The sequence below is a fragment of the Mucilaginibacter sp. P4_E8 genome (assembly GCF_056401495.1).
In genome coordinates this window covers 1-57,671 of sequence record NZ_JBFUJG010000017.1, presented here as the reverse complement: position 1 = coordinate 57,671, position 57,671 = coordinate 1, and the positions used below count along the sequence as shown (strand labels likewise).

Genomic DNA, 57,671 nt, shown 5'->3' with positions numbered 1-57,671 from the left:
GATTATACAGAACTTGCTGTAACTGTTGCTATTCAGGAGCTCTCAAGCAGAAATATAACCGAAGATGACGTTAAAAGTTATAAAGATAAACAGGTAGAAAAGGTAACCACTTTTGTAAAAAGAAACATTGTTGATGATCTTAACCTATTACAAAAAAATCTTTTCTTTTTTATCTGGTTCCCGCTTCTAACCTATGCGTTTAGGCGGAATTTTGCAGAGGATGGCTACTTATTAAAATTAAAACAAGCCAATTATTATTCATGGGCCGGCTTTATATCAGTTACACTCATTGGATCTTCACCTGTTGTTTTTGAAGCAGAACTTTCAACCCCAACAACTATAGCTATTTGGATAGCTTGCTTTATTCCAACCTACCTGCTTGATGAGTTTTTTAACCGGCGCAGGCAAATTGAAAAAATGCAAAGATTTTTTGAGCGTAATCGTGCCGGATCAAAAATCGAGGAGGCCAAAGAAGAGGCTGAAAATGATGATATGCCACGCTAAAAGTTTGTCATCCTGAGGAACGAAGGATCTGTTGTTAAGCTTTGAATGATGGCTAATAGATGCTTCACTGTGTTCAGCATGACAGGGAACATTTTTAAACGACGTTGAAAACAAGAAAGCCTCCCAAATGAGAGGCTTTTTTGTAAATAAAGTTTTTAGATCAAACGACCTTAAAAATCCTTTTATACTTCGGCTAAATGTTCGCCGGTAACGGTTTCTTTAATTTTGTTTTCCAGTTCTTCCATTAGTTCAGGGTTATCCAGTATCAGTTGTTTAACTGCATCGCGGCCCTGGCCCAGGCGGGTTTCGCCATAGCTGAACCATGATCCTGCTTTTTTAATAATGTTGTACTCAACACCCAGGTCAATGATCTCGCCTGCTTTTGAAATACCTTCGCCAAACATAATGTCGAACTCGGCTATGCGGAACGGAGGAGCAACTTTATTTTTAACGATCTTAACCTTAACACGGTTACCTGATACTTCGTCGGTATCTTTAATTTGCGATATACGGCGTACATCCAAACGTACCGAAGCGTAAAATTTAAGGGCGTTACCACCGGTAGTAGTTTCGGGGTTACCGAACATTACACCAATTTTATCGCGCAACTGGTTAATAAATATGCAGCAGCATCCTGTTTTGCTGATAGTACCGGTTAGTTTACGCAGCGCTTGTGACATTAAACGTGCGTGCAGACCCATTTTTGAGTCGCCCATTTCACCTTCAATTTCGGCTTTAGGAACCAACGCAGCAACAGAGTCAATAACGAGGATATCAATAGCGCCAGAGCGGATCAGGTTATCGGCAATTTCAAGTGCCTGTTCACCATTATCTGGTTGAGAGATCAGCAGGTTCTCTACATCCACGCCTAATTTTTTAGCATAAAAACGGTCAAAAGCATGTTCCGCATCAATAAATGCAGCAATGCCACCTTTCTTTTGCGATTCGGCAATGGCGTGTATAGCCAGTGTAGTTTTACCAGATGATTCGGGGCCGTATATTTCAATAACCCTTCCTTTAGGTAAGCCACCAACCCCTAAAGCTATATCAAGCCCTAATGAGCCTGTTGATATTACTTCGGTAGGTTCAATAACGGAGTCGCCCAATTTCATGATGGTACCTTTTCCGTATGATTTTTCCAGCTTATCCAACGTAAGCTGTAATGCCTTCAATTTATCTGAATTGTTTTTGTCTGCGCTCATCTTATAAATATCTTCAACAAATATAAATGTTTTATTTTAAAATACTAATTTTTTTAGTAATTTCTTTACTTGATCGTCATTGCGAGATATGAAGCAAGAAGCCCCCTCTAAATCTCCCCCTTTGGGGGAGATTTTTTAAAAGCATTTTAAAGCCCACTCCTTTGGAAAGGGTTGGGTGAGGCTTCTTGCTTCATATCTCGCAATGACGCTTTAGGCTTATTTAATTCTGAAATTAATCAACTTACCAATACCAATCAAATATCTTTATCCACACTTCTCTTCTTCAACTCTTTACTTATTACATTCAAGGCCTTTTTCTTTTTAGCTTCTTTTGCTTTTTTGATCTTAGCGGCCTCGGCTCTTAGCAGCGCGGCTTCGGTATTATTGCGCTCGTAGTATTTACAAAACCAGGTTAGCGGGCAAATTTCGCATTTGGGGCTGCGGGCCACACAAATATACCGGCCATGTAATATGAGCCAGTGGTGGGCCACTCCCAGTACATCCTGGGGTAAATATTCTGTTAGTTGTTTTTCAACCGCCAGTGGTGTACGGGCATTGGTAGTTAGTCCTATTCGATTTGATACTCTGAAAACATGCGTATCAACCGCTATGGCAGGCGCCTCAAACACCACCGAGGCAATAACATTAGCCGTTTTACGACCCACACCCGGCATTTTTTGCAGGTCATCAATACCAGATGGTACTTCGCCATTAAAAACCTCTACCARCATTTTACCCATGCCTACCAAATGTTTGGCTTTATTGTTTGGATAGCTTACACTGCGTATGTAGGTAAAAACCTCCTCGGGGGTGGAAGCTGCAAGATCCTGCGGGGTTGGGAAACGTTCAAACAAAGCTGGAGTTATCTGGTTTATGCGCTTATCTGTACATTGTGCCGATAGTATTACCGCTATCAGCAGTTGAAACGGATTATTATAATGAAGTTCAGTAACAGGGTTTGGCTGTTGCTTTGAAAAATAGTCAACAAAATGGCGATAACGTTCGGCCTTAAGCATGCTTTAATTTGTAGTGATGTTTACGGTTCAATTGATCATAGTGCAACGAGGCATACATATAGGGTATACATATATTATAATATGTATGACTGACACCTAATAGTTACGAATCAATATAAATAGAAAGGTTCATAAATCATTTATCGGATACGGGTTTTTGCCATTTGCAAAACATCAACCTTAATCAACAATTATGATCTATGAACCAGTAAGTTTAAAATACTTAACGCAAGCTTTTTGAGTAGTCAAGTATCTGATGTATAGTATGTACCTTCGGTTTTTTGTTCAAAAGGTCCAAATTAGCACGAAGTGAATTATAAAAAATCAAATCGTCAGCATCCAGATTTTCTTGTCCATTCTTGTCCATTAGAGCTTGGTTAGCAATTCCATTTAACGTCGTAGTAGAGGTTTCATCCATAAGCTTTTTTTGTAATAAATTTTATATGATTTATAACGGTGGCTTAAAGATAATATTTTGTTAAATGAAAATTAAATGAAATTTTTTTATTTAATAATAGATTCATTCGTTATTAACTCATTGAATGATTGGATGCTACCTAATTAAAATTTTTATTGCAGAGCAAATAAAAATTACTTAATGAGCAAATAATATTTTCAACAACCTAATTACGACTGAAAAATGGCTAATTTTTAAGGCTCATTTCCTTGCTTTGCATCATTTTACGCAGGTTATTAAGCGCATAACGCATACGGCCCAGGGCAGTATTTATGCTTACCTCGGTAATATCAGCAATTTCTTTAAAGCTCATATCGCCAAAGTGGCGCATGATCAATACTTCTTTTTGCTCTGATGGCAAAAGCTGTATCAATGTTTTAAGGTCTTTATGAGTTTGTTCGCGCACCATGCGGTCTTCGGTACTTTCATCGTAATTGCCCAGCACTTCAAAAATATCAAAGTCGTCGCCATTACTTACCATAGGAGCACGTTTTTCGCGGCGAAAGTGGTCAATAACCAAATTGTGCGCAATACGGGTTACCCAGGGCAAAAATTTACCTTCTTCGTTATACTTTCCGGCTTTAAGGGTATTTATCACCTTAATAAAGGTGTCCTGAAAAATGTCTTCGGCTAAGTATTCGTCTTTTACCAGCAGGTAAATGGAGGTATATATTTTTGTTTGATATCGTCTGATCAATTCCACCAGCCCCGCTTCGTCGCCGGCAATGTATAGATGGATTAGATCCTGATCACTCTTCAATTGAAAATCCATAGAAAGTACTTCTTAAACTTAATTTTTAGTTATAAAACGTATGAAGTAAAGTATATTCTATAGTATGCTCCTTAGGGGTTAAGAAATTGTTATTTCAAATAAAACAAATTCTCAGTTAAAAAACAAATTATATTTTTTTACTTTCTTCTGTTTATCAGGTTCATTAGAGAAAATTAGTGCCTTTATATTAAAAATTAATGGCCCTTCGGGGTTAGACGCCTATTTCACATAATGGTTTAATCAGGTATTAAATAAAATTCACAACCCATGCAGCTATTTGCAGCTTTAAGTAATTAAAAGTCAGCAAACTGTAAACTCAGTAATTAATTTGGCGCAAACCTAAAAACAAAGTAAAACCTATTTGGATTCTGCTAAATATTTTAGGATTTTTGCACTTTCAAAAAAGTTCATGGATGGTAAAATACAGTTCATGGTATAAATATTGTTTATCATGAACAATTTGACAATCAAATGATCTACCATCCATGGTCAATGAACTAAAATCAAAGAATGACTAAAGAAGCAGAAAAAGATCCGCAGAAACATATCATCATAAAAGGGGCCAGGGTACATAACCTTAAAAATATGGATGTGGCCATCCCCAAAAACAAGCTGGTTGTGGTTACGGGCATGTCAGGTTCGGGCAAGTCATCACTTGCTTTTGATACTTTGTATGCCGAAGGTCAGCGCCGTTATGTAGAAAGTCTTTCGTCCTACGCCCGTCAGTTTCTGGGCCGTATGAACAAACCCRATGTTGATTATATTAAGGGGATAGCCCCGGCTATAGCTATTGAGCAAAAGGTAATTACTTCAAACCCACGCTCAACGGTAGGTACATCAACCGAAATATATGATTATTTAAAACTGTTGTTCTCCCGCATTGGCAAAACCATTTCGCCGGTATCGGGCTTGCCGGTAAAAAAGGATTCTGTTACCGATGTAGTAAACTTTATACTATCGTTGCCCAATGAAACACAGGTAACCATTTTGGCCCCATTATATCCGCATAATAACCGCAGTTTAAAAGAAGAACTTGCCGTTTTAATGCAAAAGGGATTTGTGCGGGTAGAATATCTAAACAAGTTATCTAAAATTGAGGCTTTACTGGAAGATGAATCTATTGATAATACTTCGCTAATTGCTGAGGTGCATGGCGAAAAAAAGGCTAAAGGCAAAAAGCTGAAGACTGAAAGCGATGAAACAATAACACAGGATCCGGAAACACCAACCCACTACCCCGGTGTTCGGATTGTTATTGACCGTATATCAAAAAACGAGGAAGATGAAACTATTAGCCGACTTGGCGACTCGATACAAACCGCTTTTTTTGAAGGTAAAGGTGATTGCTATGTACGTTACCAGGAACCCGATGCTGATGGAGAGCAGGAACGTTTTTTTTGTGACCGCTTTGAGCTCGACGGGATAAAGTTTGAAGAACCAACGCCTAATTTTTTCAGCTTTAATAACCCTTACGGTGCCTGCAAAAAATGCGAAGGCTATGGTAAGGTGATCGGTATTGATGAGGATCTGGTTATCCCCGATAAAAGCAAAAGTATATACGAAGGGGCAATTGCTCCATGGCGCGGCGAAAAAATGCGCGAGTGGAATGATATGCTGGTAAAACACGCCCTTCAGTTTGATTTCCCGATACACCGCCAGTACAACCAACTGACTGAAAAGCAGCAAAGGTTATTATGGACAGGTAATAAATACTTCCGTGGCCTGGATGAATTTTTTCAGGAGATGGAGGCGCAAACTTATAAGATCCAATACCGGGTTATGCTGTCGCGCTACAGGGGTAAAACCACTTGTCCCGAATGTAAGGGCAGTCGCCTGCGCCGGGATGCATCCTACGTAAAGATCAACGAGCGGTCAATTACCGATGTGGTATTGATGCCATTGGATAAGGCCCTTGAATTTTTCCAGGGTTTGCAGCTTAACGAAACCGATGTAAAAATAGGTAAGCGTTTGCTCATGGAGATCACCAACCGGTTGGTATTTTTAAATGATGTAGGCTTAAGCTATTTAACGCTTAACCGTTTATCAAACACCCTATCGGGTGGCGAATCGCAGCGTATTAATCTGGCTACCTCATTGGGCAGTAGCCTGGTGGGCTCTGTTTATGTATTGGACGAACCCAGTATCGGTTTACACCCGCGCGATACGCAACGGCTGATCAGTGTACTTAAATCGCTGCGCGATGTAGGCAATACTGTATTAGTGGTGGAGCACGAAGAGGAGATCATGAAAGCTGCCGACCATATTATTGATATTGGCCCCGAGGCTGGCACCCATGGCGGCGAGCTGATATTCACCGGTACGTACGATGAAATTATTAAAGATGATAACAGCTTAACCGGTCGCTATTTGAGTGGCAAGGAAGAGATCGCCATCCCCGCAAGCCGCCGTAAATGGAATGATTTTATTGAGATAAAGGGTGCGCGCGAAAACAACCTGCAACATGTTAATGCCAAGTTTCCGTTAGGTGTACTTACCGTGGTTACAGGTGTATCAGGCTCGGGCAAAACCAGTTTGGTAAAACGTATACTGGCCCCTGCCCTTCAAAAAACGCTTGGCAATTACTCGGGCGAGCAAACCGGATCATATGACAGCATTGACGGCGATTACGCCAAAATTGAACAGGTAGAACTGGTTGATCAAAACCCTATTGGCCGTTCATCGCGGTCAAATCCGGTTACTTATGTAAAGGCCTGGGACGAGATCCGCAACCTGTATGCCTCACAGCCGGTATCAAAAGCGGCGGGTTTAAAGCCATCAGCATTCTCTTTTAACGTAGAGGGCGGTCGTTGTGATGTTTGCCAGGGCGAGGGCGAAGTGAAGATAGAAATGCAGTTTATGGCAGATATTTTTCTGACCTGCGAAACCTGTGGCGGCAACCGTTTTAAACAACATATACTTGATGTTACCTACAATGAAAAGAATGTAGCCGAAGTATTGCACATGACCATTGACGAAGCCCTGGTATTTTTTGCCAAAGAACCGAAGATCATCGCCAAAATAAAACCTTTGGTTGATGTAGGTTTAGGCTACGTACAATTAGGTCAGTCGTCAAATACCCTTTCGGGTGGCGAGGCGCAACGTATCAAACTGGCATCGTTCCTGGTAAAAGGTAACAACACCCATAAAACGCTCTTCATTTTTGATGAGCCTACTACTGGTTTGCACTTTGCCGACATTAAAAAGCTCCTCAAATCGTTTGATGCCTTGTTGGAACATGGTAACACCATTATTGTTATTGAACACAATATGGATGTTATAAAGTGTGCCGACTGGATCATTGACATCGGCCCCGAAGGTGGCGACCGTGGCGGTAAAGTAGTATTTGAAGGTATACCTGAGAATCTGATCAAAGAGAAAAAATCACACACCGGGCATTATTTAAAAGAACGGTTTTAAGACTAATAATTGTTGATATAAAAATTAAATAAAAGCAGACTAAATTAGTCTGCTTTTATTTTGTTATCCCCGTCCATAATATTATATTTACTTAACAAGTCCCTAACCTTTGCTATCTTCTTTTTAAACAGGCATTTATCTGTCAGATGTGATGCCGGTATTTACTATTAACGCTTTAAATTTTAATATCATGCCGGGTACAAAAGAATTTTATGATGATGTTCGCCCATTGTTTGGTGGCCATATGTCGCAAAGCCAGGTTGATGGCATCGAAGCCATATTAACAGCTATAGAAAACGCCGGTATAACCGACGAAAGAAAAACAGCCTACATACTGGCCACTATTTTTCACGAATGCGCCAAAACTATGCAGCCAATAGCCGAGTTTGGCAAAGGAGCAGGGCGTGATTATGGTAAAAAATTAAAAATGGGCGGTGGTCCGGGTAAGCGTATCCCCTACAATACTCCCGATGAGTTATACTATGGTCGCGGTTATGTACAGCTAACCTGGTATGAGAATTATGAAAACATGGGCAGACTGCTACATGTCGACCTGCTTAATATCCCTGAACTGGCCTTAGAACCCGCGATAGCCGCAGCCATCATGATCAAAGGAATGACCGGCGGTTTATTTACCGGCAGGAGTTTGGGAGAGTTTATGAGCGATGATCACACCGACTGGGTAAATGCCCGTAAAATAATTAACGGACTTGATCACGCCGAAACAATAGCAGGCTATGCAAAGGTTTTTTACAAGGGATTAACAGAAGTAGCGGCTGTAAATTAAAAGCAATGGCTATTTGTATGAACCGAGATTTTTAGGATTAAAGGATTCGCATGATTAGAGAATTATTCGCTATCGAAATTTCTCAATGGAAATTTCGCGACTGGTTATTTCTTCCCTTCTATTTGCTATAAGGTTATTTACTTGCGCCCATATATCGGGGTTTTGTTTCCAGAAGGCAGGAGGCACTTTTAGCACATTTGCCAGCAAGTCGCCCTCATACATATCGCCTTCCGCAAATAAATTATCGTTAAGCTTTTCAATAGCAAGAGGAATCAAATAAAGTAAACCAAACTCCTGTCCTATCATTAGTCTTAAGTCCTCAATGGTGTATTCATTAAGAGGAAGCTTTATTAACTCATAACAACGTTTAACAAGACGGCTTGGCGCTTCTTCATAAGGACTAACCAAATACGTTTTTTCTAAATTGAAAAGCGATTTATACTTCCAGTTATTTTCGAGCCTCATGTCTTTTAGAATTAGAATTCAAAATAAAATCATGTCAATCCTTTAATCCCATAAATCCAGGTTCAGACAAAATCTCAGATAACCACCAGCGAAATCAACGTAATCAAAAACCAATCAGCGGTTTACTGACCGCCTGTTTTAAGGTACATATAAACTATACCACCAATCACAATTATAGCCAATACAATAAGCCCGGTAACCCCTTTGCGCTTGTCCTGGCGCATGAGCCATATTAAAAACGCAACCAGCGGCAATACAAAAACTGCCCAGAATATAAGTGAAGGAATGTTCATAAGCCCCCTAACCCCCTAAAGGGGGAATTTTAAATTGTTTATCATTAATTATAAGCCCGCGCCACTCCCCCTTTAGGGGGCCGGGGGGCTACATCTGCATCCTCGCCAAAGGAGCTATCTGCTGCCCGGCAAATTCGCCTTTTAAATATTTATAGTAACCGGCAATAGCTATCATGGCCGCGTTATCGGTACAGTACTCCATTTTAGGGATAAAGCTTTCCCAACCGTTCTTAGCACAAAGTGCCTGCAAACCTTCGCGTAAGCCGGTATTGGCCGATACGCCACCTGCCAGTGCTATCTGTTTTATGCCATGCGCCTGGGCAGCCTTTTGCAACTTGTTAAGTAGTATAGTTACTATCCGTTTTTCAACCGATGCGCAAATATCAGGCAAGTTCTGACTGATAAAATCAGGGTTCTTAGCAACGTTATCCCTTATAAAATATAGAATGGATGTTTTTAATCCGCTAAAACTATAGTCATAACCCGGAATTTGCGGCTCAGGAAACTTGTAGGCATCCGGGTTGCCCTGACGCGCGTATTTATCAATGAGCGGACCGCCGGGATATGGCAAACCTAAAATTTTACTGGTTTTATCCATCGCCTCGCCAGCAGCGTCGTCAATGGTTTGACCTATCACCTGCATGTCAAAATAATCATTCACCAAAACTATTTGCGTATGCCCGCCCGATACGGTAAGGCATAAAAACGGAAACGATGGCTTGTGATCGCCAATAAAATGGGCCAAAATATGGGCCTGCATGTGGTTTATATCAATAAGTGGCAGGTTGCGGGCCAGCGCAAATGCCTTGGCAAATGACACCCCAACTAAAAGCGAACCTAAAAGTCCCGGTCCGCGTGTAAAAGCTACTGCATCAATATCATTTTTGTTTACTTTTGCGTTCAATAATGCTTGTTGAACAGCAGGAACAATATTTTGCTGATGAACCCTCGAGGCAAGCTCAGGGACAACGCCTCCGTAAGCTTCGTGAATGGTTTGATTAGCGATCACATTGCTCAATATCATACCATCAACACAAACAGATGCAGAGGTTTCATCACATGAAGATTCAATTCCTAAAATTACAGGCACGTTATTAATTATTGAATTGTTGATTTAGTGAATTATTGCTTTATTAAAAAATTAACAAACTATCATCCTTTTAAATTGTAACATGATTTTAGTTATTTAATAATTCAGTAACTCAACCATTAAAAAACACAAAGTTATTAAAAAAGTACTCAATATAGCGTTAGGGATAGTGTTGTTCATTTTATTGACACTGAGCATACTTTTACTGGTGTTACAATTTAAATCTGTACAAACCTGGGCGGCAAAACAAGCTACAGCATACCTGTCTGATGAGCTACACACCAAAGTAGGCATCAAAAGCCTGTACATCAGGCCTTTTACCTCTGTGGTACTGGAGGATCTGTATGTGCTTGATAAAAATAAAGATACGCTGCTCAACACCCCAAAACTGGCTGTTGATATTTATGGCTTTTCGCTTTTTACCAGTATTAAAAGAAAGGTTATTAATCTGGAATCCATTGAGCTGGATAACGGCTCTTTTTACCTTAAAAAACAAAAGGACAGCACTACCAACTTAAAATTCATTATTGATTACTTTAACTCGGGCGATACTACTAAAGGCGATACTATTAAAAAAATCGCCAGCAAACCCTGGACAATTAATTTCGATAAAATAACCATCACTAATTTTCATTTCCGCTACAAAAACCAGCTGATAGATACGGTTGAGAACAAGGTTAATTTTGATGATATTGATGTAAGCCATTTCAGCACTACGGTAACAGGCATGAATATTAAGGACCACCTGTTTAAAGGCGATGTCAAAAACCTAACCCTGCAGGAAAAAAGCGGTTTTTATGTTAAAAACTTTACCGCGCATACCACCATTGATACCAACCAGATATTACTGCAGCACCTGGCCATCCAAACCAAACACTCCAACCTGAAGGATTATTTCAGGATGCGTTTTAAATCGTTTGATGATTTTGACAATTTCGAAAACAAAGTGAATATGGATGCCAATTTTAAGGCATCGCGTATATCATCAACTGATATTGCCTACTTTACCAGCGGAATGGGCAAGGTAAGCTTTGACCTGGGTATTGAGGGCCGGGCTAAAGGTTTGGTAAATAATTTAAAAGCCAAAAACGTTACTATAACCGGCGGGCAAGCAACTTTTATTAAAGGCGATTTTAATTTACGGGGATTACCTGATTGGGATAACACCTTTCTGGATTTGAAATTTGAACAGGTAGCATCAAACAAAAAGGATGTTGATTATTTGATCAGTCATTTCTCGGGTTCGCCTAACATGAAGGCACCTGCTATTATTGGCAAGTTTGGCAATATTAATTTTACCGGCAGGTTTACCGGCTTGCAAAATGATTTTGTAGCCTACGGTATATTTAAAACCGGCCTGGGCAGGTTTGATTCAGACATCAACCTTAAAATTGATAAAAAAGGTAAACCCAGCTATAGCGGCAAATTAGATGCATTTAATTTTGACCTGGGCACCCTGATTGACGAAAATATGCTTGGTCGCACCACTTTTAACGCAAACGTACAAGGCAGCGGCGATGAATTAAAAAATCTGGGCATAAAGGCAGATGCCAATATCAGTTCAATTGATTTTAAAGGCTATACCTATAATAAGCTTACTGTAAACGGCTCGTTCATAAAAAAACTGGCTAATGGGCATATCACCATAAATGATAAAAATGTAAAGCTTGATTTAAAAGGCAGCGTTAATTTAAATCCCGTATTACCGGTATATGATTTAGCGGCAACCATTAAGGACGCTAACCTGAATAAGCTTAAACTAATAAAGGATACTATTACGGTAAGCACCAGGCTAAATACTGCTTTTTCGGGCAATAACGTTGATAATGTACAGGGCACTGTTTTATTTTCGCCGGCAAGGGTAGTTGATCCGCGTAATAATTATTTGGTTGATTCTCTGTATCTATCAGCTGCCGGCAAAGGAAATGATCGGGAAATAGCCTTACGGTCTGATTTTGCCGATGCCAGTATTAAAGGCAGTTTTAACCTGGCTACCCTCCCATCATATTTCAAAACAATTGTTAAAAAATATATCCCTTCAATAAAAACAACTATTGTTACCCCTAAGCCCGAACAGTTTACGCTTAACCTTAACCTTAAAAATATGGACCCGCTTACTGCCATATTTTTACCTGATTTAAAAATACCTGAACAGGGAACATTTGTAGGGCAGTTTGACTCTGAAAAGAAAACGGCTACCCTATCGGGCTATATTAAGACCTTTAAATACGGCAAAATTATTTTTCATGATTTTATTATAGATGAAAACACAACCGATAGCTTGCTGGGCCTCAACGTATCATTAAGCCGGGTTGACCTTACCGATAGTTTGTTTATTAAGGATATTAACATTACCAACTTCCTTAAAAACGACAGCTTAAACTTTAACGTTAAATTATCAGATAAAAACGCGGTAAACCAGCTTGACCTTTACGGTTTGGTTGAATTTGGAAGAGATACTACTGCCAAATTAAAGCTGCTGCCGTCAGATATCGTTCTTGAAAAAGAAAAATGGAAGCTACAGGAACAGGTAAGGATCCGTTTGCTCGATGGCAAAACCCAGGTATCGGGCTTTGAATTATCCAATGGCTTACAAAAAGTACGTATCAACGGGTTTATCTCTGACAATCCTGCCGATGAATTGAAGCTTTCGTTCGAAAAATTCAATATGCGCACACTTAACCAGCTTACCAAAACCTCGGGCATATTTTTAAAGGGCAGCCTTAATGGCGATGTTAAATTTACTTCCATTGCCAAATCGCCAGGCATTGATGCGCATTTGAACGTGGACTCCCTAACCATGAACAAAACGCTTATCGGCAATGTGAAACTGGAATCAACACTGGGTAACGACCGCAAGCAGGCTAATATAAAGCTGAACATCCTGAACCGCGGACTGGAAACCATGAACATAGCGGGTATTTATGCCTTTGGACATGATACGGACGACAATCTTGATTTTGACGTAAAGATGAACCAAACTGAGGCCATCATCTTTGAGCCTTTTATTAAGGACCTGGTATCAGATGTTAAAGGACATATTTCAACAGACCTGAAGCTCTCCGGAAAACCATCTAATCCACAGTTTAATGGCAGTCTTACTTTAGAAAATACGGGTGTTACGGTTAACTATTTAAAAACCGCTTACACTGTTAACAATAAACTAAGCGTTAATAACAGCGTTATCAATATCAATAACATGGTATTGAAAGATTTCAAGGGCGGTACCGGTACAGCAAACGGAACAGTTAATTTGAATGATCTGAATAATCCTGATATACAGGTAGTGGTAGATGCCCGCAACCTGATGGCCTTAAACACTACATTTAAAGACAACCACATTTATTATGGTACCGCATTCGGTACTGGTAAATTTAGCTTTAAGGGCCCGGTTGATAATATGAAGATTGATATTACAGCACGTACAGAAGCAGGTACAGTGTTCAATATACCGCTCAATACGTCGTCTACAGCAAGCGAATATGATTTTATAAAGTTTGTAAGCCATAAAGATACCGTGAAAACTGTTGAAAAAGAACGGGCCTTTAATGGTGTTACCCTTAATTTTGACCTTAGTGCAGATGAAAAAACGATCGTTAAAATTGCTACCGACTACGGTTTACTGGAAGGCAGTGGGGTTGCCAGCAATTTAAAGCTAAACATTAACAGCCTGGGCGATTTTGAAATGTATGGCGACTTTTTGATAAGTACGGGTAAATTTGAGTTTACAGCTAAAAATTTTATCAGTAAAAACTTCACGGTGAGCCAGGGTGGTACCATCCGGTGGACGGGCAACCCATCAAATGCCGAGATAAATCTGAAAGCCCTTTATGAGGTACGCACAAGCAAGCAACCGCTTTACCAGGCTGCCGGGTTAACTCCACCAACAAATAACCAACTAACGCTGGTACAAGCCCAGCTAATCCTCACCAAATCCTTATTACAGCCTAATATTGATTTTGACTTTAACTTCCCTACTGATCCATCAGTAAAGGATGACCTGGCTACTTACCTGTCCGACAATAATAATCGCAGTCAGCAGGCTATCAGCATTATTGTACGCCGTACTTTTTCATCAAACAACAATAATAATTTAACCAATCAGGTTGTTGGTACAGCAAGCGAGGCGGTGAGTGAATTTGCGTTCAATAAACTGAACAGCTTTATATCCCAATCAAACATCAAAAACTTTGATTTGAACATACGCTCCTTTAATGAAGCCAGCGCTTCATTAAGATTCTTTAACAGCCGCCTGTCATTTAGCGGTAGCTTGTTCACCAATACAGGTTCAAACGATCTGTTTAATAATAATACCAGCCTGTTCAATCAAAGATTCAATTCGCTCACTAAAGATTTTGAAGCCCTGTACCAGATCAGGAAAGATGGTAACCTTACAGCAAGGTACTCTTACCGGCTTTTAAATAATACCACACTCAATTCCCTCACCAGCTCTTCCATTGATTTTCAGTACGTAAACGGGCTTGGTTTAGTATATACGAGAGATTTTGACACCTTCGGCGAATTTATCAGGAACATATTCAGAAGAAGCCGCCGCGACAGGGCCCCGGTAACTCCAAATCCTACACCTACAACTGGTGGTACACCGGCCATCAAGCCCGATGATGATGAAAATTAATTAGTGATCGCGCATAATGGCATGATCCATCTTATCTCTTTTAGTACGTAAGTATGATTCATTATGCGGGTTTGATGCTATTTCAATCGGCACATTTTCAACCACTTCCAGGCCGTAACCAATCAGGCCGGCACGTTTTTTAGGATTATTGGTCATTAAGCGCATTTTAGAGATCCCCAGGCTGCGTAATATCTGCGCGCCTATACCATAATCGCGCTGATCCATTTTAAAGCCTAATTTAATATTGGCCTCTACCGTATCCAAACCGTTTTCCTGTAAATGGTAAGCTTTAAGTTTATTAATAAGGCCAATGCCCCTGCCTTCCTGGTTCATGTATACTACAACGCCTTTACCTTCGTTACTGATCATCTCCATAGCTTTATGTAGCTGTGGACCGCAATCGCATCGGCATGAGCCAAAAATATCGCCAGTTACACATGAACTATGCACGCGCACCAAAACAGGCTCACCGGGTTCCCAGGTACCCTTTATAAGGGCAAGGTGATTTTCGCCGGTATCCAGCTGCGTATAGCCTATCATTTCAAAATCGCCCCATTCGGTAGGCATTTGCACCGATACTTCTTTTTTCACTAAAGTTTCGGCATTTAAACGGTAGGCGATAAGATCTTTTATGGATACTATTTTAAGATTAAATTCCTTTGCCATTGCAAGCAGATCAGGCAGGCGGGCCATGTCACCATCCTCCTTCATAATTTCGCATATTACGCCTGCTGGTTCAAAGCCTGCTAAAACAGCCAGATCAATAGCAGCTTCGGTATGTCCCGATCTGCGCAGCACACCACCATCCTTGGCAATCAGTGGGAAAATATGTCCCGGCCTGCCCAGGTCTTCGGGTTTGGTTGCCGGATCAATTAACGCCAGGGAGGTTTTTGATCTGTCGGTAGCCGAAATGCCCGTAGTACAACCATGCCCAAGCAAATCAACAGAAACCGTAAAATTGGTTTCGTGCGAAGTGGTATTATGGCTCACCATAGGTTCAAGTTCAAGCTCACGGGCGCGCTGCTGTGTAATGGGTGCACATACCAGGCCCCTGCCATAGCGTACCATAAAGTTTATGGCTTCGGGTGTGGCATTGCGTGCCGCGGTTAAAAAATCGCCTTCGTTTTCACGATCTTCATCATCAACCACAATGATCATTTTACCAGCTTGTATATCTTCAATAGCTTCTTGTATCGTATTTAGCATTATATCAGTATTAGGTATGGCTCCAATAAATGAGCCATGAGATATTTAATAATTATAAACAAATTTATGATATATAAAAATGATTCTGGTCGGTGCTGTGTAAAATCACTTACAGCAGGGAGCATGCCAATATATACATGATTACGATAAACTTATACCAATTAGTTGCCTTTGCGTCTAATTAATTTATTAAAGGCGCGTTTGTATAGCTCCACATCAAATATTGCAGAATCTGTAGCGGCTTTGTAGGACAGGAATAATCCGATAGGCGTTAGCACTATAATAGCAATCCACATACCAAAAAAGGTAGAAACATTGCCGGCCCTTACTGATTTTTCGCCTATGGTTGAGATGATATAATAGATCAGGAAAAAAATCACTGAAATTACAACCGGCAAACCCAGGCCACCTTTACGGATGATAGCACCAAGCGGGGCGCCAATTAAAAACAACGCGATGCAGGCGGCCGAAAGCGTAAACTTTTTTTGCACTTCGGATGCATACCTGCGGATGGTCATCGAATCGCTTTTGTACCGTTCTGTGCGGTTTTTTACCACATCTTTTATACTGCGCACCTCTGATGCCGCGCTGGATATGGCCATTGACTGGTCTGCCAGTGTCATGCTCTTTAACACCCCGGTTTTATCGGCCGGGATGAATTTTTTCACTGTGGTTGATTTTGCCGGGATTGAAAAATATTTAATATATGGCGTAATGAGTTTGTAATTGGTTACAATACTCACATCAACCACGCGCTGTACCGAATCAATAAAGAACTTTAACTGCTTTAAATTCATCATTTGCGAGGCCTGTTTAAACTCATTTTCGTCGGTACGCGCCATTTTAAAGCTTGACAGATCAAATTTTTGTTCGGTTTCTTTAAAACGGAACCTTGTTAAGTGCTGCCGGTAATTGTAGGCAGCATTTTCGCCTGGCGATTCTTCATAACTAACACCGTCCTTTAACTTTAGCACCAGAAATTTATCGCCCATGGTACGGAACATGGTGCCTTCGCGGGCAATAGTTACCGTAGTATTATTACCATCGGCAGTTTTTTTATATATCATAATGCCGTACAGTCTTTGTCCGTCAGGGTCCTTGCTTTTTACACGGATAGTATAGCCCGGAAAGCTATTGCTGAAAACCATAGCCGGTAACAGATCGGCCGATTTTTGCTTGCGGGCATCATATAATAAGGAGAAATATTTAAGGTTGGCAACCGGCAGCATGTAATCAGAAAAAAAGAAGGCCGCAATGCTCAAGGTTGTTACAACAACGATCATAGGATACATAGCCCTGCGTAAAGAGATACCCGCGGCCTTAATAGCAACCAGCTCATAATTTTCGCCAAGCGCCCCATAAGTCATGATGGTTGAAAGCAGAACAGATAAAGGGAGCGCCATAGCCACATTGGTAGCCGAATTATACAACATCAGTTCAAGAATGGTGTACCAGGCAAAACCTTTACCAATCAAGTCGTCAATGTATTTAAATAAAAACAGCATCAACAACACAAACATTACGATGAAAAGCGTAACTACAAAAGGCCTTATAAACGATTTAAGTAGTAAAAGATGTATCTTTTTCATCAGCGCAATTTGTATTAACAGGGAATGAAGCTACCCTTGGGCGTGTAATTTTCATTAACGCACAAATGGTGTTTCACAATACAAAATTAGCTAAAATTAAATTCCCTTAAGCACCCAATACGCTTATGAGGTACTCAATCTGATTATCCCATATTAGTTTACGCTCAGAAATAGCGTCTTCGGTTGCAAAATCAGTTATACTCAGGGCAACATCATTGGTAAGTTCATCCTGCAGAATTTCCATTTCAAAATAGCACTGCGGTTCATCATCTACCCATTTAAACCTAACCAGCTTATTTTCTTTTACGGCCAGCAACTTTGCTTTTTGTGGTTCATCATCCCAGGTAAAAGTATAAACCTGGTCTTTTATGCTTACGTCATCGGCAAACCATTGCGTTAATCCGTTGGGCTCATTTAAAAAAGTAAAGAGTATTCTTGGAGATGATTTTATCTCATATTCAATGGTAAATTTCTTTTTTTCGGACATTGGGGTTTATACTTGTAAGCTCTAAAGCTGTAAATGTTAACATTTTTTCTAAAGAAAACGAATTTCTGCTATATTTGCAAACCTTTTTAAGGAAGCCCACTATTTATAAAGGGCAACTCTTTTTAATTAACCATTGTAAAAGAGTAATATACATTAAAACGGCGGGGTAGCTCAGATGGTTAGAGCGTAGGATTCATAACCCTAAGGTCGGCAGTTCGATCCTGCTCCCCGCTACTTAAGGAAACAACCTATTGGGGTTGTTTCCTTTTTTTATGCCAATAAAAGCCTGTGGTCCAAACTGTTACCGCCTGACCGATTCGTGTTCGACAATTACTAAAAAACTCCTTAGACTTTTATCCAAAATAGTCTAAAAAGCAGCTTTAAGGCTCTATTATGGTCGATTTTAATGAGTTCGACCTCTCCTTTGGGTTATGGGCATTTTCTACTTCCTCTTTTTTGCTATAATTCTTGGCTATCAGATAAAGAAAATCCAAGATGACACTAGCCTCACTATCATCCACCTCAATGCCATTTTTGGCCAAAACGGAAATTGCACGTTTAACCGAAATCTTTCTTTCTATAAAGTTCATTTCTTTGACTTGCTCTTTATGTTCAATACCAATATTTTTGACAATGCATCGGTAAGACCCAACGAAATCTCGCCCGTTTGAAAGTTCGCCTCATTCGGCGGAATAAGCTTGACTAGATGCTTTTTATCTGCGGTGTCCAGACTGGCATATCCCCTAAAGAGATCTACCAAGGCTCCATGCTCTAATTGACGCTGTATATCAATATTGTTCAGTTTATCGATATTATCGCCTAGCTCTTTTTTTAGACAAGCGGAAGTTGCCAGAAACTCTTTTTTGAATTCACTGTAATCATCAAACTTCAATATATCTTCCACAAATAGCTTTCGGGCCTTAGAAAGTGCCGATTGCTGCCAAGCAAGTTGCCTTAATAGCTGTCTCCTTTCACTCACGCATTCCATTCTATGCGTATTCAAGTTAGAATCGTCCAAAATATGATTGAAAAGTCCGGTGGCCTTACGGAAAGCATGAGTTGTTGGAGTTTTCGCTCATAATTATAGTTCAGGAGGACTGCGTTGATTCTTGTCTTACACCTTCCACGGCAGTGATAATACGGATACCTATTTTTAGAGCCTCGGGAAAAACTCCCGCAAACCCTTCTACCACAAAGTGGGCATGTCAAAAAACCTGTCAGGAAAAATGTGGCCTTAGCTCGTCCGTTCTACTTGAAACCTTTCTCTTTGTATTTATGATATTTTGCACCTCATAAAAAGTCGACACTGAGATCAACGGCTCATGGTTCCCCTTAATCATCTGCCGTTCTTCAGAGCTCAGCGTTACCGAAATCAGGCCACAGTAGACCGGATTACGGATAAGCTTGGAAAAATTTGACGGTGAGCATAAGAACCCCTTGTCAAGGGCCATTCTTCTGACCTCTGAGATCTTGTATATATTTTTTGCGAGTTGATGAAATATCCACCTGATAATGCCCGCTTCGGGCTGCTTGAGTGCTATAATTTTTTTCCCGTCCACAGTCGTCAGATTTACAAAACCTATTGGGGCCTTGTTAGGATACCTGCCCATCTGTCTTGCTCTCCGCATTCCGTTTGCGGTATTCAATGCGCGCCTGGTGTTTTCCGCTTTCGGAACCGAAAGGTAGACGGCAAGCATCACCGAGCTCTCCGGAATATCGAGATCGACCGGCTGGTCGATGGCCATTGCCTTGGTATTGTGTTTCCGCAATATGCCGATCATCTCATAGGCATACTGAATGTTGCGACTAAACCTGTCCCATTTGACAAACAGGATATTCTTTTCTTCTTTGGGCCGCTCCTTCTTAATCGACGATACAAGTTTCTTCCACTCGGGTCGGTTAAAGTTCTTTGCCGAAAAGTCTTCCCGATAGATCCCTTTAACTTCTATATCGTTATAGTCGCAATATTTTAATAGCCGATCCTCCTGCTCTGGCAAGGAATAACCTTTTCTTTTTTGTTCGTCTGTACTAACACGGACATATAAGTAAGCTGATTTCATATGGACAGTGGATAAATCTTATTATAAGTTCGGCATTTTTTCTAAAAAAAGAAGCAAAATACTAACATGCTGTCTCAACATTATGGTTAATCCCGCGACCAGCATGTATTGATCAAACCCTTTATTGGCGCCTATGAAGTAGGATACTATTGAACTGGAAATTGAGAGGATGGTAAGTGATCCGACACTTTCGCATTTAGTGCTTAAAAAGGGCAAACTATTCCGTTATTTGATGAATATCAATTACTTTAATGTTTGTTTTAATGGTTTTGCAGCAATCGCTGTTACCAGCCTTGCTGTCCATTTTGGGTGAGGAAGCAGCAGAAAGGGTTACATCGGCTAATTTACCACAGCAATAAAACTTGTTTATGGTAACTCCATAAACAGATGCTGAGTAGATCAGGGTGAGTAATATGACTGCTATCTTTTTCACGGTGCTAAATTAAGAAAGCTCTATAGGCTATTTTTATATAATTGTGGTAAAATTTTATATCCTATTGCAGGTGCAAATCTTAAGGTCTGATTTTATCTATTCCTTTTCTACCATTTTTTTCTGAAGCTTTGAACTGGCTGGGTGTTATACCGGTAAGTCCGGGTACCTGAAGAAAAGTGAGTACATAAGGATACCCGAAACGAGGCTATATGACACAAATTGGAGTCGACATTTGTCACGCTTTTTTTAATATTGGGGGAGCTGCGGAATTCGGCCTTGATTGTTTCTACGCGCTCCGCCAAAACACGGATTTTACCGTTGATAATGAATAATAAGGACACCCGTTTTTAATTGTTGGGTAGCTATCAGTTTTAAAGGCTGGCGGCCTTCTAACCTCAGCTTATCAAACAGACGGGTATTACCGGCACCGGCAATCAGGGGCTGGATGCAGAAATAATAATCTTCTACCAGATGGAGCCGGGTGAGGTTGGCCACCAGACCGGGACTCCCAATGGTAAGCAGGCCTTTTTGATTGCCCTGTTTGTACTGACCGATCTGGCTTTCGTCTATGGTGCTGACAATACTGGAGTTGTTCCAGGTGGTTGTTTCGAGCGTTGAGGAATACACATGTTTAGGTTTATCGGTCAGGGTTTTGGCCATGCGCACTTGTGATTCGGGTGCGCCCTCCTTTTGCAGGACAGCGGGCCAAACCTGCTGGAACAGTTCAAAACTGTTACGGCCGAAGGCGACGGTCTGTGTATCGGCTAACAGGGTGTGTACGAATTCATGAAACTCGGCATCGGCGTTAACATACTGGCTGTCGACAAAGCCGTCTGGTGTGGTATTGATGAGGCTGATAATCTTTCCCATGGGTTGCTGTTTAAATGTTGTTATAGTTAAAACAAACCTATGCGTTAGTTTTAACCTTTAAGGGGTGTATATTTAACAACTTAAGGGGTTGTTTGTGCAACTGATCAAACGTAAATTGCGCTATGAAACAAGTAACATTTTTAATGGCGGATGGCGTGCTCAAGCCCAGTTGCTTGTTCGGAGCTATCGAGGTACTGCAAAAGGCGAACGAGTTTTATGTGAACCAGGGACAGCAGCCATACTATACAATACAATTAGCAGGCGTAAATTTACAACAGCCTTTACTTAACGTTTCTTTTTCCCTCCAGGGTGTACAGCATATTAGTGAAGTAGAAAAGACGGATGTCATCATTTTGCCCAGTTTCGACACGAGGGATAACTTCGCGATCAACAGTAGCCGGGAGGCATTGGATTGGGTTACCCAGCAGTATAAACAGGGAGCGGAAGTGGCGAGTTTATGCACAGGGGCGTTTTTATTAGCAGCGACGGGCTTGCTTAAAGGACAGCCCTGTTCCACGCATTGGAAGGCAGAAGCGGCTTTTCGCTGTTTGTTTCCTGAATTGAATTTAGCGATGCATAAGATCATTACTGATCATAAAGGGTTATATACGGCTGGTGGCGCGCAGTCGAGCCTGAACCTGATGCTATACTTGGTGGAGAAGTACAACGGCCGGGAAGCGGCGCTTTATTGTGCCAAGGTTTTACAGATAGATATTGAACGAAACTCGCAATCGCCGTTTATCGTGTTTGAGGGGTTGAAAGAACACTCCGACGACGAGATCAGATCGGTGCAGGATTATATTGAGCGTCATATCGAAGAAAAAGTAACAGTGGATTTCCTGGCGGATCGTTGCGCGATGAACCGGATCAATTTCTCACGGCGTTTTAAACGGGCGACCAAAGTCTCACCTGTGGATTATATCCAACGCGTCAAGATGGAAGCGGCGAAACGCGACCTGGAAGCTGGCCGCAAAAATGTTAACGAGGTTATGTATACAGTGGGCTACACAGATGTGAAGGCATTTCGCCTGATCTTTAAAAAGGTGGCTGGTCTCACGCCTTTAGCGTATCGAAATAAGTTCAGCCGGGCGGATTAATGAAGATTAACGCTATGATTATATTTCGTCCAGCCTGTAAATGACATATATTTTATCAAATGTCGTCAAGTAGTACCCATAATCGAAAAGGCAGCGATGTTTACGCCATTTTTAAGGATATTATTCTAAGTATTTCAAACAAATAAGCTACTTGTAAACGACGATAACAGCGCCGCTTACTACACCAGAATATGGCGGTGTATCTGGCTAAAAGCAAAATGATTATCTTTGCGCCCATTTTTAACAGCAACATAACGATGAATTTAGAGGAGCAATTACGCGGGCGGAGCAATAACCAATGTGAACTATGTATATCCGCTACAGATCTTTCTGTATATGAAATACCTCCTCAAGATAGCAGTAACGCAGCTAACAGTATCCTGCTCTGTGGTAAATGTCTCGCCCAGGTAGAAAAAAAGGAAGTGTTGGATAGTAATCACTGGAATTGCTTAACCGTCTGCATGTGGAGCGAGGTCCCTGCGGTACAGGTAATGAGCTGGAGGATGCTTAACCGCCTGCGGCAGGAAAGCTGGGCTACAGACAGCCTGGATATGATGTATCTGGACGATGCACAACTGGCCTGGGCCAAAGCTGCCGGTGATCATGAAAACGATAGCAATGTAGATCTGCACAAAGATTGTAACGGACAGGTATTACAGGCTGGCGATAGCGTGGTGCTTATTAAGTCGCTTGATGTGAAGGGTAGCTCGCTCAATGCCAAAATGGGCACGGTAGTAAAGAATATAAAACTTGTAGAAGATAATAGCGGGCAGATCGAAGGCAAGATCGAAGGACAAACTATCATTATCCTTACCAAATTTGTAAGGAAACAGCACTAAAACATTTCCTATCTTACAATATCGAAAAGGGGCGAAATGATGGTTGTCTGAAATCGCCCCTGTATTCAACCCTATACCGGGATGTGGCAACTTCGCATTATCATCAGTTTACTCAGAAATCCTGTTAAATCAAGCACATCACGAGGTTATAACCAGGTAAAAACTGATAAATATCACCTCCCTCATTGATTTCTTGCAGGTAAAAGCCGCTGTAGGGGTAGATATATTTGCAAGTGCTTACTCTATATCCATTTTCATCATTCCCACCAGAGCCGGAAGAGCGGCAGCATGGTACTATTGTACCTTTCAGAAAAAAAAATCCTAATGACTGTTTCTTCCGTAATGATGCGGAATTTGACTGGCTTTATCCTGAACATTTTCAATTGATGTCCCTAAAGCAGTGGACACCTGTTGCCATTGCCAAAAAAGCTGCTGAATATTTAGCTGTAAAAGATGCAAAAATCCTGGATGTGGGTAGTGGTATCGGAAAATTCTGCCTGACTGCGGCACACTTTTATCCTGATTCTTTTTATTTCGGGGTAGAGCAGCGGCACGAACTGGTCCATTATGCCAGGACCGTCAAAAAATACCTGGGCATTACCAATGTCGATTTCCTGCATGCCAATATTACCCAGGTTAATTTTCGTGAGTTTGATCATTTCTATTTCTATAATTCTTTTTTTGAGAATATAGACCAGGTGAACGCGATCGACGATAGTATAGATACCTCCTACAGTCTCTACACGTATTATTCGGTGTATCTAAAGGGCGTGTTAAGCGAGAAACCGGAAGGAACCAGGGTAGTAACCTACCAAAGCCTCGGCGAGGTTATTCCACCTGGTTACAGGATGACGGGCCAGTCTCATAATTCCTTGCTTAAATTTTGGATCAAAGAATAATTACCCATTTAAACTCAAAACTTAAATAAAACCTAACACTCCTTTTTTAAATGTATAGCGATACCTTAAATATTTCCTATTTCCGCAAAGACGCCGCCTTCGATACCTTATACCCCCGGCACATACGTGAATTATCCCAAATGCACTGGACCGCCCTGGATGTTTCCCTGGAAGCCAGCAATTTCCTGGCAGCCCCGGGCGACAGGATACTGGATATCGGCAGCGGCGTAGGTAAATTTTGTATTGCTGCCGGTGTATATCATCCGGAAGCCACTTTTTACGGCGTTGAACAGCGGGAAGAACTGTTCCATCATGCCCAAATAGCTAAAGAGCAGGTTGGGGTACCGAATGTTGAGTTTATCCACGGTAACCTTACGGACCTGGATTACGACCTGTTTGATCATTTTTATTTTTATAACCCTTTTTATGAAAATATAGAACCGGGAAGCCGGATTGATTATACGGTCAGGACCTCGTTTGAATTGTATAACTATTATACCCTGTTCATTTACGAGATGCTGAACAAGAAACCGGCCGGTACCAAACTGGTAACCTTTCATGCACCGGATAAACAAATTCCGGCCAGTTATCGATTAATGGACAATTCCTATAGCAGGGTTTTGAAAATGTGGGTCAAAGAGTAAGCGGGTTGGTTCAACCCCTGCGATAGGAATATACGATTTACTGATTAATCTATGAGATCATCAGAAAAGCTACTTATACTGAAAAAGCTTCGTTTTACGTGTTTGTTTTCAAGAAGGAACGAAAAACAAACATCATTTATTTACTTAATAAAAACATATGGAAAAATTCAAATCGGTAAAAGACCTGGTGGCTTCTGTAGAAAGCGACGTGGTCAGTTTTTACGAAAAAGGCAACAAAGCGGCGGGAACAAGGCTTAGAAATGCCATGCAACAATTAAAAGTTATTGCAACGGATATTCGTAAAGAAGTAACAGAAAAGAAAAACAATCAATAATAGTTTAAAAATTGTTTTGGGAAAATAAGCCCGGTCAGTTTTGACCGGGCTTATTTTATGATGGTGATTCAAGTGCTTGACGGGTAACACAAACTGATAAATATCAGTATTGGAGCTGATATTTTATTCCTATAGCGGGTGGAGTTTGAAGTACTTTTGACTACGGGGAAACTGAAGTCATTGAAGGAGATGACAAGAACCGGATATCAAAAAACCTGATGAGTTTATTAAAAAAAGGCAGTAGGATCAATAATCATTTCTTTATAGGTTATGATCTGCATAAAGTCGGGTTTATTTTTGATCCTCCCTATATAGCCTGTAATTTTAATTTGGATCTGTTATGCGGAATCGCTGCCAACTTTGTAAAAGTATGCGCTTTAAAAGCAGGGACAAGTATAAGTAAAGATAAAACCATAGCTGAATTACTTAAACTTTTACCATCGGTCAGGAGAGACGATTTTATAGTGATCTTGTCACTCAATAAAAAAGGGGCTATAGCCGGAAAAGTAACCTATAGAGAAAGTCATCTGTTTAATGAATTATTTGACGAGCCCTTTTAACAAGCAATCGTGTCAGTCACTAAACCATATCGCCAACAGGCATTCCCGATAAATATTTGTGTCGGGGTTCTTGTGACTGCTATTCCTCGTTTATATACACAACGATTTAACCTAATTTCTATTTACCTATGATCGGATTTCCTTTACGTGTAAATTATAATCAGCAAGACTATAGCTATTATATTATCTCTGCCCCAAGTAAAAGGAGCCTTACCATTGAAATTCTTTTAGATGGTAAAAGCTACACCCTTATCCTGAATGAAAATAAATTGTGGATAGAGAAAGCCACTGAAGAGAATTGCTCTCTGGAACCCGGATTGATCCTGGCCATTAGCAGGGCTGTGACCCTGCGCTATCCTATTTAAGCTCAGGAATTATAGTGGCCGGTGCCTTTGAGGATAAATCATGTTGTGCTATTTATGCATTTGGTAAATGATCGCTTCTGATAAAACGTCGTTCGCCCGTTTTAAAGCTTTTTCAAACGTGTCACTGGTATTGCCTTTCCCTATTTGAAATAACAAACGCGCTCTTTTTAACTCCCCCATTACCTGTTCACTATTCACCTCAGAAAGGATGAGTTTTGTTCCTTTCTTTTTTATTTCCTGATGGACATCCCGCAATACCCGGATACCGGTCGCGTCAATAACAGGTACGTTCCCCATCCTGATGATCAATACCCTGGCCGGCTTCTCCAGCACTTTCATAGCGTCTTTAAATTTATAGGCCGCACCAAAAAACAAGGGGCCGTTGATCTCAAATACATCAACCCCCACTGGAATAACTTCCGGGTTAAGTTCCCGGTCAGGTAACTGATCTGCGGAAAAAACGGCCTGCTGTACCGAGCTTGTTTGCATCATTTTGCGCATAAACAGAAAGGCAGCCAGGATCATTCCAATTTCAATAGCTACGGTCAGGTCCACCAGTACGGTCAGTCCAAAAGTGGTCAGTAAAACGGCGGCATCACTTTTAGACCCTTTAAATACAGCAATAAAATTCTCCAGTTCACTCATGTTCCAGGCGACCATGATCAATATCCCTGCAAGTGTTGCCATCGGGATCAGTGCTGCCCATTTACCTACAAAAAGCATAATCAGGAGCAGGGTGACGGCATGGATGATACCCGCAATGGGTGTTCGCCCACCGTTTTTAACATTAGTGGCTGTTCTTGCAATCGCACCGGTGGCAGGTATGCCTCCAAAAATGGAAGAGCAGATATTCGCGAATCCCTGGGCGATCAGTTCCGTATTAGACCGGTGAGTCCCGCCGATCATACCATCTGCAACAACCGCTGATAATAATGACTCAATACTGCCCAGCAATGCGATGGTAAAAGCTGGCCTGATCAATTGCTGAACGGTTGCCAGGCTGACACCGGGAATAACCGGGCGTGGTAAAGACGATGGGATCGCCCCAAAGCGGCTGCCAATGGTTTCTACGGGAAGTTGGAAAAAATTAACAACAAAAGTGGTAATGATAATGGCTATTAACGATCCCGGAACTTTGTGCGTTATTTTGGGCCACAGCAAAACAACCAGTACGGTAAAAACCCCGATGAACAAGGCATATAGATTCACCGAGGCCAGGTGCTGACCGTATGTTATCCACTTGCTGATAAAATCAGCAGGAACGCTTCCCATTTTCAAACCTAAAAAGTCTTTGATCTCGGAGGAGAAAATGATAACAGCGATCCCGGTGGTAAAACCAATGATCAGGGGATATGGAATGTATTTGATGGTATTGCCCAATTTGACCACGCCCATGATGACCAGGAGTATTCCGGCCATAAAAGTGGAGATAACTAAGCCGCTGACACCAAACTGTTGGACGATGCCATAAACGATGACGATAAAAGCCCCCGTTGGTCCACCGATCTGTACCCGACTACCTCCCAAAGCGGATATAACGAGCCCAGCAATTATAGCGGTAAAAATTCCTTTTTCCGGTGATACACCAGAGGCTATAGCGAAAGCTATAGCTAAAGGTAAGGCCACAATACCTACAATTATACCGGCAACAACATCTTTATAAAATTGTACCCTTGTGTAATTTTTAAGGGTATCGATCAGTTTTGGCCGGAACAAATTTGTCATACTGCTCATTATTTAAACCATTTATATTTATTCCCGTCAACTGGCGTGTCTGTATCCAGTTCGGGGTGATAATGTACCTTGGGTGACAGCCAGTAAAGCAATATCACACGGGAGTACCGGAAATTCAGGGGTGAAAGGACCAACAGGCCGCCCAGGATGGCGGCAAGATATAGCCAGGGTGAGTCGTTATTATGGGTGATCAGGAACGTGGCTACCCATAAAAATCCCCCCTCAGCTACATTCATGGCATAGCTCACATACATCGCCGCATAGAAATAGCCCGGCTCGATCTCAAAGACCATCTGACAATGTGGACAATTCAGATTGATCTTATTGGAACCAAAGCTGTACGTGGCCCCCTCAAACATATTCCCCCTGCGGCAGCGCGGGCATTTGGCGTGCAGCATGGCCCATGATTTTGATGTTCTTCCCATTATTTATTTTATCAATGCGGTGCTTCTTTTATAAACCCTTGAATTACTATGCCGGTCCAGGAACTCATTCCTTGATCCACATTTTCAGAAACCTGCTATAGGAATTACTGACCAACTTGTAACCTGGCGGAACCTGGCTATCAGCGCCATGGAATGTCACCAGCCTTGTTTCCGGCGGCTTTTTGTCCAGCATTTCATAAACAAACTGGCTATAGCGATCATAAAGCTCAAAGGATGTTTTTACTGCATAATCGATCCTGCTATCGGGTTCGATATTTTCATAAAAAGGATTATAAAAATAAAAGTGATCATAATCATCAAAATCCAGCTCGGTCAGGTTACCATGAATGAAATTCACATTGGGTAAATCAATCTCTTCCCTGGCTATTTCTGCGAAAGTAAATAGTTCGTTCCGCTGTTCAATACCGTAAAATGTCGTTTCCGGATGGAAAAAACCGGCCACCAGGCAGAACTTTCCGACTCCGCTCCCGATGTCCAATACTTTGGCGTTTGGGATGGCCAGGAACTCTCCCGCTCTTTTGGAGATGTCAACCGAGGTCCAGTGCATGGCTGATAATGCCTGGATATGCTCAGGGTACAGCTCATCAAAAACATGGTCTTTACGAAAAAGGGACGGACTTAAAGTATCATGGAGCATTCTGCTGTCTTTTTTATCAGTTTCAAAACTCCTGAAGGGAGTGGTTAAAAATTTGAGCACATTCATTTGGACTATTCTTTGATCCACATTTTTAGTAAAGTGTCATTGGAAACATCTGCCAGTCTATAGTCCGGCGGGATCTCTTGTTCTAAACTCTGGAAGGTGACCAGGCGCGTTCCTGAAGGTTTTGCGCTTAGCGCCATATGAAGGTATTGGGTGTAGTAGTTATATAGGCCCTCTGATAATTCGATGGTATTATCAATTTGGTACATTTGATCAATATTCTCGTGGAATGCATTATAAAAATAGAAGTGATCAAACTCTTTAAAATTGATCTGGGTGACATTACCGTAAATGAAATTCACATTGGGCAAGTCTGTATATCTTTTGATGCTTTCTGCCAAATAATGCAATTCATGTCTTTGCTCAACTCCGTAAAAAAAAGTTTTTGGGAAATGATAACCCGCAGTCAGGCAGAATTTACCAGCGCCACTACCAATATCAAGCACCCTGGTGTTTGGTAAAGACAGGAATTCAGCAGCTTTTTGGGCAATAGGCAACGGTGTGAAATGTTTGAGCGATAGTAATTGAAAATGTTCAGGATAAAGCCAGTCAAATTCCGTGTCGTCGCTGAATAAGCGTTTATTGATGAGGTTGTTTTTCGGTGATCGGATTATCTCTGGGTTGATTTGATCCCGAGTACCGAGTGGCAGAGGCGAAAACGGATCATCTTTCATCGTATACAAATTTAGATCTATAGCAGCGGCAATGGCATGGTATGACATCAGTATACGGGCTGATATTTATCAGTTTTTGCCAATAAACAGGAGCTTTATATCTTCCCGGCGAGTTTCATTTTGGCTCATGCAGCAGCCATTAAAACAGGCTTCAATAAATTCGTATCTTTGTAACATGAGCCTATCTGGAATTTTTCCGATTGACAAATGGGAATTCACAACACAGTCTGTTCTTAATACCCTCTCAGAAGAAGATTATAACTTTTTGATCTCCCGGCAGGGAGCGCAGAAATATCAAAAAGGGGAAATTATTTTCAAGGAAGGTGTTGTGCCTTCTGGTATTTATTTTATCCATCAGGGGAAGATAAAAAAATATAAGGTTGACAGGAGTGGCAGGGAGCAGATCATCTATGTAGCCAACAAAGGCGAACTGATCGGGTACCATGCGGTATTAGCGGAAGAACGTTGCCCTGATTCTGCCGCCACATTAGAAGATAGCCTGGTTAGTTTTATTCCTAAAGAAGATTTTTTAACTATTCTGGATAAATCGCCGCTTTTTACCCGTCGTTTATTGAAAACATTGAGCCATGAGTTTAGTGTGCTGGCCAATGGTATTTCTGTGATTTCGCAAAGAACCGCGACGGAACGGCTTGCCATTGCGCTGATCGTGTTAAGGGAAAAGTTTAAGGATGAAGGATCCGGTGAACAAGAGATTATTTTAAATATCTCCAGGATGGATCTGGCCAGTTTGGCCGGGATCGCACAGGAAAACGTGATCCGCCTGTTAAAGGAGTTTAAAGAAGAAGGCATTTTGGAAACCGATGGCCGGAAAATATGGATCAAAGATATTGGGCGGCTGGTTAAAAAATCAAATTATCAATAAAAGTGATGATCAGAAGGAATCTAATGTAGAAGTGGTAGCAACTACGCGATGAGTAGCCACGCGCAGATAAATGCAACTGCCGATGCTTACGAACAAGGGAAACTGGGCTTTATCACTTTTGTGGGCGGGAAAAGAAAAGTGATACCACCGGTGAGCTGGTGATCCAAGCCTGATGATAACTTTATATTGGCTCCAGCTCAATTGTGAATACAGTGTATTCGCAATTGGGAATGTGCGGTAAAACTGGCGAAATAATTCTATTTGCCGTTTTGAGAATCCGCTGCCATACTCCGGCTCTAATTGATCAGCAATAAATTTAGTGAGGTAATTACCATAATCCGCCCGGTCTTTCCCTTGTTGCTCTTCTTCAAAAATACGTTGCCCTATTTGCCAATACATTAATGTCCGCTCATGATTAACCAACCTGATCGCCTTATATCTCGAAACTAATCCTGAACAACTTGGTCGCATCGTATATGATTAAACAAATGATCATAAAATGGTTTATTGTTTGGAAAGACTTGTTAGAAGAGAAATTATTTTTATACAGGCCTTTTGCATCCATTACCGCACGTATATCATCATAAAAGGTCGAATTTTTTCCGCTCGACTCTACTAACATGCGAAAGCGGCAAGATCCAGATTTGATTCTGGTATGCCGCTTTTCTTGTTGCCTTTAAGTTGCCTTAAACCAAAACCGCTTCTTACTAGTGATTGGATGATGTTGTCGGCCCGTTCATCATAACCAGTCAACTATCTTGCTTTAAAACAAAAAATGCCTTTCGCTCCTTCGAAAGGCATTTAAACTAAACTATTAACTAACATCATTTATCGTAATGAAAAACGTAAAGAACGAAGAGGTATATTGATTTGGTAAATGCGTTATTTGGTATTTTCAAGCAGCAGGATCAGTTTTATAAAATTCTTGCCGCTTAAATACTTAACCGCCATTTCTTTTACATCGGCCGGGGTAATGGCATTTAATTGTTTGGAATAATTATCAATCTGATCAAGGCTTTCCTGGTTTTGCAACTGGCCTGTTAAATAGCCCAGCCAAAACCGATTTGTTTTCAAGGCGGTTTCCATAGTTCTTTGATCTTCGGCTCTAAACTTGTCTACATTAACCTGCGGCGGCCCTGAGGCTTTGATCTTTTCGATCTCATCTAAAGCAGAAGCGATAAGCTTATCCACATTTTGCGGTGCGCAGCCAAATGAAATGTTAAAATTATATCTCTGCTCCGGATATTTAGTACTGGCTATCCCTGCACTTGGAGAATATACACCTCCCTCATCTTCACGAAGCCGCTCCAGCAACCTTATTTCAAGCGTTTCTTTTAAGGCATCCAGCTTCTGCTTGTTTTCCATGCTGTAATCAAACGGACCGGAAAATACCAACCTAACAGTTGCCTTTGGTTCGGTTCCTTTATAAACCTTCTTCTCAATTACTCCTGGCGGGATGGTGATGTGCAGGTCTTTTGCCTCTTCAACCTTATCTGTTGCGGGCAGGCTGGCTATATATTTTTCTAACAGGGGCTTAATTTTCTCAGTATCAAAACTGCCTACAAAAACAAAGGTAAAGCCGCGTTCATTCGCAAAACGTTCTTTATAAATTTCAAAGGCCTTATTTAAATTGATCTGGTTCAGCTTTTCAATTGAAGGGCCGGTTCTGCGGTAGCTATGGTTACCCAATACAGCACTTACGGTGTCCTGAAAAACGCTGTTTGGATCATTCATCCGGTTAGCCATACTTGCTTTTGAGCGGGCTATCATCCCCTGGAACATCAATGAATCTTTACGCGGCTGGGTTACATGAGCGTACATTAATTGTAAAGCAGTTTCAATATCGCTGTTCACAGCCCCGCCATTTATATTCTGTGTACGCTCACCTACAGACACTTGCACGCTTAACTGTTTGCCAGATAAGTATTTGGTAAGCTCGGTAGTATTATAATTACCTGCGCCATAAGATGGGATAATATTAGCAGCAGAAGCCGACTGGTAATCAGCATCGGTGTACAGCGAGGTTCCTCCCGGTGCAAAACCGCTAAACAAGATCTCGTTGTTTTTAAAATCAGTTGGTTTAAGTAAAACCTTAATACCGTTGCCTAAGGTAAGCGTTGTCACTCCTGATTTTGCATCTTTACTTTCGTTGGTGATCTTACCGGTTACAGGCTCGGCTTTTAGTAAGCTTTCTTTACTTGTTTCGTCTGTAAACGCGGTGATATTTTCGGTTTCAACTGCTTTCATCCAACCGGTAAATGTGGCTTCAGTGGGTAAATTTGCTTTATCCTTTTCGGGGGCCATTACCAAAACGTCGCGATCTGTTGATTTTGCAGCATTTTTAGCCAGTGTATTTAGCTCGGTAATAGTAATACCTGCAAGATCTGTTTTAACAAGATCATATTCATAAGCTATCCCCGGCGAAGCTGTTCCATGCAAAAAGTAAGCAAGATATTCATTCACAAAACTTTCGGATGGTGTTTTATCTTTTTCTTTCAGGGCAGATTCAAACTGGTTCAGGTAGCTTACCTTAGCACGTTCCAACTCGCTGCTGTTAAAACCGAAACGTTTGGCACGTTCGTTTTCGCGCCATGCTGCCTTGAATCCCTTTTCCAATTCGCCGGGTTTGGCTGTAACTGATACACCATAATTGTCCAAACCGCCCATAAAGCCATTTAATCCGGCGCCACCTCCTAAAAACGGAGGATCGGCCTGGCGCTGCAATTCGCTAAAACGCTCATCGATCATCATATTGAATAACTGACGAACTATGCTTGCGCGATATTGGGCAATGGTATGTAAGGGTAACTCGGGCTGTTTGATCAAAACCTCGGCCGAGGTTGAGGTCATTTCCAGATCTGTAACAGCTATAAACTGATTTTTACCGGTAAGCGGAACGGTGTATTTGGTTCTTGGCCTTTCGTTCGCCGGGTTTTTCAAGTCGGCAAATTTAGCTTTGATCAGCTGCTCCATCTTATTCACATCCACGTCACCAACTACTATCAGCGCCTGCAGATCAGGCCTGTACCAGTCATGATAAAAACGTTTAATGGCTTCTGGTTTGAAATTATTGAGCACCTCATCGGTACCGATGGGTAAACGGCTGGCATACCTGGAGTTGTTCAGTATCACCGGAAAATATTTGGTGCGCATCCGATCAGAAGCCCCTTTTCCTAAACGTTTCTCTTCCAGTACCACACCGCGTTCTTTGTTGATCTCAACAAGGTCAAGCGTGGCACCATGCGCCCAATCATGCATGATCTCAATGCCATTCTTAACAATTTCCGGGTTATCGGCCGGCAGCGGCAATTGATAAACTGTTTCATCAAAAGAGGTATATGCGTTAATATCGGCACCAAACCTTACACCCGCTTTTTGCAGATAATTTATAAGTTCGTTTTTGGGAAAGTGAGTGGTTCCATTAAAACTCATGTGCTCCATAAAGTGGGCCAGGCCACGCTGATCGTCGGTTTCCAGTACTGAACCTACTTTATTGGCCAGGTAAAAAACAACACGGTTCTTAGGCTCTTCATTATGACGGATGTAATAGGTAAAGCCATTTGCCAGCTTGCCTGTGCGAACCGCGGCATCAAAGGGTATGGTTTGAGCCTGAACCGTATAGCATAAGCTTACGGCAAAAGCTACCAAAAAAGTTTTTTTCATTTAGTTGTTTATTTTGTATTTGTAAAAAATTTCGACCTATTTAATTGATTGTTATTCAAGCATTTCCAGTATACCTTCGTTTTCGATGATCATCATGCCGTGGCGGTCACTGGAGATACCCGGTTGTAGCTTGTAGGTGTAAGCCGGAATGTTGCCGTTCATGATGGTGGGCAGGTATAACATTTGTATGTTGGCTTGTTGCGTCTGCAAAACCTCTCCCGCTTCAATAATATGTGTTGAAATAATGAAAAAGCAATTGCGAAATTCACTGAAGGCAGCTGTTACTGCAAGCGTTGCGTCATAAGCATCCTTTACATTGGTGCCTTTAAACAGTTCATCGAAAATGATAACCAAGTCCTTTTCTTTGCTTACTTCCTCTGCTACCATCTTTACCCTTAATACTTCTGCGTAAAAATGGCTTAAACCCATATCCAGGTTATCGGGTACATTGATGGAGCTATAGATACCCTCCCTTACCGAAAACTGCATTCCCTTTGCAGCTACAGGGAAGCCCATGTGCGCCAGGTAAACATTTATACCGAAAGATTTCATGAATGTGGACTTACCCGCCATATTAGCACCCGTTAAGAAGATCATGTTGCTGTCCTGCCGAAAGGCTACCGGGTTAGCTACTGCCTTATCAATATTGGGATGCCGCAATTCAGCTGCGCTCAGCATGTTGTTGTCTTTAGGCAGGGCTTTTGCGTAGCTAAAATCTTTCTCTTTTGCCAGTTTAGCCACTGCTATATAAACATCCAGCTGGTAAAAGGTTTCCATCACCGTTTCCAACTCCTGTTTCATCGTATGCCTTAACAAATGGTCGTTTTTTGCCGTCTGAAACAATGATCGTTGGATGTTTTTGATCTGATCTGCCGCGGGCAGTCGGAGGTCGTTCAGAATGTTTTTTGCGAGTTGCAGCTGAGCGAAAAATTGATGTCGCTCTTCCCCTTGTTCCAGCTGGCCGATGAATGTTTTGCAGTGGTTCAATAACGTTATGGTTTGTTGTAAGCCATTTTGGATCTTTGGATACTCTTCATCCCGCACTATTATTGCTAACAGCTTCTTTTTGCCCAGTATAAGCAGTGCTGCCGGGTAATTACCCGCACTACCGCCACTTAAATAGTTCTCCATTGCACCGAACTGCTCATTGCTGAAAGGAAAACCGGTTGGTATGCTTTGGAAGTATTTAAAGATGTCACTTTGATTATTGATGGCTTCCGGGTCGGTCATCGGGTTTTGGAACATCTTGCTGAGCAGCTGCTCCCCTCCTGTCGTTTTTACTTTGTTGAACAGGCTAAAGATGGAATGCTGTTTATATTTCCCCAGCAGGTTAAGGTCTTCGAGGGTTTGTTTATCGGCTATGAAGTTCATGCGGACTTTTCCTTTCCTTTTTTTAATAGATCAAGGATGCCTTCATTATTAATGATGATCATCCCGTGCCTGTCGTCGGTAATGCCGCTTTCCAGCGTATAGGTGTATTCAGGGATTGTTCCCTTCATCCTGGTGGGCAGGTATTTAAAGCTGATATTGGCGTGTTGTTTTAATACCTCTCCTGCCTCTATGATATGCGTGGAGATCACAAATACGCTGCTGCGCTTTTTGGCAAATGCCGTGGTGATGGCTATTGTGGCTTCATAGGCATCCTTTACATTTGTTCCCCTGAACAGCTCATCAAAAATCACAAAGATGTTTCTTCCGGTGCTCAACTCTTTTGCTATCTTTTTTATCCGCAATACTTCGGCGTAAAAGTGGCTGGCGCCTATTCCCAGATTATCCGGCAGGTTGATCGTTGTATAAATCCCGTCCAATACCGAAAACTCCATTTCTTTTGCGGCTACAGGGAAACCCATGTGTGCAAGGTACATCGCTATCCCCAGCGATTTCATGAACGTGGATTTGCCTGCCATATTAGCCCCTGTTAAAAATATTAAGTTTGAATTTGGCGTGATATGAATACTATTAGCTACCGCGTTCTTTAATTGAGGGTGGTAAAAACCTGTGATTTTAATAACATGTTCATCCCTGGACAGGGCTTTGGGGAAAACGAAATTTCTCTCGGTAGCTACCTTAGCAACGGTTATATAAACATCTAACTGGTAAATATATCTCAGCACCTGTTGAACCGTTTCCCGGTAACGAAACCTTAACATGGTATCATACAAGAACAGTTTCTCATGAACAAGCTTGTTCTTCGGGTTTTCCGCTAATAGTGAATTAATGGGTTCTGTACTTAAAAGCTTGTTTATATTTATAGTTTCCTCATCGTTTTTAAAGGGGTTGCCTGCTGATAGCAAGGTGTGCTTTAGCAGGTTGTTTAACTCTTGTATAATATCTATCAGCGCCGCTATTCCGCCTGTAATTTGTTTATAATCGGCGTTTGATGCAACCAGGCTGGTCAGCATCTTTTCCAGCGACGGTCTTTCTGCCGGTATCTTTGTCCTGTCGTCCGTATTCGCCAAATATTGTTCTGCCTGGTCAAACAACTCGGAGCTAAACGGAAACACAGTTTTTGTAATTTTTAAGTAGCTGATCTTTTCGCTGCGCGCATTTATCGCCACTGCATCCGAAAGCGGATAACGGAATAATTCCTCCAGCAACCGGGAGCCGTTGAGTGTTGATGTACGGTTGAACAGGGAAAGGATAGAATCCGTTCCCTGTTTCCCGTAGATATTCAGGTCTTCCTGCGTTTGCTTATCTGTTGTAAATAACATATCTATTTCCTTTTACGGCGAATTAAAAAGACAGCGGCGAAGATCAAGATCAAACCAGGTATTACATATATATATACGATCTTTAAAAAGCCAACGTGATCGGTACTTACCGTTACCCGGTTGTCCTTAGCATCGGGGCGCGAAGTATCTACAGGATATTGGCCATAATCTAACCAGTTAAATAAAGCAGTGCTAAAGTTAAAGTTGCTTACCTGGGGTGTGTATCTCCCTAACTCCGAGTTACTCAAAAGGTCGGCATCTCCGCTGATAATGATGCGCTGCTCTTTACCGTTGATCTGTCGCGTTAAGGCTAATGCGGTAGTGAAGGTTTCTTTTGAACCGTTAGCCACGATTGATGGCTTTATTGTTTTTTTTGCCCCTAATTTCCCACCGCTTGAAACGCTAACCGCGGTTGCGAAACCGCCGCCGCCAGCCGCTACCATTGTCACTCCGCCGCCCTGGTTTGTGTTAACCTCTTCTTTTTTATTTGCAATATCCAGATCGGGGTTGCGTCTCATCGTATTATGAACAGCTCCGGGTTTGGTGGTCAGTAAAGGCTGAACATGAAACCCACTGGTATCACGATATGATAATCCTGCCACACCATTCATGGAAACAGGTAAAGTATCTACCGAAGGCTTATCTAATAGTTTGGAAAGACCGATGCCATTTTTTGTTAAATACGGCAGCACCAATGTAGGTGCGTAATCTTCGCTTTCCTGTACCAGCATGCCATTCATCAGTTGCACGCCTAATGTTTTCAGCAATGGATTTAGCATTTGCTGCCTGCCCGGCTCTCCGGCAATCATCAGGTTACCCCCTTTAGCAATATATGCCTTAATTTTTTCGATGGCTGCTGCGCTCAATTCATTTTGCGGATCTGCAAGCACTAAGGCTTTAATATTATCAGGGATCTCCTCGGTACCTAATGAAAGCGTATCCACATCAAAACCCTGGTTAATGAGTGCATAGCGGAATGTTTTATCGCTGGTTACTGTTTTATATTCCCTGTCACCCTTTTTGGTAGTTTTGCGTTGACCTTCACCTGTCACAAAAGCAATTTTAGGCATCTTAGCCTGCAACAGTCTTTTAAAAGCTGCTGAAACCTCAGCTTCCATTGGCCATATAATTTGGTCATTGAAAACCCGCAGATAGGTAGATCTTCCTTTGTAGGTTAGTTTCATTACAAACCTGTTCAACTCGGGCTTCAGATCGATCTCTTTTTTGATCTGCTCGGGTGTTTCGAACATGGCCATATTCAAATCAGCTCCTTTGGCCCTTTGTTCTGCTATTTGCTTTATCGTTTTGCCTTTGTAACCTTCAAACAGGTTGTATCCTAAGGCTAAAGGCATATCATAATAATTTACGTAATGGAAATTAATATCCGGCTTAAAGCGCAAATAGGTTTCCCATCTCCCTAAATAATCGTTCCGTTGTTCCGGCAATCCAAACCAATAATAATTATCTAAAAAATTGCTGTAGGCCGTAACCTCCAATTTATCATGGCCCAGTTCTTTAACTATTTGCTGCGTATTTGGGGTAAGCGTATTGTCTTGATTCGCGGTTGTATCCCAGTATCCGATTAGGGCCGGGCGGGAGCTGATATAACCGATAAAAAGCGCTGAAACAACAATGGCAACATAACGCCCTGCCGAAACAAACCATGCTTTTGTTTCGCGTCCGGATTGTAGCTTGAAAATAGTTAAGCCCAAAAATATGTAAACAATAACTATAAAATAGATCACATCATTGGTAGTGATCAATCCGCCCAGCATATGACGGGTACGGCCCGAAAGAGATAAGAAATAAGTAAGGTCTCTAACAAAATCTATTCCCTGCCATAAAGTACCGATATAGCTCAGGATCCCGATCATTACAAAAGTACTTACAGCCGCAACTATTTGGTAGCTGGTTAAGCTTGACATAAAAAGGCCAATGGCCGAATAAGCGCACAATAACAAGTAAAAACCAAGAGCGGCTGCCAAAAGCATCCCGTAATCTGCATGTGTGATATCGAAAATACCTGCTGCCATAAAAATGCCGATCACAAATAACAGTATGAGACTATATACCATCATAGCCAGGTATTTGCCGAAGACAATTTCCCTTATTTTTACAGGTGAAGAATACAGCAGGCTAATGGTACCACCATTAATTTCCCGGCTTATAAGGCCCATGGTTAATAATGGTATATACAGATACAGGTTTTGCATAATGCCCCCGAACAATCCATATGGACTTGTGAATACATTATATGTTAACTGCCTCATATAATTCAAGCCCATACCGCCCATTTCCTGTGTACTGGCGTAATTATTTATTAATTTGGTATAGGAAATCGCGCATTCTACCATAAAAGCGATGGTTAAAAACCAGGCTATAGGCGAGTAAAACAGGTTGCGAAGTTCTGCTTTAGCTATTTTTAAAGTTAATTTCATTGTAAGAATAAATTAAGATTACGTTGTTTTGGTAGATAGTTGTTTGAAAATCTCATCAAGAGCCGTTTTGTCAAGGTTTATCTCTCTTAAGCGCCAGCCATGATGTACGCTTGTTGCCACCAACCGTTCCGTAATCTCACGGTCACCGGTAAAGTAAACACGGGCTTGCCGTTCTGTTACAAACTCCACTTTATCAACGCCTTCTATCTTCAATAGCTCAGCCGCAGAAGGCGGATTTTCCATTTGCATTAATACACTATGTGGCTCTACGTAATTGTTAAAGGCATCCATGGTATCAGAAAAAACAATTTTTCCGTCTGCGATCATTTTGATCTCTTTACACAACATTTGCACTTCCGATAAAACATGAGAAGAGAAAATAACCGCGTGTTCTACAGCGATGTCTTTAATAAGTGACCGTACCTCGGTGATCTGGTTAGGATCCAGACCATTGGTTGGTTCATCCATTACAACCAGTTTTGGCTTATGAATAATAGACTGTGCAATTCCAACACGTTGCCGGTATCCGCCTGACAGGTTTTTGATAAGCCGGTTGCTGAAGTGAGTTATACCACAACGATCTTTTGCTTCCTCCAGGGCGGGCTTAATAGCCATTTTATCCATTCTCCTTAGCTCGGCTGTGTAAATAAGATATTCATCTACTGTAAGATCTAAATATAAAGGTGGATTCTGGGCAAGAAAGCCGATCTGCCTTTTTGCTAATTCTGGCTGTTCGCGGGTATCTATTCCATTGATCAGTACTGTACCTTCTGTCTGGTTCAAAACGCCGCACATGATATTCATTGTTGTTGATTTACCGGCACCGTTTGAGCCAAGCAGCCCTAAAATTCCTGTCCGGTTAATTTCCAGGTCAATGTTGCGGATGGCCCAGCTACTACTGTAACGGTGCGATAAATTTTTAATACTCAAAATTGATTGTTCCATATTTGATTTTTTTGAAATAAAAACCCCTATCCGGGATATAAAATCATACCCCGGATAGTGAATTGAAGTGTTTACTGTTAGAAATTTATTGCTTAATGATAACCTGGATTTTGTATTAGATGGCTATTTAGTTGTAGTTGCGCTTGGGCCACCGGGTATAAGGCAAAATTAGGTTGCCAACCGGTTAGTACTTTGTCAACCTGGCCAGACGACGGGTATTTTTCATCAGTGCTGGTCCTGTTTAAATCAAACCACCTGCTCCCAGATTCAAAACATAGTTCTGTTCGTCGTTCCTTCCTCACGGCAGCTAATACAGCAGTTTGTGATGTAGCATCAGCGGTGCTGGCTCCTAAGCCGGCCCGGATACGTATGGTATTTACATCCGTTAAGGCCCGGCCAAGATCATTCAGTTGTGCGGCAGCTTCAGCACGGATCAGGTACATTTCAGCAAACCTTAACATCATAAAAGCGGTAGCGGGGGTTGTTGGTAGCCTGTCCTTGTATTTGGCGGGGTAATATATATGCTGGCCATTTATTACATTCACACCCAGCCAGTTTGTTAAGCGCAGGTCTCCGGGTTCAAACTGATTTAATAAAGAGTCCGTTACTACATAGCTTGGTGTTGAACCGGAAGAATAAGGCACAAATTTGTTTGCGTCCCCAGATCCCTGATATTGATTTTCAATCGGCACCTGCCAAACGGCCTCCTGACTGGCATCCAAAAACACATGATTAAGATCTGTTTCCAGGCTGAAGCCGCCTTTTGTAATCACCGAATCAGCTTCATTATAGGCAGCCCTCCAATTGCCCTGATACAAATGAACTTTTGCTTGTAACGCCACTGCAGTATAAAGGTTAGCACGCACGTGCCCGGCCGAAGGATAAGTTACCGGTAATTTTTTAACAGCATCGTTAAGATCCGTTAATATCTGGGTATATATAGCAGCAGCCGAGACTTTGGGCAGCTGCGCATTGGTAGTATAATCAGTTGTAGTAACCAAAGGTACCCCACCAAATAAATTAACCATGTTAAAATAACAAAAAGCCCGTACAACCTTCATTTCACCCGTAATTTGTTTCACTAATGAAGCTGATAAATTACTATTGTTGGTTATTCCATCCAGTACATCATTTACCTGGTAGATCTCCGAATAAGGAGCTGTCCATAATGAATTTACGTCGTCATTTATCGGAGTGACAGTGTAGTTGTAAAATTGTGCTTCATCTCCGCTGCTGCTTACTTCATGGCCCGAAAGCGACGTGGCTGCCGTAAACACGCCATCGCTGTAAGGAATCCCCCCGCCTGGAGTATAAGAATATACACCGGCAACAGCCGTAATGGTTGTCGCGCTATCTGCAAATACTTGTTGCCGGGTAATATTTGTTGGTGGATTAACAGGTATTTCAATTAATTTTTTGCACGAAACAAGCGTACTGAGGGCAATAAACAAACCACCTGCCAGTACTTTATTTTTATTAGAAAATATTTTTTTCATGATGATAATTGTCTAAAATTTGAGATTTAAACCAAACGCTACAATACRCTGCAACGGGAAAGAGGTAAAATTACCGGGCTGTTCAGGATCACCGAACTTATAATTGGTGAGGGTAAACAGGTTTTGCGCATTTATAAAAATGCTGGCATTTTTAATATTAGCTTTTTTAGCCCAGGCATCGGGCAAGGCATAAGATAATGCTGCTGTTTTAATACGCAGGTAAGTATCATTGGTATAGGCTCCGGTTGATTGCTGGAATTTATATGAACCGTTAGCATAAGGCGAATTGTAACTGCTTACCAATCGTTGAAGTGTAGCATCAGTATCGCCAGGGCCTGTCCAATATTTACCGAGTACATAAGTAGGCACATTGCTGGCGAAGCCTGGAGCGTTGCTATAAAGAGCGGAAATAGCATTTGGCTGGGTACTACTTGAAAACTGGCAGAAAACGTACAGGCTGAAATGTTTATAACTGAAATTATTGCCAAAACCACCCATGAACTTCGTTTCCCGATTACCAATTACTACCTGGTCGCCACCTTGCGAAACTGGTCTGTAATCGGGATTGGAAGTAACTGTTCCGTCTGCCTTATAAAACTCAAATACCCCGTTGGCAGGGTTTACACCCTTATACCTGTAACCAAATACGACAGACGTAGGCTGACCTATAACATATTGGTTGCTATAAGAAGATGATTCCAGGTTAGGGAAGGCAAGTAGTTTATTCCGGTTAAATGTTATATTAAAATTGGTTGTCCAGGTAAAATTCGGGCTTTTTATGTTAGTTGATGTTAGTGTAAACTCCCAACCTTTATTTTGAACACTGGCTGGTTGATTTTCAAACACGGTAGCAAAACCGGCTTGTGCGGCTAAGGGATATTCAACCAACTGATCGCTCTCACGGTCCCTATAATAGGTGACGTTTAACAACAAGTTATTATTGAAAAAGCCAAAGTCTAATGCTACATTTATTGATTTTTTTGTTGCCCATTTAAAATCAGGATTGTACAGATTAATTGGGATATTTTGCTTAATGCCCTGGAAAGGTGTGGTATTACCATACGGAAAAGCACTATACAATGCCTGGAATTTATAGCCCTCAGAGGCATCACTGCCTGTTGTTCCGTAACTTCCGGAAAGCTTACCATAACTAATGAAAGGAAGGGCGTCTTTGAATATTTTTTCTTCAGAGAATATCCAGCCGGCTCCTACAGAACCAAAACTACCGAACTGATTGCCCGGGCCAAAATTACTGGAGCCATCCCTTCTGCCACTAAACTCTAAAATATATTTTTGATCATAAATATATTTCAGGCGGCCAAAGAAGGCTACGTATTTAACGAGGCCTGCCACATCGTAAGGAGATTGCGAACTGGCCCCATTAATCGACCCCAGGAAAGCATCATTTGAATAACCATACGCCTGGGTTTGAAAGGCATCAGTCGTAGTCTTTTGATAAGTGCCACCCAGTAAAGCGGTTAATTCGCCTTTGCCAATAGTTCTATTGTAATTTATCTGTGGATCGATATTAATATTTTGATCAGCAGTATTAGCAAAAGCTGCGCTAATATTGATATAAGTTGGGTTTTGTGCCGTAGATGGGTTTATGGAATGCTCTGTGCCGGTATTACGACTATAACCCATACTGGCACCAATTTTTAAACCCCTTATTATTTCATAATTTACATTTAAGGAGCCATTGAAATTAAAACTTTCCAGGTTAGAGGTTTGAAGTAAACCAGCGTACAAGTTTTGATATATAGGCACGCCTTTATAGTTCCAAACTAATTTGCCGTCTCCATCTTTCTGATCGGGTGCATTAGGAGGTAACAACATGTTGTTTCCATACCCTCCAGCAGAACTATTTTGATTATATGAATAATCGCTGATTAGTGTGAGGTTTAATTTTTTATTTGCCGAGGTAGTGGTTAAAGCGCTGTGCAGGCTATATCTCTGATCGCCAAAGCCACCCGGGTAATTATAGTCAGACCGTGTATAACCTCCGGAAACAATGAAGGTGTTACCGGCGCTGCCGCCGGATATGCTGGCGTGGATATCTGTATTATGGGTTGAATTTCCTTGAATGATCTTTTGCCAATTTGTGTATTTATTTTGATCATAAATTGTAAGATCAGGTGCATAACCACCGGAATAATCATTCGGATCGTTGTTTGGTGTTATAGCGTCCTGAGCAAAAGCCTGTTTTCGTAATTGAAGATATTGTTGCGTGTTCAATAGTTTTATAGGCCTGGTAACCGCGTTAACTTGTGAGTTTACATTTAAGTCGACAGTTGTTTTACCGGCCTTTCCTTTTTTTGTAGTTATTAAAATAACGCCGTGAGCGCCTTTTGTACCGTAAATAGCGGTGGCGTCCGCATCCTTCAGGATAGTTATGCTTTCTATGTCACTGGGGTTGATATTATTAAAAGCCCCTATACCCATTGACTGATCAATCCCACCGCTAAAAGATTGTCCATTGGCGAGATTGGATAATTGACTAATGTTCGCATTTTGCGGGGCAAAAGGTACGCCATCTACAATAAAGTAAGGCTGGTCGTAAGGTTTAAAGGAAAGCCTATCAGTAGCCAATGAATTTTGTCCCCGTAGCTGCACCAATGTTGTTGAGCCGGGCACACCATTCATGGCGATAACACTCAGCCCGGGGGCTTGCCCTTGCAATGCCAATAAGGGATTGGTTACCGGTTGCTTTCCAATGGCATCGGCGTTAACCGTGTATACAGATCCAACACTAAAGCGCTTGGACTCTGAACCGTAACCAATAACCTGTATTTGATCAAGTGCCGAAGTTGAATTACGTAACACTAAATTGAGCAATATATCTTTACCACCAACTTTAACCGTCTTTTCCAGTTTGTTATAGCCAACATACGTAACGAGCAACGTGTAGCGTTCTTGCGGTAAATTATTAAAATAAAACGCACCGTTATTATCAGTCATCGCAACATAGGTATACCCTTTTATACTAAGCGATACGTTTGCCCCCATCACCGGACGACCCAAGGTGTCAATAACTCTTCCGTATACATCTCCGGGAAGGGCGAGTAAGCTTGCGGCTTTATCTTTGATATTTTCGAATAAAGAGGGCTCCTTCCTGGAAACCACTACTGATTTATTATCGATTTTATAGTCCAGCGGCTGGTTGTCAAAAACGATCTTTAACACTTCGTCCAGCTCCATGTTCTTCACATCGATGGTTACCGATTTGGCCGCCTGAACGGTTGCAGTGGTATAGGCGAAATCATAACCGGTTTGGTTGCGGATATGCTCAAAGATGGTAGTTAAGGACGCATTCCGCTCGGACAGGGTAACCTTTTGCGCAAAGGTGCTTGCGCTTACCTGCATAAAAGCTAAGAATAGCATCAGGGCAGTTAATTTCATGAAAAACAATAGTTTTTTTGCAAAGCCGGGGGGCAGCACAAAGTGTTCTGAGTAAATTTTGTACATTTGCTAAGTGAGGGGTTGTGCGTTTCGCCTTTGGTTTTCGAAGACAGAGAGGCTGGCGCGGTTCTTAAATAGTTAATTAATTGTTTAAGCAGTCCTTTTCAAAGTCATCCGGTTACCGCCAGGTGACTTTTTTTTGAGATCGGAGTCTGGTAGTAATTTATTCTATAACGGTTATCCTCCTTCCTTCAACCCGAAAGTGTACACCTTTGGTGTTTTCAAGTATATGTAAGATAACACTGATATTTTTGCTCCGGCTGATCTGTGCTGTGAAGCCGTTTGTCGTTATATTCCCTTGATAGTTTACCTCTACTTTGTACCAACGTGAAAGCTGCCTCATAACAGTTTGAATGTTGTCGTCCTCAAAGTAAAAGTCGCCGGTCCTCCAGGCAGAATATCTTTTTACATTAACGGCCTTCACATGGTTGCCATCACTTTGCTGACCCGGCTTAAGGAACTGGTTATTCACTTTGATAATCCCTTCAATGAGGGTTGTTTTCGTAACTGGTTCATCGGCGTACGCGTTCACGTTGAAAATAGTACCAATGTCTTCGATAGTTTGCTTATCGGTTTGGACTTTAAATGGATGTTCAGCATTATGCGCCACTTCAAACATGGCTTCGCCGGTAACTTTCACCACCCTTTCTTTGCCATTAAACGCTGTCGGAAAAGTTATCGACGATAGCGCATTTAACCACACTTTGGATCCGTCCGGTAAAATCAGCGGAAAGGGAGATTGCTCCCCAATAGAGGTGGACAAAGTGTTATAAGTAATTCCTTTTGTTGCTTTAGCCGTTAAGCCAGAAGTATAAATAATGCCGTTGTTAATTTGAATAGCAGTAGTCCCCTGCACCAGTTTCCTGTATAACCCTCTTATTAATACAATTTTTTGCCCATTTGCTAAAGTCAGGGTAGCCTGGCTGTGGCCTGGTCCAACGTCACTTTTATAATAAGCAATTTGCCCGGATTGCTGTTCACGCATAAAATAATAACCACCCAATGAAATGAACAGCAGAACTGAGGCGGCAGCCACGATTCTTATCCATAGCGGTCTGATTACCGGAGAAGAATATGGTGAATTAATCTGTGCATCGATGCGTCGTCCAATCAGGCTTTTAAGTTCTTCGGCATTTCCCATTTCTGCATCATTCCATTCGCTTACCGATTGAAATTTACCGAACCACATGTTATAAAGACGAATGTCCTGATCACTGGCACTGCCATCCTTTACGCGTTCAACAAGCTCTAAAAAAATTTCTTTGGTCATCTGTCCGGCGGATTTTTATCCCGCTTTCAGCACTAAGGCGAAAAAAAAGGGCTTACCCCCCAAACAATTTAAAAAAAAAATTTATTTGTTCGACCCAAACTCGTTTTACCAGCATTTTAAAGAAAAAAAAGCCATACAGAAAGGCTACCCATCGCAATTCGGAGTTTTTTTAGTGCAATTGTAATCTGATTTTCTACCGTTTTTTCCGAAATCCCCAATTTTTCGGCAATTTCACGGTTTGATAATTGATCTTTACGGCTTAACTCAAAGATCATCCTTGCACGCTCTGGAAGTTTCGCACTCATTTGCGATATTATTGCTTTAAGTTCTTTAAGTTCCAAAGGATCTTCTAACAGTTGAAGATTTGTGAGATCCAATTCATCCAGGTTAACAAAACAAGCTTCCCTTGCCCTATTACTGCGTAATATGTCGGTGATTTTGTATTTTACCGCTGCTCTTAAATAGGCCGGCAGGGAACTGATCTGTAAACCTGACCGATGATCCCATAGCCACACAAAAACCTCCTGAATAACCTCCATGCATGATTCCTGATCCCGAAGGACATTCCAGGCAGCCTGGTACATTGTTCGCCAGTAACGATTATAAAGCTCGCTGAATGCAGCCCGGTCATCCTGCCCTATAAGGGTAAGGATTTCTTGATCAGAAAGTGTGGGGCGTACTGACATGATGGCCCTAATTTACAAAAAATTCATATTAATTTAAAACAGGCCCTTAAACTATAGTCTACTTTGCTCCACCCCGTAAAAAAAAGTTTCAGAAAGGTGATAACCCGCAGTCAAGCAGAATTTACCAGCCCCACTTCCAATATCAAGCACCCTGGTGTTTGGTAAAGACAGGAATTCAGCGGCTTTTCGGGCAATAAACAATGGTGGGAAATGTTTGAGCGATAGTAATTGAAAATGTTTTGGGTATAGCCAATCAAATTCTGCATCATCGCTGAATATGCGTTTATTGATCGGGTTGTTTTCCGGGGATCGGATTGTTCCCGGTTTGATTTGATCCCGTGGACGGGGCGACAGAGGCGAAAACGGATCATCTTTCATCGTATACAAATTTAGATCTATAGCAGCGGCAATAGCATGGTATGGCATCAGCATAGGGGCTGATATTATCAGTTTTTGCCAATAAACAGGAGCTTTAGAGTTACCCTTTGGGCTCCTGACAAATGGGAATTCACAACACAGTCTGTTCTTAATACCCTCTCAAAAGAAGATTATAATTTTTTGATCTCCCGACAGGGAGCGCACAAATATCAAAAGGGGAAATTATTTTCAAGGAAGGCGTTGTGCCTTCGGGTATCTATTTTATCCACCAGGGGAAGATAAAAAAATATAAAGGAGACAGGAGTGGCAGGGAGCAGATCATCTATGTAGCTAACAAAGGTGAACTGATCGGGTATCATGCGGTATTAGCGGAGGAACGCTGTCCTGATTATGCCGCAACTTTGGAGGATAGCCTGATTAGTTTTATTCCTAAAGAAGATTTCTTAACTATTCTGGATAAATCGCCTCTTTTACCCGGCGCTTATTGAAAACCTTGAGCCATGAGTTTAGTGTGCTTCGCCTGGAGGATGACTTACTTCAGTAGTTTCAAGCCCCCAAACATTCGTGTCTTATTAATTGTCTTGGTAGAGCTGTACGCCTTCGGGTCTTTGCAGGTCCTGAATCCAGCTTTGAATGTAAGAGCACAGGTTCTTTCGTTCCGGACCCGATCGTAACTCACCCCTGGAGCCAAACACAATAAGGCCGAGTGCAATACAATGACCAATGTCTAACCGCATAAGCAAGCCCAGACTGTAGCCGGCTATAAAATTTTGCCGAGCATCTGAAGCAATCTCTATGTTGCGATCTACCTTCCTCCGCGAAAGAACAAATTGTTCGTCATCGGAATATAAAATGGCGTCGTTTGTTGAATAAATCAGGAGATTGGCGATGTTCATAGTTCTGAAGATCGAAAAATACTTCTTTTTCAGATCTGAAAACGATTGCTCAGCAATTTCTGTACCCGGCTGTACACCATTTAATATCATCCATAATTTGATAGCTTCATTTTCATCCAGCGCAACCGTCACTTTTCCGTGCAGCGAAAAGGCGCTGATTAAATCAAGAGCTTCATCTACTTCAAAAGAAAGCTTTTGCATGGCATCGCCCAGGTAAAAAATATATTCCTGATCGGTTTTACCAAGTGGCTTAATAACATCTGTGAGTAGCCCATCCCACGCAACAGAAGCTTCACTTAGCGTGRCCCAGTCGTCAAAAGCGATTGCACGGCAATCGCGAAACAATGATTGAAGTTCTTTGATTACTTCGCTGTCCTTAAAAAGTTGCCGTTTATGTTTTTCCATTTCCACTGTGGACGTAATAACATTGAGCCGGGAAAGTACTTGCACAACACCTTGACTTGAATTTAAAGTAAGGCTGCGTATTCCCAAAATGTTTAAAATTTCAGGGAGCGGTAATTCTTTGATGCCAAATTCACTTAACGATGCCCCCGATCCGGGCACTGCTGATTGTTCTTTGGATATCCTGCGACTTACATACACATGCTCTTCAATATTAAAGTTGTCAATTACAGTTAACAACTCCCTTAATATCGGACCCGTATTTTTGATTTCCATATTATAAGCTACCATAATTACATTTTTTTCAACAATATTAAATATTTGAGTGAAAGGGCTGCTCTACCATTCTTAAGGCATCGTCCATATATTCGCCACCCTCAGTTAAGCTTTCCTCATTAGGATCAAAATCTTTTACTGTTTCTTCACCGTTCTGGCCGTTATCTGTAGTTTTGGGATCTAAAACAGATCCAAATAAAAAGTTAATCATTTCGTTTTGCTTTTTTGATAATCAATAATTGAGATCTAAGAGCCGGCACCGCCTTTACGGCAAACTTTGAAAAGTATGGGTATTGTTTCAGGCAGCACCAGCTCGTTATGGAAAAGATATAATTTCAATTTTGGACATCATGATTCTTAGCTTTACCATCTATAATTTAACGATTAAAAATCGTTAATTGAGCGCCATAGATGATTCCTTAACAACCTGCCACCTTCCCGATAAATATTCCCAGATAACGGTAAAAAATTTTCTATTCAATTTGCCGTCCAATGTCAATTCACGCGTAATTACCACCATACCTATGCTTTCATCGCATACGGCATAATGAAACTCTGTTTTACTGGATAAAGGCTCGGCGTTTGAATCTTTATTGCCCTGTACAAAGGCCACAAGCTGTTCTTTATCCATCGTGTCTACTGTGCCATTTTCATCAACCTTAACTATCAGCAGATTATCTGCATAAATTTGTTTTACATACGGCACATTAAAATGCGTCGCCTCATAAATGAGTTTTTTTGTCAATTCAATTAATTGTTCGCTGTTCATTTTTTCTTAATTTTTCAGGAATTGATGATTTAATCTTACCGTTTATTCTCAGCAATGGCAATCCAGTCTGCATAATGATTCTTGCCCAAAAAAACTGCATTTTCAGACGCCAGGGTGTCAGTATCCAACGGTGCACCGGAATATAGTGCCTTGGCATCTGCAACTATTTCATGGTTCTTATGCGTCGCCTGTTCATATTGTTTGACCCATTCAACCATATTAAATTTATCCGGCCCGCCTATTTCCAGTATCCTGTTAACCGGCTTACTCAGTGCTACGTCTGCCATAAATGAGGCAACATCTTTGCTCGCAATCGGTTGTATGTTGGCATCTGGCAATATTACTTTTCCGTCCGTTATGCTCATTTGAACAATACCACCAGCAAATTCAAAGAATTGTGTTGCATGAACGATGGTATAAGGAATACCCGATGCTTTGATCATATCTTCCTGCACTTGTTTGGCCCTGAAATAGCCGCTGGCCTGTAATTTTTGCGTACCTACCACCGACAAGGCAACATGGTGTTGTACGCCTGCTGCTTTTTCTGCTACCAACAGGTTTTGATTAGAGGTTTTGAAAAAGTTCATCACAGCTGCATCTTCAAAGGAAGGTGAGTTGGACACATCCACTACCACATGTGCTCCTTTTAACACTTCATTCAAGCCTTCGCCCGTAAGGATGTTTACACCTGTATTGAGTGAAGCAGCAATTACTTCGTGCCCGGTATGCTGTAACTGATTTACTGTTTGGCTGCCAATAAGGCCGGTTCCGCCGATAACTACAATTTTCATCTTCTGTGTTTTTTAGTTAGTTGTACAACACAAAGATGGCTATAGCTATCTCCTGAAAACTTAAGCTGGTTTAAGAAATATATTCCTCCTGCAGTACTCTTAAAGCCTCGGGTGAAACACTCATATAAGAAGCAAAAATAGTATCCGGAATTCTCAGAATCAATTCAGGATAAGTGGTTTTGAAATAGTGATAAAAATCTTTCTTAGATACCGTTGCAAATGTCTTTTGTTTAAGTAAAGCCGCTCCCTAAGCCCGTACATGAATCTTATTGAAATACAAGGCCAATAAAGGGGAATTGTAACTGAAGGGTTTCGTAGTTTTTTGGGCTCATAAAGGTTATTTCCGAATCTTCCATCGCTGCAATTGCATAAACAGGAGGTTTGCCATCGCAGAAAGTTTTATAGTCGGTTATCCACCAGTTTTCTAACGCAAGTTGCAATGTTTGTTCCACTCCTTTGTGGTCGGTAAAAAATAAACGCAGGCAGCCTTTTACTACAAAAAAACAGGACGAGCAACGCTTACCTTCTTCCAATAAAATGCCTTTCTTCTTGAATGCTTTTGTTTCAAAAGAAATTTGCAAGCCGTAAGTCCTCATCCCGGTCATTCCAAGTTCTACGCATACTCCTACAATTATCCAGGGCAATGGACGCAAATGCCCGAAACCGATATGAGTATTCCAGGCGGGGCGGGTGCTGTTGTATCCACGCCGACTGACCTGATTAAATTTATAAATGCGCTTTTTTCAGGCAAACTCATTAGCCGGGCTAGTTTAGAGATGATGAAAACGATGAAGGACAATTACGGTATGGCTATGTTTACAATTCCGCTTGATGATAAAAAGGGCTTGGGACATACCGGAGGCATCGACGGATTTTCCAGTGTGCTTATTTACTTTCCAGAGGATAAACTGGCTGTAGCTTATACTTCCAATGGTGTTAGGTATTCAACCAATGATGTTGTCATGGGTGCGTTAAGTATTTATTTTAACCGACCGTTTACAATTCCTGAATTTAAAACTATTAAACTAAATACCGCTGAACTTGATAAATATGTCGGTACGTATTCCAGTACCCAAATGCCACTAAAGGTTCATATCACTAAAAATAACACTTTTCTGTTTGCACAAGCCATTGGTCAGACGGTATTTCCGCTGGAGGCTAAAGGAGATGATAAGTTTTCTTTTGGTGCTGACGTTACTTTGCAATTTGAGCCGGCTAAAAAAACTTTCACTTTAACCCAGGGAGGAGCTACCTATTTATTTACTAAAACCGACTAGTGAGATCAAATTGCAAATTCAATAAATAAAAAATTCGAAATGTTATTTTCTTCAAATACCCTAAGAAATTGTTCGAGAAACGTCCAGTGAGGGCTACTTGAAAGAAGGCCGCTCGGAAAGAGTGGCCTTTGTTATTTTAATGCATTTTTGGCTAAACATCGTGTGGTGTTATCACCGCGCCACGGGTTAAAATTTACAAGGTATTTGTGATATTAGGGGGAAACAGCTTCCATTGCCCCTCTGAGACGACTTCTACGGTATTGTCGGCCACTTTAATGGCGGTCTGATCATCGATAGCATATGACGGTACCGATATCGTAGCGGCCAACTTTTCCAGGTTGGCCAGGGAATTTCCCGGAAACCACTCATGATCCAAATGCGGATGCAGTGCAAAATCAACCAGCCCCAGCGATTTATCGCTTTCAGCCGGCAGCATATGGCCACTGTAGGTCGTTCCAAAGCGGGTCATTACCATACTCCCAGCGCTCAAGCCCACGTAGACCATCTTGCGCAGCAACGACGGCAAGAGGTCTGCCAGTCCGGACTGCTGCATCCAGTAACACAGATACTGGCAGTCGCCGCCTCCAACCAGCAGGGCGTCAGTTTCCTGGAGCATGGGTACCCAAAGCTCTTGTTTGATGCTGGGTACCGCAGTGAGCTCCAGCACTCCCAACGACTTCCAACCCAATTCGCAGAAAGGGTCACCAAGTGATCCGCGAATCACCTTTCGTGCTATGTCGGCACCGCCGGCTATGGCGTATATTGCGGTGGGGACGAAAAGGGCGCTCGCCTCGGCAATCGGTTTGCCCAGGAGTTCAACCAGTGCGTTATGGATGCTCGTGTTGCTGATGCCAGCGGAAGTGAGAAGAAGCTTCATAATTTCTTTCTTAGGCTATTGTTTGCCCTGCTTGGTAGTCTATTTCTTATTTAATTAATCCCAAATGCCGTTCTGCGCTGTAAATATCACCGGCTGCCCGCCAGTTACCATAATCGTATGCTCGTGCTGCGCAACAAAACCACCTTTATTACCGCTTAGCGTCCAGCCATCGGCTTGTGTATCGGCAATTGTTGACCGTGTTGAAATGAATGTCTCTATCGCTACCACCGAATTCTTTTTGAAACGCGTAGTATTATACCTGTCAAAGTAGTTAGCTATCTCATGGGGTTCTTCGTGCAAGCTGCGACCAATACCATGTCCGGTCAGGTTTTTTATTACCGTGTAGCCGGCTTTTTTGGCTTCAGTCTCGATCAACCTGCCTATTTCCGATATTCTGACACCACCTTTAATGTTGCTGATCGCCTTCCTCAATATCTCTTTCGATGCTTCTACCAGTTTGCCATGGCCGTGGATATCTTCGCCCAATACAAACGAGCCGCCATTGTCAGCCCAATAGCCATTTAATTCTGCCGATACATCAATATTTACCAAATCACCTTCTTTTAGAATTTTATCCACTGATGGTATGCCGTGCGCAGCTTCCTCATTAATACTAATACATGTATACCCGGGGAAACCATAGGTTAACGCAGGTGCAGAACGGGCTCCCATCTGTGCCAGCAATTCGCCGCCGTACTCATCAAGTTCCTTTGTTGAAATGCCCGGTTTGGCAAACTCACGCATCTTTTTAAGCGTGATGGCAACAGCATCACTTGCCTGCTGCATCCCAATTCTTTCGTATTCGGTAGTTATAGACATTTTTAAGTTTTTATCTGTAACAAAATTAACAATTAATATATCCGACACCATTTACCAAACGTCAGTTTATGAAACAACGTTCCGGCAGTTATGTTCAGCTTTGCTGCTGTTGTGGTTAAATGGGATAAGTTGGAATCGCATTTAAACAGTCTTACCACACTTAAAAAAATCTATTTTCTTGCAATTACTCCGGACTAACAGAATAATAGAGTATAGTTACAAGGGAACCTCCAACAATACCAAAGCATCCCCCTGATTGTCACCACCTTGTAGATATGCCATGTTTTTTTTTAAATATTATCACTCAACCAGACTGATTGCTCAAGGTCAGGAAGATGCACTGGTTCCGGTGGTCAATGCCATCAACATGTCTAAAAGTTTGCCGAATGCCCGGCTAATCGTTTACCCGGATGCCGGCCATGCCGCCTTTTTCCAATATCATGACGACTTCATTCGGAAAACTCTTGAATTTTTAGGGAAATAACAGTTTATATCGCCAGTACCAGGCAGCTTTCTTTAATTTTTTTAAAAGGAGCTGTAATAGCTTATAGATCAGGAACTCAAGCCCGTTCAGGCATCCATGCTTGAACGGGCTTGAGTATATTAAACCCTTGACATTTAGGATTGAATAAACGCCAAAAGATCCTTATTAATGGTCGCCGCTTCTGTAGCCGGCATACCGTGAGGGAAACCCGGATAGGAAATCAATTTTCCATTTTTCAATAACTTGATCGCTTTTGCTCCCGAAATCGGAAATGGTACGATCTGGTCATCTTCACCATGCAGCACCAGCACGGGAATATCCACGCTTTTAAGATCTTCTGTAAAATCTGTTTCAGAGAAAGCTTTGATGCCGTCATGATGTGCTTTGACGCTGCCCATCATGCCCTGGCGCCACCAATTATCACGGATGCCCTGCGAAATTTTAGCGCCTTCACGGTTATAACCATAAAACGGGATCGTAAAATCTTCAAAGTATTGCGCCCGGTTAAATGCGGTACCCTCACGTATCTCATCAAATATAGCCATAGGAACACCGTCAGGATTATTTTCAGTTTGAACCATCAATGGCGTAACCGCACTGATGAGCACCACTTTGGCCACACGGCCTTTCCCCAAATTAGCAGCATAATGGATGGCTTCGCCGCCACCTGTTGAGTGACCAATATGTATGGCATCTTTCAGATCGAGTGCTTCGGTTAACGCTGCTACATCGGCTGCATAAGTATCCATATCATGCCCGCCAGAAACCTGACTTGATCTTCCGTGACCGCGGCGATCATGGGCAATCACCCGGTATCCCTTTTCGAGAAAGAACATCATCTGTGCGTCCCAGTCATCGCCCGATAATGGCCAGCCGTGATGAAACACCAGAGGTTGTCCTGTTCCCCAGTCTTTGTAATAAATTTCGGTTCCGTCTTTTGTGGTGATTGTGCTCATTGCTTTTTTAATTTAAAGGTGATGAATTTTGAATAGTGTGTTTGTTTGTGTTGTTGATACAAATCTGTTACTTTTTTCCGCTGCTCAACTTGATCTATATTAAGAAATGGTTGCCCAAAAAAAAGCTTCTAAACACCCCTCTGCCTGATAAGAAGAAAGGCGGATTCTTTTTGCAAGATAACTGTTGGTATGTTAACAGAACTTTATTTGAAAAGGATATTTCGGAATCATTGGGCTGCAGCAAATGATCAAGCCGCTGTAATATTTAAAAACAAAACTTAACACTACTAAAATTCAATTTACAAAAGCACTACTTTTATACTCAACTAAAACCTGAATGAATACAAATATAAAGAACAGGATAACATCTATTGATTTTCTTCGCGGCGCCATTATGATCATTATGGCCCTTGACCATGTAAGGGATTATTTATATTCAGGCTCATTTCTTTTTGATCCGCTTGATCTTACAAAAACAAGTGGTATTTTATTTTTTACAAGATGGATCACTCATTTTTGCGCACCCATATTTATGCTGCTGGCGGGGACTTCCGCATACCTTATCGGGCAAAAGAAAACTAAAAACGAATTATCTGTATTCCTTTTAAAAAGGGGGCTGTGGCTCATCTTTCTCGAAATGATCGTGGTCAATTTTGGCTGGAATTTCAACATTACATTCCCTATGTTTCTCTTTATTACCATATGGGCGCTGGGCATAAGTATGATTGTGTTGGCCGCATTGATCCATCTGCCTAAAAAATTGATCCTTGGTATTTGTATTATAATAGTGGCGGGCCATAATCTTTTAGATAATATTCATGTGACAGGTAATTCGCTGCCGGCTTTTGGCTGGTCACTGCTTCATGACCAGCGGTTCTTTACCTGGCATAAGGAAATTCTTTTGGTAGGCTACCCCATTATTCCGCTGGTGGCTATAATGCCGTTGGGGTATAGTCTTGGTTCGTGGTATACTGCAGACTACAATATTCAAAAAAGGCAAAGAAATTTATTGATACTTGGCAGTTTGGCTATTGCCTCATTCATCGTGCTGCGTTACACAAACCTGTATGGCGACCCGGTAAAATGGAGTGTACAAAAAAATGCTTTTTTTACCTTCCTGTCCTTTATTAAAGTAAATAAATATCCACCATCGCTATTATACGTCTTACTGACATTGGGCGGGGCATTTTTATTCCTGTCGTTTACCGAAAAATTAAAAGGAGCAGTAGTAAAAGTTGTTTCTGTATATGGCAGGGTGCCCATGTTCTATTATCTCGTACATATCTACGTGATCCATTTGATGGCAATCATTGCATCGGCACTCTTGCCTGGCCAGGACTGGAAAATATGGATCTTAACAAAACCTATCTGGTTTACCACAGATCTGAAAGGTTATGGATTCTCGTTACCGGTTGCTTACCTGATCTGGATAGGACTGGTGATCGCTTTATATCCTTTATGTAAACGCTATGACGCTTATAAACAGGCCAACAAAGGAAAATGGTGGCTGAGTTATTTGTAAAAATATTGCCGGCTTAAGCTACATAAATTCCCTTATCCCGAAATGGCCAGTAAATAGTCAATGTTCGCTTGTGAACTGGTTAAATAACGGTTACTGCGATATGGCTTTCCGGCTAAACGGATTTGCAAGCCCTGGGATATGCCCTGTAAACAAACCGTGCGTTGATCGGCTACCTTACCATCGGGTTCTAACAGCCGGTAAGCGTCCTCCGAAATAAGCAGGTCATTATTCAGCGCCTTGGTTTTGGCCTGGAGCCTGGAGGCGACGTTCACGGGCAGGCCCATCACCGACAAAGCTGCTGGATTGTCCAGCCCAAACTCCCCTACAAATACCTTTCCCGCGTGCAGGCCAACACCTACTTCCACCGGGCCATCATAATAGGGTATTGTATAGGCTTCGTTGAACAGGTTAATCGTTTGAAACATAACTTTAGTAGCCTGATAAGCATGGTTCACTGCTTCGCTCAAATTGCTTTGTAAACCAAAAACCGCGTACAGATTGTCACCGGCAACTTCGACAACCTTGCCCTGGAAGTTTTTTATGATCTGGTTAAACGCGGTAAATAAACGGCGCACAACCTGGATTACCGATTGGCCTTGTTGCGATTCCATAAGCCCGGTAAAATTACGGATGTCCAAAAATAGTATTGCCAGCTCTTGTTCTGTATCAGGAGCATTAACCATGACGGCCGGGCAGTCGCCATTAAGCGTTAAGTAATTACTTTCCATATGCGTTTTGTATGTGTACATATTAATGTAGACGCTAAGCTCAGGAAAACATTTTAAAGAAAATGCAAGTTGCGGCAGTCATGATGAACGGGTGACCGGAATTCGATTTTGATATGACATTTAGCGGCTGATAAGAGGAATTTACCCTTTCATCATTTTAAGGGATGAACACTTTAATACACAGACTTTTACTTTTATTCATGACCCTGAATTATTATCTATAGCTATAGGTATTAGCTTATGGTTGGTGTTATCACCATAGGTGTTCGGAAGATTGTAATTGCAGTATATATTTCCTCCCTTGGGAGGGGTGCCGTGGATTGTGAAATGGCAGGGAGGGGTTTATACGTGCGATTAAACCTGTAATGT

55 protein-coding genes and 1 tRNA gene (1 of these 56 running past the window's edge) are annotated in these 57,671 nt (G+C 41.7%); 17 read left to right on the top strand and 39 right to left on the bottom strand.

What is annotated here, in order from left to right:
- On the top strand, positions 1-504 hold the 3' portion of the coding sequence (locus AC1DRQ_RS10090) for a hypothetical protein (protein ID WP_477424087.1). 81 nt of this gene lie to the left of the window's left edge; only the last 504 of its 585 coding nucleotides appear in the window; its start codon lies beyond the left edge, outside the window; the stop codon is at positions 502-504.
- Positions 505-686: 182 nt separating this feature from the next.
- On the opposite strand, the gene recA is transcribed toward AC1DRQ_RS10090, so the two are convergent.
- The 3 genes from recA to AC1DRQ_RS10075 form a co-directional block, all read right to left on the bottom strand.
- A complete protein-coding gene (gene recA, locus AC1DRQ_RS10085) occupies positions 687-1,706 on the bottom strand; it encodes a recombinase RecA (protein WP_429400217.1) in 1,020 nt (339 codons plus the stop codon).
- Between the two features lie 254 nt (positions 1,707-1,960).
- Complete coding sequence (gene nth / locus AC1DRQ_RS10080; protein WP_477424086.1) at positions 1,961-2,722, bottom strand: endonuclease III; 762 nt, start codon at positions 2,720-2,722, stop codon at positions 1,961-1,963.
- A gap of 644 nt (positions 2,723-3,366) precedes the next feature.
- Positions 3,367-3,951 (bottom strand): RNA polymerase sigma factor, encoded by a 585-nt coding sequence (locus AC1DRQ_RS10075; RefSeq protein WP_429400219.1) that lies wholly within the window; start codon positions 3,949-3,951, stop codon positions 3,367-3,369.
- A 510-nt stretch (positions 3,952-4,461) separates the two neighbouring features.
- Here AC1DRQ_RS10075 and uvrA point away from each other — a divergent pair.
- On the top strand, positions 4,462-7,368 hold the full coding sequence (gene uvrA / locus AC1DRQ_RS10070) for an excinuclease ABC subunit UvrA (protein ID WP_477424084.1): 2,907 nt from the start codon (positions 4,462-4,464) through the stop codon (positions 7,366-7,368).
- Positions 7,369-7,558: 190 nt separating this feature from the next.
- Positions 7,559-8,155: a glycoside hydrolase family 19 protein gene (locus AC1DRQ_RS10065; RefSeq protein WP_429400221.1), complete on the top strand. Its 597-nt coding sequence runs from the start codon at positions 7,559-7,561 to the stop codon at positions 8,153-8,155.
- Between the two features lie 69 nt (positions 8,156-8,224).
- Here AC1DRQ_RS10065 and AC1DRQ_RS10060 read toward each other — a convergent pair whose 3' ends face one another.
- The 3 genes from AC1DRQ_RS10060 to tsaD all read right to left on the bottom strand — a co-directional run bounded on the left by AC1DRQ_RS10060 (position 8,225) and on the right by tsaD (position 10,003).
- Positions 8,225-8,620, bottom strand: coding sequence for a contact-dependent growth inhibition system immunity protein (locus AC1DRQ_RS10060; protein WP_477424081.1), 396 nt, complete (start codon positions 8,618-8,620; stop codon positions 8,225-8,227).
- 122 nt (positions 8,621-8,742) lie between these two features.
- Complete coding sequence (locus AC1DRQ_RS10055; protein WP_477424079.1) at positions 8,743-8,913, bottom strand: hypothetical protein; 171 nt, start codon at positions 8,911-8,913, stop codon at positions 8,743-8,745.
- A gap of 88 nt (positions 8,914-9,001) precedes the next feature.
- Positions 9,002-10,003, bottom strand: a complete 1,002-nt coding sequence (gene tsaD / locus AC1DRQ_RS10050; protein WP_429400222.1) for a tRNA (adenosine(37)-N6)-threonylcarbamoyltransferase complex transferase subunit TsaD — start codon at positions 10,001-10,003, stop codon at positions 9,002-9,004.
- 208 nt (positions 10,004-10,211) lie between these two features.
- On the opposite strand from tsaD, the gene AC1DRQ_RS10045 reads away from it, so the two are divergent.
- Complete coding sequence (locus AC1DRQ_RS10045; RefSeq protein WP_477424077.1) at positions 10,212-14,639, top strand: translocation/assembly module TamB domain-containing protein; 4,428 nt, start codon at positions 10,212-10,214, stop codon at positions 14,637-14,639.
- Here the strand turns inward: AC1DRQ_RS10045 and AC1DRQ_RS10040 are convergent, their stop codons facing one another.
- From AC1DRQ_RS10040 to AC1DRQ_RS10030, 3 genes are all read right to left on the bottom strand, one after another.
- On the bottom strand, positions 14,640-15,845 hold the full coding sequence (locus AC1DRQ_RS10040; RefSeq protein WP_477424076.1) for a bifunctional 3,4-dihydroxy-2-butanone-4-phosphate synthase/GTP cyclohydrolase II: 1,206 nt from the start codon (positions 15,843-15,845) through the stop codon (positions 14,640-14,642).
- Positions 15,846-16,006: 161 nt separating this feature from the next.
- Entirely contained in the window at positions 16,007-17,434 is a 1,428-nt protein-coding gene (locus tag AC1DRQ_RS10035; protein ID WP_429400225.1) for an LptF/LptG family permease, read from the bottom strand.
- Positions 17,435-17,540: 106 nt separating this feature from the next.
- Positions 17,541-17,921 (bottom strand): START-like domain-containing protein, encoded by a 381-nt coding sequence (locus AC1DRQ_RS10030; protein WP_429400226.1) that lies wholly within the window; start codon positions 17,919-17,921, stop codon positions 17,541-17,543.
- 160 nt (positions 17,922-18,081) lie between these two features.
- Here AC1DRQ_RS10030 and AC1DRQ_RS10025 point away from each other — a divergent pair.
- Positions 18,082-18,155: transfer RNA gene (locus tag AC1DRQ_RS10025), tRNA-Met, on the top strand.
- 146 nt (positions 18,156-18,301) lie between these two features.
- Here AC1DRQ_RS10025 and AC1DRQ_RS10020 read toward each other — a convergent pair.
- The 6 genes from AC1DRQ_RS10020 to AC1DRQ_RS09995 all read right to left on the bottom strand — a co-directional run bounded on the left by AC1DRQ_RS10020 (position 18,302) and on the right by AC1DRQ_RS09995 (position 21,284).
- On the bottom strand, positions 18,302-18,511 hold the full coding sequence (locus AC1DRQ_RS10020; RefSeq protein WP_477424073.1) for a hypothetical protein: 210 nt from the start codon (positions 18,509-18,511) through the stop codon (positions 18,302-18,304).
- Positions 18,508-18,939, bottom strand: a complete 432-nt coding sequence (locus tag AC1DRQ_RS10015) for a hypothetical protein (RefSeq protein ID WP_477424071.1) — start codon at positions 18,937-18,939, stop codon at positions 18,508-18,510. Before AC1DRQ_RS10015 ends, AC1DRQ_RS10020 begins: the two co-directional genes overlap by 4 nt.
- Positions 18,921-19,130, bottom strand: a complete 210-nt coding sequence (locus AC1DRQ_RS10010) for a hypothetical protein (protein WP_477424069.1) — start codon at positions 19,128-19,130, stop codon at positions 18,921-18,923. Before AC1DRQ_RS10010 ends, AC1DRQ_RS10015 begins: the two co-directional genes overlap by 19 nt.
- 8 nt (positions 19,131-19,138) lie before the next feature.
- A complete protein-coding gene (locus AC1DRQ_RS10005) occupies positions 19,139-19,981 on the bottom strand; it encodes a recombinase family protein (protein ID WP_477424067.1) in 843 nt (280 codons plus the stop codon).
- A 217-nt stretch (positions 19,982-20,198) separates the two neighbouring features.
- Positions 20,199-20,414: an HYC_CC_PP family protein gene (locus AC1DRQ_RS10000; protein WP_477424065.1), complete on the bottom strand. Its 216-nt coding sequence runs from the start codon at positions 20,412-20,414 to the stop codon at positions 20,199-20,201.
- Positions 20,415-20,726: 312 nt separating this feature from the next.
- Positions 20,727-21,284, bottom strand: a complete 558-nt coding sequence (locus AC1DRQ_RS09995) for a dihydrofolate reductase family protein (RefSeq protein ID WP_477424063.1) — start codon at positions 21,282-21,284, stop codon at positions 20,727-20,729.
- A 122-nt stretch (positions 21,285-21,406) separates the two neighbouring features.
- Here AC1DRQ_RS09995 and AC1DRQ_RS09990 point away from each other — a divergent pair, with 122 nt between their 5' ends.
- The 7 genes from AC1DRQ_RS09990 to AC1DRQ_RS09960 all read left to right on the top strand — a co-directional run bounded on the left by AC1DRQ_RS09990 (position 21,407) and on the right by AC1DRQ_RS09960 (position 26,022).
- A complete protein-coding gene (locus AC1DRQ_RS09990) occupies positions 21,407-22,381 on the top strand; it encodes a GlxA family transcriptional regulator (protein WP_477424061.1) in 975 nt (324 codons plus the stop codon).
- A gap of 257 nt (positions 22,382-22,638) precedes the next feature.
- Positions 22,639-23,220, top strand: a complete 582-nt coding sequence (locus AC1DRQ_RS09985; protein ID WP_477424059.1) for a PhnA domain-containing protein — start codon at positions 22,639-22,641, stop codon at positions 23,218-23,220.
- A gap of 233 nt (positions 23,221-23,453) precedes the next feature.
- Positions 23,454-24,119: a class I SAM-dependent methyltransferase gene (locus AC1DRQ_RS09980; protein ID WP_477424057.1), complete on the top strand. Its 666-nt coding sequence runs from the start codon at positions 23,454-23,456 to the stop codon at positions 24,117-24,119.
- A 50-nt stretch (positions 24,120-24,169) separates the two neighbouring features.
- Positions 24,170-24,763 carry a class I SAM-dependent methyltransferase gene (locus AC1DRQ_RS09975; RefSeq protein WP_477424056.1) on the top strand — a complete coding sequence of 198 codons (594 nt, stop codon included), beginning with the start codon at positions 24,170-24,172 and terminating at the stop codon, positions 24,761-24,763.
- Positions 24,764-24,920: 157 nt separating this feature from the next.
- Positions 24,921-25,097 (top strand): histone H1, encoded by a 177-nt coding sequence (locus tag AC1DRQ_RS09970; protein ID WP_166087356.1) that lies wholly within the window; start codon positions 24,921-24,923, stop codon positions 25,095-25,097.
- Between the two features lie 218 nt (positions 25,098-25,315).
- A complete protein-coding gene (locus AC1DRQ_RS09965; protein WP_477424054.1) occupies positions 25,316-25,657 on the top strand; it encodes a hypothetical protein in 342 nt (113 codons plus the stop codon).
- Positions 25,658-25,785: 128 nt separating this feature from the next.
- Entirely contained in the window at positions 25,786-26,022 is a 237-nt protein-coding gene (locus tag AC1DRQ_RS09960; RefSeq protein WP_477424053.1) for a hypothetical protein, read from the top strand.
- A 48-nt stretch (positions 26,023-26,070) separates the two neighbouring features.
- On the opposite strand, the gene AC1DRQ_RS09955 is transcribed toward AC1DRQ_RS09960, so the two are convergent.
- The 4 genes from AC1DRQ_RS09955 to AC1DRQ_RS09940 form a co-directional block, all read right to left on the bottom strand.
- Positions 26,071-27,747 (bottom strand): SulP family inorganic anion transporter, encoded by a 1,677-nt coding sequence (locus AC1DRQ_RS09955; RefSeq protein ID WP_477424051.1) that lies wholly within the window; start codon positions 27,745-27,747, stop codon positions 26,071-26,073.
- Positions 27,748-27,755: 8 nt separating this feature from the next.
- Positions 27,756-28,181, bottom strand: a complete 426-nt coding sequence (locus AC1DRQ_RS09950; protein ID WP_477424049.1) for a DUF983 domain-containing protein — start codon at positions 28,179-28,181, stop codon at positions 27,756-27,758.
- A 64-nt stretch (positions 28,182-28,245) separates the two neighbouring features.
- Positions 28,246-28,905, bottom strand: a complete 660-nt coding sequence (locus tag AC1DRQ_RS09945; RefSeq protein ID WP_477424047.1) for a methyltransferase domain-containing protein — start codon at positions 28,903-28,905, stop codon at positions 28,246-28,248.
- A gap of 5 nt (positions 28,906-28,910) precedes the next feature.
- Entirely contained in the window at positions 28,911-29,576 is a 666-nt protein-coding gene (locus tag AC1DRQ_RS09940) for a methyltransferase domain-containing protein (protein ID WP_477424046.1), read from the bottom strand.
- Between the two features lie 175 nt (positions 29,577-29,751).
- On the opposite strand from AC1DRQ_RS09940, the gene AC1DRQ_RS09935 reads away from it, so the two are divergent.
- Positions 29,752-30,459: a Crp/Fnr family transcriptional regulator gene (locus tag AC1DRQ_RS09935; RefSeq protein WP_477424044.1), complete on the top strand. Its 708-nt coding sequence runs from the start codon at positions 29,752-29,754 to the stop codon at positions 30,457-30,459.
- Between the two features lie 9 nt (positions 30,460-30,468).
- Here the strand turns inward: AC1DRQ_RS09935 and AC1DRQ_RS09930 are convergent, their stop codons facing one another.
- The 11 genes from AC1DRQ_RS09930 to AC1DRQ_RS09880 form a co-directional block, all read right to left on the bottom strand.
- Positions 30,469-30,930 (bottom strand): DUF1016 N-terminal domain-containing protein, encoded by a 462-nt coding sequence (locus AC1DRQ_RS09930; RefSeq protein WP_477424042.1) that lies wholly within the window; start codon positions 30,928-30,930, stop codon positions 30,469-30,471.
- A gap of 411 nt (positions 30,931-31,341) precedes the next feature.
- Positions 31,342-34,122: a M16 family metallopeptidase gene (locus AC1DRQ_RS09925; protein ID WP_477424040.1), complete on the bottom strand. Its 2,781-nt coding sequence runs from the start codon at positions 34,120-34,122 to the stop codon at positions 31,342-31,344.
- 51 nt (positions 34,123-34,173) lie between these two features.
- Positions 34,174-35,493 (bottom strand): MutS-related protein, encoded by a 1,320-nt coding sequence (locus AC1DRQ_RS09920; RefSeq protein ID WP_477424038.1) that lies wholly within the window; start codon positions 35,491-35,493, stop codon positions 34,174-34,176.
- Positions 35,490-36,833, bottom strand: coding sequence for a MutS-related protein (locus tag AC1DRQ_RS09915; protein WP_477424037.1), 1,344 nt, complete (start codon positions 36,831-36,833; stop codon positions 35,490-35,492). The genes AC1DRQ_RS09920 and AC1DRQ_RS09915 overlap by 4 nt, the downstream gene beginning before the upstream one ends.
- A 2-nt stretch (positions 36,834-36,835) precedes the next feature.
- Entirely contained in the window at positions 36,836-39,271 is a 2,436-nt protein-coding gene (locus AC1DRQ_RS09910; protein ID WP_477424036.1) for a Gldg family protein, read from the bottom strand.
- 18 nt (positions 39,272-39,289) lie between these two features.
- Positions 39,290-40,216, bottom strand: coding sequence for an ABC transporter ATP-binding protein (locus AC1DRQ_RS09905; RefSeq protein WP_477424034.1), 927 nt, complete (start codon positions 40,214-40,216; stop codon positions 39,290-39,292).
- 92 nt (positions 40,217-40,308) lie between these two features.
- Positions 40,309-41,712: a RagB/SusD family nutrient uptake outer membrane protein gene (locus tag AC1DRQ_RS09900; protein WP_477424032.1), complete on the bottom strand. Its 1,404-nt coding sequence runs from the start codon at positions 41,710-41,712 to the stop codon at positions 40,309-40,311.
- A 12-nt stretch (positions 41,713-41,724) separates the two neighbouring features.
- Positions 41,725-45,177, bottom strand: coding sequence for a SusC/RagA family TonB-linked outer membrane protein (locus AC1DRQ_RS09895; protein WP_477424030.1), 3,453 nt, complete (start codon positions 45,175-45,177; stop codon positions 41,725-41,727).
- A 157-nt stretch (positions 45,178-45,334) separates the two neighbouring features.
- Positions 45,335-46,441, bottom strand: a complete 1,107-nt coding sequence (locus tag AC1DRQ_RS09890; RefSeq protein ID WP_477424028.1) for a FecR family protein — start codon at positions 46,439-46,441, stop codon at positions 45,335-45,337.
- Positions 46,442-46,557: 116 nt separating this feature from the next.
- Positions 46,558-47,127 (bottom strand): RNA polymerase sigma-70 factor, encoded by a 570-nt coding sequence (locus tag AC1DRQ_RS09885; protein WP_477424026.1) that lies wholly within the window; start codon positions 47,125-47,127, stop codon positions 46,558-46,560.
- 51 nt (positions 47,128-47,178) lie between these two features.
- Positions 47,179-47,505 (bottom strand): hypothetical protein, encoded by a 327-nt coding sequence (locus AC1DRQ_RS09880; RefSeq protein ID WP_477424024.1) that lies wholly within the window; start codon positions 47,503-47,505, stop codon positions 47,179-47,181.
- A gap of 242 nt (positions 47,506-47,747) precedes the next feature.
- Between AC1DRQ_RS09880 and AC1DRQ_RS09875 the strand changes: the two genes are divergently transcribed.
- Positions 47,748-47,993: a Crp/Fnr family transcriptional regulator gene (locus AC1DRQ_RS09875; protein ID WP_477424022.1), complete on the top strand. Its 246-nt coding sequence runs from the start codon at positions 47,748-47,750 to the stop codon at positions 47,991-47,993.
- An 84-nt stretch (positions 47,994-48,077) separates the two neighbouring features.
- Here AC1DRQ_RS09875 and AC1DRQ_RS09870 read toward each other — a convergent pair whose 3' ends face one another.
- The 5 genes from AC1DRQ_RS09870 to AC1DRQ_RS09850 form a co-directional block, all read right to left on the bottom strand.
- Positions 48,078-49,094, bottom strand: coding sequence for a hypothetical protein (locus AC1DRQ_RS09870; RefSeq protein WP_477424020.1), 1,017 nt, complete (start codon positions 49,092-49,094; stop codon positions 48,078-48,080).
- A gap of 22 nt (positions 49,095-49,116) precedes the next feature.
- Positions 49,117-49,290 (bottom strand): hypothetical protein, encoded by a 174-nt coding sequence (locus AC1DRQ_RS09865; protein ID WP_477424018.1) that lies wholly within the window; start codon positions 49,288-49,290, stop codon positions 49,117-49,119.
- A 183-nt stretch (positions 49,291-49,473) separates the two neighbouring features.
- Positions 49,474-49,848, bottom strand: a complete 375-nt coding sequence (locus tag AC1DRQ_RS09860; protein WP_477424016.1) for a hypothetical protein — start codon at positions 49,846-49,848, stop codon at positions 49,474-49,476.
- A gap of 35 nt (positions 49,849-49,883) precedes the next feature.
- Complete coding sequence (locus AC1DRQ_RS09855) at positions 49,884-50,639, bottom strand: SDR family oxidoreductase (RefSeq protein ID WP_477424014.1); 756 nt, start codon at positions 50,637-50,639, stop codon at positions 49,884-49,886.
- Between the two features lie 266 nt (positions 50,640-50,905).
- A complete protein-coding gene (locus AC1DRQ_RS09850) occupies positions 50,906-51,283 on the bottom strand; it encodes a Crp/Fnr family transcriptional regulator (protein WP_477424012.1) in 378 nt (125 codons plus the stop codon).
- A gap of 9 nt (positions 51,284-51,292) precedes the next feature.
- Here AC1DRQ_RS09850 and AC1DRQ_RS09845 point away from each other — a divergent pair, with 9 nt between their 5' ends.
- A complete protein-coding gene (locus AC1DRQ_RS09845) occupies positions 51,293-51,916 on the top strand; it encodes a serine hydrolase (protein WP_477424010.1) in 624 nt (207 codons plus the stop codon).
- Between the two features lie 193 nt (positions 51,917-52,109).
- On the opposite strand, the gene AC1DRQ_RS09840 is transcribed toward AC1DRQ_RS09845, so the two are convergent.
- Both AC1DRQ_RS09840 and map read right to left on the bottom strand, forming a co-directional pair.
- Positions 52,110-52,793, bottom strand: coding sequence for a Type 1 glutamine amidotransferase-like domain-containing protein (locus AC1DRQ_RS09840; RefSeq protein WP_477424008.1), 684 nt, complete (start codon positions 52,791-52,793; stop codon positions 52,110-52,112).
- A gap of 54 nt (positions 52,794-52,847) precedes the next feature.
- Entirely contained in the window at positions 52,848-53,612 is a 765-nt protein-coding gene (gene map, locus AC1DRQ_RS09835) for a type I methionyl aminopeptidase (protein WP_477424006.1), read from the bottom strand.
- Between the two features lie 280 nt (positions 53,613-53,892).
- On the opposite strand from map, the gene AC1DRQ_RS09830 reads away from it, so the two are divergent.
- The gene (locus AC1DRQ_RS09830) at positions 53,893-54,096 is read left to right on the top strand and encodes an alpha/beta fold hydrolase (protein WP_477424004.1); all 204 of its coding nucleotides are present in this window, start codon (positions 53,893-53,895) and stop codon (positions 54,094-54,096) included.
- A gap of 134 nt (positions 54,097-54,230) precedes the next feature.
- On the opposite strand, the gene AC1DRQ_RS09825 is transcribed toward AC1DRQ_RS09830, so the two are convergent.
- Positions 54,231-55,052, bottom strand: coding sequence for an alpha/beta fold hydrolase (locus AC1DRQ_RS09825; protein ID WP_429400231.1), 822 nt, complete (start codon positions 55,050-55,052; stop codon positions 54,231-54,233).
- Between the two features lie 337 nt (positions 55,053-55,389).
- Between AC1DRQ_RS09825 and AC1DRQ_RS09820 the strand changes: the two genes are divergently transcribed.
- Positions 55,390-56,574: an acetyltransferase domain-containing protein gene (locus AC1DRQ_RS09820; RefSeq protein WP_477424002.1), complete on the top strand. Its 1,185-nt coding sequence runs from the start codon at positions 55,390-55,392 to the stop codon at positions 56,572-56,574.
- A 32-nt stretch (positions 56,575-56,606) separates the two neighbouring features.
- Here AC1DRQ_RS09820 and AC1DRQ_RS09815 read toward each other — a convergent pair whose 3' ends face one another.
- Positions 56,607-57,302 carry an adenylate/guanylate cyclase domain-containing protein gene (locus AC1DRQ_RS09815; protein WP_477424000.1) on the bottom strand — a complete coding sequence of 232 codons (696 nt, stop codon included), beginning with the start codon at positions 57,300-57,302 and terminating at the stop codon, positions 56,607-56,609.
- Positions 57,303-57,671: the final 369 nt, after the last annotated feature.

Coding starts and splice junctions, on each gene's coding strand:
- recA (WP_429400217.1), bottom strand. CDS start 1,706: ATGAGCGCAGACAAAAACAATTCAGATAAATTGAAGGCATTACAGCTT.
- AC1DRQ_RS10075 (WP_429400219.1), bottom strand. CDS start 3,951: ATGGATTTTCAATTGAAGAGTGATCAGGATCTAATCCATCTATACATT.
- AC1DRQ_RS10065 (WP_429400221.1), top strand. CDS start 7,559: ATGCCGGGTACAAAAGAATTTTATGATGATGTTCGCCCATTGTTTGGT.
- AC1DRQ_RS10060 (WP_477424081.1), bottom strand. CDS start 8,620: ATGAGGCTCGAAAATAACTGGAAGTATAAATCGCTTTTCAATTTAGAA.
- AC1DRQ_RS10055 (WP_477424079.1), bottom strand. CDS start 8,913: ATGAACATTCCTTCACTTATATTCTGGGCAGTTTTTGTATTGCCGCTG.
- AC1DRQ_RS10040 (WP_477424076.1), bottom strand. CDS start 15,845: ATGCTAAATACGATACAAGAAGCTATTGAAGATATACAAGCTGGTAAA.
- AC1DRQ_RS10035 (WP_429400225.1), bottom strand. CDS start 17,434: ATGAAAAAGATACATCTTTTACTACTTAAATCGTTTATAAGGCCTTTT.
- AC1DRQ_RS10030 (WP_429400226.1), bottom strand. CDS start 17,921: ATGTCCGAAAAAAAGAAATTTACCATTGAATATGAGATAAAATCATCT.
- AC1DRQ_RS10020 (WP_477424073.1), bottom strand. CDS start 18,511: ATGAACTTTATAGAAAGAAAGATTTCGGTTAAACGTGCAATTTCCGTT.
- AC1DRQ_RS10005 (WP_477424067.1), bottom strand. CDS start 19,981: ATGAAATCAGCTTACTTATATGTCCGTGTTAGTACAGACGAACAAAAA.
- AC1DRQ_RS09995 (WP_477424063.1), bottom strand. CDS start 21,284: ATGGGAAAGATTATCAGCCTCATCAATACCACACCAGACGGCTTTGTC.
- AC1DRQ_RS09990 (WP_477424061.1), top strand. CDS start 21,407: ATGAAACAAGTAACATTTTTAATGGCGGATGGCGTGCTCAAGCCCAGT.
- AC1DRQ_RS09985 (WP_477424059.1), top strand. CDS start 22,639: ATGAATTTAGAGGAGCAATTACGCGGGCGGAGCAATAACCAATGTGAA.
- AC1DRQ_RS09975 (WP_477424056.1), top strand. CDS start 24,170: ATGTATAGCGATACCTTAAATATTTCCTATTTCCGCAAAGACGCCGCC.
- AC1DRQ_RS09970 (WP_166087356.1), top strand. CDS start 24,921: ATGGAAAAATTCAAATCGGTAAAAGACCTGGTGGCTTCTGTAGAAAGC.
- AC1DRQ_RS09965 (WP_477424054.1), top strand. CDS start 25,316: ATGAGTTTATTAAAAAAAGGCAGTAGGATCAATAATCATTTCTTTATA.
- AC1DRQ_RS09960 (WP_477424053.1), top strand. CDS start 25,786: ATGATCGGATTTCCTTTACGTGTAAATTATAATCAGCAAGACTATAGC.
- AC1DRQ_RS09955 (WP_477424051.1), bottom strand. CDS start 27,747: ATGACAAATTTGTTCCGGCCAAAACTGATCGATACCCTTAAAAATTAC.
- AC1DRQ_RS09950 (WP_477424049.1), bottom strand. CDS start 28,181: ATGGGAAGAACATCAAAATCATGGGCCATGCTGCACGCCAAATGCCCG.
- AC1DRQ_RS09945 (WP_477424047.1), bottom strand. CDS start 28,905: ATGAATGTGCTCAAATTTTTAACCACTCCCTTCAGGAGTTTTGAAACT.
- AC1DRQ_RS09940 (WP_477424046.1), bottom strand. CDS start 29,576: ATGAAAGATGATCCGTTTTCGCCTCTGCCACTCGGTACTCGGGATCAA.
- AC1DRQ_RS09935 (WP_477424044.1), top strand. CDS start 29,752: ATGAGCCTATCTGGAATTTTTCCGATTGACAAATGGGAATTCACAACA.
- AC1DRQ_RS09930 (WP_477424042.1), bottom strand. CDS start 30,930: ATGCGACCAAGTTGTTCAGGATTAGTTTCGAGATATAAGGCGATCAGG.
- AC1DRQ_RS09925 (WP_477424040.1), bottom strand. CDS start 34,122: ATGAAAAAAACTTTTTTGGTAGCTTTTGCCGTAAGCTTATGCTATACG.
- AC1DRQ_RS09920 (WP_477424038.1), bottom strand. CDS start 35,493: ATGAACTTCATAGCCGATAAACAAACCCTCGAAGACCTTAACCTGCTG.
- AC1DRQ_RS09915 (WP_477424037.1), bottom strand. CDS start 36,833: ATGTTATTTACAACAGATAAGCAAACGCAGGAAGACCTGAATATCTAC.
- AC1DRQ_RS09910 (WP_477424036.1), bottom strand. CDS start 39,271: ATGAAATTAACTTTAAAAATAGCTAAAGCAGAACTTCGCAACCTGTTT.
- AC1DRQ_RS09905 (WP_477424034.1), bottom strand. CDS start 40,216: ATGGAACAATCAATTTTGAGTATTAAAAATTTATCGCACCGTTACAGT.
- AC1DRQ_RS09900 (WP_477424032.1), bottom strand. CDS start 41,712: ATGAAAAAAATATTTTCTAATAAAAATAAAGTACTGGCAGGTGGTTTG.
- AC1DRQ_RS09890 (WP_477424028.1), bottom strand. CDS start 46,441: ATGACCAAAGAAATTTTTTTAGAGCTTGTTGAACGCGTAAAGGATGGC.
- AC1DRQ_RS09885 (WP_477424026.1), bottom strand. CDS start 47,127: ATGTCAGTACGCCCCACACTTTCTGATCAAGAAATCCTTACCCTTATA.
- AC1DRQ_RS09880 (WP_477424024.1), bottom strand. CDS start 47,505: ATGAAAGATGATCCGTTTTCGCCTCTGTCGCCCCGTCCACGGGATCAA.
- AC1DRQ_RS09865 (WP_477424018.1), bottom strand. CDS start 49,290: ATGATTAACTTTTTATTTGGATCTGTTTTAGATCCCAAAACTACAGAT.
- AC1DRQ_RS09860 (WP_477424016.1), bottom strand. CDS start 49,848: ATGAACAGCGAACAATTAATTGAATTGACAAAAAAACTCATTTATGAG.
- AC1DRQ_RS09855 (WP_477424014.1), bottom strand. CDS start 50,639: ATGAAAATTGTAGTTATCGGCGGAACCGGCCTTATTGGCAGCCAAACA.
- AC1DRQ_RS09845 (WP_477424010.1), top strand. CDS start 51,293: ATGCCCGAAACCGATATGAGTATTCCAGGCGGGGCGGGTGCTGTTGTA.
- AC1DRQ_RS09840 (WP_477424008.1), bottom strand. CDS start 52,793: ATGAAGCTTCTTCTCACTTCCGCTGGCATCAGCAACACGAGCATCCAT.
- map (WP_477424006.1), bottom strand. CDS start 53,612: ATGTCTATAACTACCGAATACGAAAGAATTGGGATGCAGCAGGCAAGT.
- AC1DRQ_RS09830 (WP_477424004.1), top strand. CDS start 53,893: ATGTTTTTTTTTAAATATTATCACTCAACCAGACTGATTGCTCAAGGT.
- AC1DRQ_RS09825 (WP_429400231.1), bottom strand. CDS start 55,052: ATGAGCACAATCACCACAAAAGACGGAACCGAAATTTATTACAAAGAC.
- AC1DRQ_RS09820 (WP_477424002.1), top strand. CDS start 55,390: ATGAATACAAATATAAAGAACAGGATAACATCTATTGATTTTCTTCGC.
- AC1DRQ_RS09815 (WP_477424000.1), bottom strand. CDS start 57,302: ATGGAAAGTAATTACTTAACGCTTAATGGCGACTGCCCGGCCGTCATG.